The sequence below is a fragment of the Microbacterium sp. MYb66 genome (assembly GCF_002979435.1).
Lineage (GTDB): Bacteria > Actinomycetota > Actinomycetes > Actinomycetales > Microbacteriaceae > Microbacterium.
Genome location: NZ_PCOV01000002.1, coordinates 1 through 57,519 on the forward strand (window position 1 = coordinate 1; position 57,519 = coordinate 57,519).

At 69.7% G+C, this 57,519-nt stretch carries 50 protein-coding genes (1 of these 50 only partly in view); 17 read left to right on the forward strand and 33 right to left on the reverse strand.

All coding sequences use genetic code 11. The features are described 5' to 3' along the window. The first annotated feature begins 322 nt into the window (after positions 1-322). From CQ045_RS19095 to CQ045_RS03835, 4 genes are read left to right on the forward strand one after another with little or no spacing between them, the layout of a single operon-like run. Positions 323-2,323: a sigma-70 family RNA polymerase sigma factor gene (locus tag CQ045_RS19095; RefSeq protein ID WP_105721376.1), complete on the forward strand. Its 2,001-nt coding sequence runs from the start codon at positions 323-325 to the stop codon at positions 2,321-2,323. A 9-nt stretch (positions 2,324-2,332) separates the two neighbouring features. Then, positions 2,333-2,704: a YrdB family protein gene (locus tag CQ045_RS03825; protein ID WP_105721377.1), complete on the forward strand. Its 372-nt coding sequence runs from the start codon at positions 2,333-2,335 to the stop codon at positions 2,702-2,704. A 24-nt stretch (positions 2,705-2,728) separates the two neighbouring features. Continuing rightward, on the forward strand, positions 2,729-4,093 hold the full coding sequence (locus tag CQ045_RS03830; RefSeq protein WP_105721378.1) for an FAD-binding oxidoreductase: 1,365 nt from the start codon (positions 2,729-2,731) through the stop codon (positions 4,091-4,093). Then, positions 4,086-4,493: an NUDIX domain-containing protein gene (locus tag CQ045_RS03835; protein ID WP_105721379.1), complete on the forward strand. Its 408-nt coding sequence runs from the start codon at positions 4,086-4,088 to the stop codon at positions 4,491-4,493. The genes CQ045_RS03830 and CQ045_RS03835 overlap by 8 nt, the downstream gene beginning before the upstream one ends. Before the next feature lie 18 nt (positions 4,494-4,511). Here CQ045_RS03835 and nagB read toward each other — a convergent pair whose 3' ends face one another. From nagB to CQ045_RS03860, 5 genes are all read right to left on the reverse strand, one after another. Further along, entirely contained in the window at positions 4,512-5,291 is a 780-nt protein-coding gene (nagB, locus tag CQ045_RS03840) for a glucosamine-6-phosphate deaminase (protein ID WP_105721380.1), read from the reverse strand. Next, positions 5,284-6,210, reverse strand: coding sequence for an ROK family protein (locus tag CQ045_RS03845; RefSeq protein ID WP_105722114.1), 927 nt, complete (start codon positions 6,208-6,210; stop codon positions 5,284-5,286). The genes nagB and CQ045_RS03845 overlap by 8 nt, the downstream gene beginning before the upstream one ends. 82 nt (positions 6,211-6,292) lie before the next feature. Then, positions 6,293-7,480, reverse strand: coding sequence for an ROK family transcriptional regulator (locus tag CQ045_RS03850; protein ID WP_105721381.1), 1,188 nt, complete (start codon positions 7,478-7,480; stop codon positions 6,293-6,295). Between the two features lie 79 nt (positions 7,481-7,559). Beyond that, on the reverse strand, positions 7,560-10,841 hold the full coding sequence (locus CQ045_RS03855) for a family 20 glycosylhydrolase (protein ID WP_105721382.1): 3,282 nt from the start codon (positions 10,839-10,841) through the stop codon (positions 7,560-7,562). Then, positions 10,832-12,049, reverse strand: coding sequence for an alanine racemase (locus CQ045_RS03860; RefSeq protein WP_105721383.1), 1,218 nt, complete (start codon positions 12,047-12,049; stop codon positions 10,832-10,834). Before CQ045_RS03860 ends, CQ045_RS03855 begins: the two co-directional genes overlap by 10 nt. A 25-nt stretch (positions 12,050-12,074) precedes the next feature. Here CQ045_RS03860 and CQ045_RS03865 point away from each other — a divergent pair, with 25 nt between their 5' ends. Both CQ045_RS03865 and CQ045_RS03870 read left to right on the forward strand, forming a co-directional pair. Further along, the gene (locus CQ045_RS03865) at positions 12,075-12,479 is read left to right on the forward strand and encodes a RidA family protein (protein WP_105721384.1); all 405 of its coding nucleotides are present in this window, start codon (positions 12,075-12,077) and stop codon (positions 12,477-12,479) included. Positions 12,480-12,588: 109 nt separating this feature from the next. After that, positions 12,589-14,079: a L,D-transpeptidase gene (locus CQ045_RS03870; RefSeq protein ID WP_258130942.1), complete on the forward strand. Its 1,491-nt coding sequence runs from the start codon at positions 12,589-12,591 to the stop codon at positions 14,077-14,079. Between the two features lie 170 nt (positions 14,080-14,249). Here CQ045_RS03870 and CQ045_RS03875 read toward each other — a convergent pair whose 3' ends face one another. Continuing rightward, entirely contained in the window at positions 14,250-16,469 is a 2,220-nt protein-coding gene (locus CQ045_RS03875; RefSeq protein ID WP_105721386.1) for an NADP-dependent isocitrate dehydrogenase, read from the reverse strand. Positions 16,470-16,645: 176 nt separating this feature from the next. Here CQ045_RS03875 and CQ045_RS03880 point away from each other — a divergent pair, with 176 nt between their 5' ends. After that, positions 16,646-17,104: a GNAT family N-acetyltransferase gene (locus tag CQ045_RS03880; RefSeq protein ID WP_105721387.1), complete on the forward strand. Its 459-nt coding sequence runs from the start codon at positions 16,646-16,648 to the stop codon at positions 17,102-17,104. Between the two features lie 102 nt (positions 17,105-17,206). On the opposite strand, the gene CQ045_RS03885 is transcribed toward CQ045_RS03880, so the two are convergent. The 11 genes from CQ045_RS03885 to CQ045_RS03935 all read right to left on the reverse strand — a co-directional run bounded on the left by CQ045_RS03885 (position 17,207) and on the right by CQ045_RS03935 (position 30,767). Further along, a complete protein-coding gene (locus CQ045_RS03885; RefSeq protein ID WP_105721388.1) occupies positions 17,207-18,016 on the reverse strand; it encodes a hypothetical protein in 810 nt (269 codons plus the stop codon). Between the two features lie 118 nt (positions 18,017-18,134). After that, positions 18,135-19,949, reverse strand: a complete 1,815-nt coding sequence (locus CQ045_RS03890; protein ID WP_105721389.1) for an ABC transporter ATP-binding protein — start codon at positions 19,947-19,949, stop codon at positions 18,135-18,137. Next, positions 19,946-21,877, reverse strand: a complete 1,932-nt coding sequence (locus CQ045_RS03895; protein WP_105721390.1) for an ABC transporter ATP-binding protein — start codon at positions 21,875-21,877, stop codon at positions 19,946-19,948. The genes CQ045_RS03890 and CQ045_RS03895 overlap by 4 nt, the downstream gene beginning before the upstream one ends. A gap of 308 nt (positions 21,878-22,185) precedes the next feature. Continuing rightward, the gene (locus tag CQ045_RS03900) at positions 22,186-23,229 is read right to left on the reverse strand and encodes a dipeptidase (RefSeq protein WP_105721391.1); all 1,044 of its coding nucleotides are present in this window, start codon (positions 23,227-23,229) and stop codon (positions 22,186-22,188) included. A gap of 168 nt (positions 23,230-23,397) precedes the next feature. Beyond that, positions 23,398-23,895, reverse strand: coding sequence for a methylated-DNA--[protein]-cysteine S-methyltransferase (locus CQ045_RS03905; RefSeq protein WP_105721392.1), 498 nt, complete (start codon positions 23,893-23,895; stop codon positions 23,398-23,400). Next, positions 23,892-25,412: a DNA-3-methyladenine glycosylase 2 family protein gene (locus CQ045_RS03910; RefSeq protein WP_105721393.1), complete on the reverse strand. Its 1,521-nt coding sequence runs from the start codon at positions 25,410-25,412 to the stop codon at positions 23,892-23,894. The genes CQ045_RS03905 and CQ045_RS03910 overlap by 4 nt, the downstream gene beginning before the upstream one ends. Positions 25,413-25,529: 117 nt before the next feature. Beyond that, on the reverse strand, positions 25,530-26,282 hold the full coding sequence (locus tag CQ045_RS03915) for an ABC transporter ATP-binding protein (protein WP_105721394.1): 753 nt from the start codon (positions 26,280-26,282) through the stop codon (positions 25,530-25,532). Then, positions 26,279-27,124, reverse strand: coding sequence for an ABC transporter permease (locus CQ045_RS03920; protein ID WP_105721395.1), 846 nt, complete (start codon positions 27,122-27,124; stop codon positions 26,279-26,281). Before CQ045_RS03920 ends, CQ045_RS03915 begins: the two co-directional genes overlap by 4 nt. Before the next feature lie 59 nt (positions 27,125-27,183). After that, positions 27,184-28,263 (reverse strand): PhnD/SsuA/transferrin family substrate-binding protein, encoded by a 1,080-nt coding sequence (locus CQ045_RS03925; RefSeq protein WP_105721396.1) that lies wholly within the window; start codon positions 28,261-28,263, stop codon positions 27,184-27,186. A gap of 129 nt (positions 28,264-28,392) precedes the next feature. Further along, entirely contained in the window at positions 28,393-29,577 is a 1,185-nt protein-coding gene (locus CQ045_RS03930) for an LLM class flavin-dependent oxidoreductase (RefSeq protein ID WP_105721397.1), read from the reverse strand. 14 nt (positions 29,578-29,591) lie between these two features. Further along, positions 29,592-30,767, reverse strand: coding sequence for a homoserine O-acetyltransferase (locus CQ045_RS03935; protein WP_181156433.1), 1,176 nt, complete (start codon positions 30,765-30,767; stop codon positions 29,592-29,594). Positions 30,768-30,962: 195 nt separating this feature from the next. Between CQ045_RS03935 and CQ045_RS03940 the strand changes: the two genes are divergently transcribed. Beyond that, positions 30,963-31,766 (forward strand): DUF1684 domain-containing protein, encoded by an 804-nt coding sequence (locus CQ045_RS03940; RefSeq protein WP_181156434.1) that lies wholly within the window; start codon positions 30,963-30,965, stop codon positions 31,764-31,766. A 34-nt stretch (positions 31,767-31,800) separates the two neighbouring features. Here the strand turns inward: CQ045_RS03940 and CQ045_RS03945 are convergent, their stop codons facing one another. From CQ045_RS03945 to CQ045_RS03955, 3 genes are read right to left on the reverse strand one after another with little or no spacing between them, the layout of a single operon-like run. Further along, a complete protein-coding gene (locus tag CQ045_RS03945) occupies positions 31,801-32,832 on the reverse strand; it encodes an LLM class flavin-dependent oxidoreductase (RefSeq protein WP_105721400.1) in 1,032 nt (343 codons plus the stop codon). After that, positions 32,829-33,365, reverse strand: coding sequence for a GNAT family N-acetyltransferase (locus tag CQ045_RS03950; protein ID WP_105721401.1), 537 nt, complete (start codon positions 33,363-33,365; stop codon positions 32,829-32,831). The genes CQ045_RS03945 and CQ045_RS03950 overlap by 4 nt, the downstream gene beginning before the upstream one ends. Then, complete coding sequence (locus CQ045_RS03955; protein WP_181156435.1) at positions 33,362-34,420, reverse strand: PLP-dependent cysteine synthase family protein; 1,059 nt, start codon at positions 34,418-34,420, stop codon at positions 33,362-33,364. The genes CQ045_RS03950 and CQ045_RS03955 overlap by 4 nt, the downstream gene beginning before the upstream one ends. Positions 34,421-34,653: 233 nt before the next feature. Here CQ045_RS03955 and CQ045_RS03960 point away from each other — a divergent pair, with 233 nt between their 5' ends. Both CQ045_RS03960 and CQ045_RS03965 read left to right on the forward strand, forming a co-directional pair. Further along, positions 34,654-35,850, forward strand: coding sequence for an LLM class flavin-dependent oxidoreductase (locus tag CQ045_RS03960; RefSeq protein ID WP_181156436.1), 1,197 nt, complete (start codon positions 34,654-34,656; stop codon positions 35,848-35,850). Between the two features lies 1 nt (position 35,851). Continuing rightward, positions 35,852-36,688: an alpha/beta hydrolase gene (locus CQ045_RS03965; protein WP_105721404.1), complete on the forward strand. Its 837-nt coding sequence runs from the start codon at positions 35,852-35,854 to the stop codon at positions 36,686-36,688. Positions 36,689-36,763: 75 nt separating this feature from the next. On the opposite strand, the gene purH is transcribed toward CQ045_RS03965, so the two are convergent. The 3 genes from purH to CQ045_RS03980 form a co-directional block, all read right to left on the reverse strand. After that, entirely contained in the window at positions 36,764-38,371 is a 1,608-nt protein-coding gene (gene purH / locus CQ045_RS03970) for a bifunctional phosphoribosylaminoimidazolecarboxamide formyltransferase/IMP cyclohydrolase (protein WP_105721405.1), read from the reverse strand. Between the two features lie 35 nt (positions 38,372-38,406). Beyond that, a complete protein-coding gene (purN, locus tag CQ045_RS03975) occupies positions 38,407-38,994 on the reverse strand; it encodes a phosphoribosylglycinamide formyltransferase (protein ID WP_105721406.1) in 588 nt (195 codons plus the stop codon). Positions 38,995-39,057: 63 nt separating this feature from the next. Next, a complete protein-coding gene (locus CQ045_RS03980) occupies positions 39,058-40,455 on the reverse strand; it encodes a DUF6350 family protein (protein ID WP_105721407.1) in 1,398 nt (465 codons plus the stop codon). 90 nt (positions 40,456-40,545) lie between these two features. Between CQ045_RS03980 and CQ045_RS03985 the strand changes: the two genes are divergently transcribed. After that, entirely contained in the window at positions 40,546-42,021 is a 1,476-nt protein-coding gene (locus CQ045_RS03985) for an NCS2 family permease (protein ID WP_105721408.1), read from the forward strand. 58 nt (positions 42,022-42,079) lie between these two features. Here CQ045_RS03985 and CQ045_RS03990 read toward each other — a convergent pair whose 3' ends face one another. Continuing rightward, positions 42,080-42,487 carry a VOC family protein gene (locus CQ045_RS03990; protein WP_308737003.1) on the reverse strand — a complete coding sequence of 136 codons (408 nt, stop codon included), beginning with the start codon at positions 42,485-42,487 and terminating at the stop codon, positions 42,080-42,082. A gap of 71 nt (positions 42,488-42,558) precedes the next feature. Here CQ045_RS03990 and CQ045_RS03995 point away from each other — a divergent pair, with 71 nt between their 5' ends. Then, a complete protein-coding gene (locus tag CQ045_RS03995) occupies positions 42,559-43,137 on the forward strand; it encodes a TetR/AcrR family transcriptional regulator (protein ID WP_105721410.1) in 579 nt (192 codons plus the stop codon). Between the two features lie 97 nt (positions 43,138-43,234). Here CQ045_RS03995 and sucD read toward each other — a convergent pair whose 3' ends face one another. The 3 genes from sucD to CQ045_RS04010 all read right to left on the reverse strand — a co-directional run bounded on the left by sucD (position 43,235) and on the right by CQ045_RS04010 (position 45,802). Beyond that, positions 43,235-44,137, reverse strand: a complete 903-nt coding sequence (gene sucD, locus CQ045_RS04000; RefSeq protein WP_105721411.1) for a succinate--CoA ligase subunit alpha — start codon at positions 44,135-44,137, stop codon at positions 43,235-43,237. 29 nt (positions 44,138-44,166) lie between these two features. After that, positions 44,167-45,333, reverse strand: a complete 1,167-nt coding sequence (gene sucC, locus CQ045_RS04005; RefSeq protein WP_105721412.1) for an ADP-forming succinate--CoA ligase subunit beta — start codon at positions 45,331-45,333, stop codon at positions 44,167-44,169. 115 nt (positions 45,334-45,448) lie between these two features. Further along, positions 45,449-45,802 carry a DUF2510 domain-containing protein gene (locus CQ045_RS04010; RefSeq protein ID WP_258130943.1) on the reverse strand — a complete coding sequence of 118 codons (354 nt, stop codon included), beginning with the start codon at positions 45,800-45,802 and terminating at the stop codon, positions 45,449-45,451. 60 nt (positions 45,803-45,862) lie between these two features. On the opposite strand from CQ045_RS04010, the gene CQ045_RS04015 reads away from it, so the two are divergent. After that, a complete protein-coding gene (locus CQ045_RS04015; protein WP_105721413.1) occupies positions 45,863-46,522 on the forward strand; it encodes a TetR/AcrR family transcriptional regulator in 660 nt (219 codons plus the stop codon). A 63-nt stretch (positions 46,523-46,585) separates the two neighbouring features. Continuing rightward, positions 46,586-47,821 carry an acyl-CoA dehydrogenase family protein gene (locus CQ045_RS04020; RefSeq protein WP_105721414.1) on the forward strand — a complete coding sequence of 412 codons (1,236 nt, stop codon included), beginning with the start codon at positions 46,586-46,588 and terminating at the stop codon, positions 47,819-47,821. 21 nt (positions 47,822-47,842) lie between these two features. Here the strand turns inward: CQ045_RS04020 and CQ045_RS04025 are convergent, their stop codons facing one another. Continuing rightward, positions 47,843-49,126: an MFS transporter gene (locus CQ045_RS04025; protein ID WP_105721415.1), complete on the reverse strand. Its 1,284-nt coding sequence runs from the start codon at positions 49,124-49,126 to the stop codon at positions 47,843-47,845. A 54-nt stretch (positions 49,127-49,180) separates the two neighbouring features. Here CQ045_RS04025 and CQ045_RS04030 point away from each other — a divergent pair, with 54 nt between their 5' ends. Then, complete coding sequence (locus CQ045_RS04030) at positions 49,181-49,981, forward strand: helix-turn-helix transcriptional regulator (RefSeq protein ID WP_105721416.1); 801 nt, start codon at positions 49,181-49,183, stop codon at positions 49,979-49,981. 26 nt (positions 49,982-50,007) lie between these two features. Here CQ045_RS04030 and CQ045_RS04035 read toward each other — a convergent pair whose 3' ends face one another. Together CQ045_RS04035 and CQ045_RS04040 are read right to left on the reverse strand one after the other, a co-directional pair. Next, positions 50,008-50,532 (reverse strand): N-acetyltransferase, encoded by a 525-nt coding sequence (locus CQ045_RS04035; RefSeq protein WP_181156437.1) that lies wholly within the window; start codon positions 50,530-50,532, stop codon positions 50,008-50,010. A 2-nt stretch (positions 50,533-50,534) separates the two neighbouring features. Continuing rightward, a complete protein-coding gene (locus tag CQ045_RS04040) occupies positions 50,535-51,023 on the reverse strand; it encodes a hypothetical protein (protein ID WP_146115180.1) in 489 nt (162 codons plus the stop codon). 64 nt (positions 51,024-51,087) lie between these two features. Between CQ045_RS04040 and CQ045_RS04045 the strand changes: the two genes are divergently transcribed. Together CQ045_RS04045 and CQ045_RS04050 are read left to right on the forward strand one after the other, a co-directional pair. Continuing rightward, the gene (locus CQ045_RS04045; RefSeq protein WP_105721419.1) at positions 51,088-52,539 is read left to right on the forward strand and encodes an NAD(P)/FAD-dependent oxidoreductase; all 1,452 of its coding nucleotides are present in this window, start codon (positions 51,088-51,090) and stop codon (positions 52,537-52,539) included. Between the two features lie 43 nt (positions 52,540-52,582). After that, complete coding sequence (locus CQ045_RS04050) at positions 52,583-53,626, forward strand: ATP-dependent DNA ligase (protein WP_105721420.1); 1,044 nt, start codon at positions 52,583-52,585, stop codon at positions 53,624-53,626. A 6-nt stretch (positions 53,627-53,632) separates the two neighbouring features. Here the strand turns inward: CQ045_RS04050 and ligD are convergent, their stop codons facing one another. The 3 genes from ligD to CQ045_RS04065 form a co-directional block, all read right to left on the reverse strand. Beyond that, positions 53,633-54,706 (reverse strand): non-homologous end-joining DNA ligase, encoded by a 1,074-nt coding sequence (gene ligD, locus CQ045_RS04055; RefSeq protein WP_105721421.1) that lies wholly within the window; start codon positions 54,704-54,706, stop codon positions 53,633-53,635. Positions 54,707-54,777: 71 nt separating this feature from the next. Next, a complete protein-coding gene (locus CQ045_RS04060; protein WP_105721422.1) occupies positions 54,778-55,908 on the reverse strand; it encodes an SseB family protein in 1,131 nt (376 codons plus the stop codon). 61 nt (positions 55,909-55,969) lie between these two features. Next, positions 55,970-57,519, reverse strand: the 3' portion of a protein-coding gene (locus CQ045_RS04065) for an ATP-dependent helicase (RefSeq protein ID WP_105721423.1). The gene runs 925 nt beyond the window's last position; 1,550 of the gene's 2,475 nt are visible here — the last part of the coding sequence; its start codon lies beyond the right edge, outside the window; its stop codon occupies positions 55,970-55,972.

The window sequence follows — 57,519 nt, forward strand, 5'->3', positions numbered from 1 at the left end:
GGTGCAGAATCCCCCCGCACCAGCGCCTGGATCCCGCCCCCCGGAGGGATCCATACGGCTGTCTCTATGGGATGAGACGGCGCTCCCGCCGATTCATTACGCGACTTCTCGAAAATCTTCTGAAGAGTTCCGCCGCGCGGTCGCCGGCTCCTCCGGAACCGCGGGTTCGCACCCCGGATCGCCGAACCATGGCGTGGCCTCCGAGTTCGGGGAAAGGGTGGCTTCCCTGGGAATTTCGCGAGAGAATGGTGAAGTCGCGTGATGAGAGACGCTCACCCGCGTCTCTTCCCGTGGACGCGCACCTGCGCCCTGCGACAGATGGATGATTGTGCACGAAGAGAACACGATTCACGACGAGACGATCGGCGACGCCGACCTGATCCTCCGCACTCGCTCCGGCGACACGGAGGCATTCGGTGAACTCTGGCGACGGCACTACCCGTCCGGGCTGTCCGTCGCCCGCTCGGTGACGTCGTCGATCGACCCCGACGACCTCGTGCAGGAGGCGTACACCCGCATCTACCAGGCGATCGTCAAGGGAGGCGGGCCGAACGGCTCGTTCCGGGCCTACCTCTTCACGAGCATCCGCAACACCGCTGCCGGCTGGGGCCGCTCCCGCCGCGAGACCGCGATCGACGAGCTCGACACGGTCGCCGACCCCGACACGACCGATCAGGCCGCGAACGAGGCACTCGACCGCAGCCTGACCGCACAGGCGTTCCGCAGCCTCCCCTCCCGCTGGCAGGAGGTGCTCTGGTACACCGAGATCGAGCAGATGAAGCCGCAGGAGGTCGGGCCGCTTCTCGGCATGAAGTCCGGTGCCGTGTCCCAGCTGGCCTTCCGCGCCCGCGAGGGACTCCGTGAAGCCTGGATCCAGGCGCATCTGCGCAGCGCGGCCGAAGGCTCCGAATGCCAGTGGACCATCGAACACCTCGGCGCGTACTCACGCGGCAACCTCAGCACTCGCGACCACAAGCGACTCGAGCTGCACCTCGACGAGTGCGCCCGATGCATGATCGTCGCGGCGGAGGCGAAGGATGTCTCCACGCGCCTCGCCCTCGTGCTGCTGCCGCTCGTGCTCGGCGTCACCGGAGCATCGGGCTACCTCGCCACGCTGCAGGGCGGTGGAACCCCCATCGTCGCACTGGCCGCGGCGCCGTCGAGCATCCCCGGCGCCGTGTTCGGTGGTGATGCGGGCACAGGTCACGCTGCGACCGGAATCGCCGCCGGGGGCTCCGGCACCGGCGGCGGCGGAACCACCGGTGGCGCCGCAGGTTCCTCCGCCGGCGCAGGATCCGCAGGAGGAGCGTTCACCGGGATCGGTGCGCTCGTCGGCGCGGGTTCCGCGGCCCTGGTCGTCGCGGGCGTCGTCGCCGCAGCGACGATCATCCCCGGACTCGCCGGGTCGGACCCCGCCACCTCGCTCCCGAGCGCCGGGGACGAGGATCCGTCCTCGATCGCCTCCGACGTCGGGCCGGACGAGTCGATGAACTTCGACGAGCCTGTCGTCATCGAGCCTCCGGTGACCGAGCCGGAGGAATCGCCCGCTCCCCCGGTCGAAGACGAAGACCCGCAGCCGGCGGCAGACGATGCCGGTCCTGTCGTCGCGCCGCCGACGGTTCCCGTCAAGCCGATCGTCCCGCCCGAGACCGTCGAACCGGTCGAGCCCGTGGATCCTGTGGAACCCGTGGACCCGGTCGATCCGGTCGATCCGGTCGACCCACCGACGTGGGCCACCGCGACGATCTGGTTCGAGGGCCTTCAGGTGCATTACAGCGTTCCGATCACGGGCGCGCCCGGGACCACGGTGGAGGCCCTGCTCGACGACAGTCACGGTGGCGGCGGGAGCATCGTGCTGGATGACGCGGGTCTGGGAACGCTCGATCTCCGTCCCGACTTCTGGCAGTTCCTCGATGCGGCGAACACGAAGGTCACCTTCCGGTACGTGCTCGCGTCCGGAACCGGTCCGCTCGTCGAGACCACGCTCCTCGCGCTCGAGCCCCTCGGCGGCGGCGGCCCCGAAGAGGTTCCGGTCGAGGAGCCTGCGGATGAACCTGCGCCCGACGCAGACGTCCTCTCCGTCGCCCCGGCCCCCGTCGAGCCGGCACCGGTCGACCCGGCGCCCGAGGAGTCGGCACCGCCCGCACCGGTCGAGCCCGTCCAGACGGCTCCGGCCGCACCCGCACCGGTCGAGCCCGCGCCCGCCGCACCGGTGGAGTCGAACGCCCCTGTCGAGTCGACCCCGACGGCAGCCTCGACGACGGATGCCGTCGCGCCCGAGGTCGCCGTCCTCCCGACCGAGGACGCCGCAGTCGCCGAATAGACTGGATCCATGTCCTCGGATCCCGCACCCGTTCCCGGCGTCGAGCGCCCGGTCATCTCCGCCCTCGACATCGTTCGCACCATCGTCCTGGTCGTCGCGGTGGCATCCCTCGCGCTCTGGGGCTTCGCCAGCTGGGACCTCCCGTGGAGCATCATCATCGGCGTCGGCGCACCCGTCGTCGTGATCCTGATCTGGGCGCTGTTCCTGTCACCGCGACCGGTCCTGCGCGTGCATCCGTTCCTCCGCGCCGCAGTGGAGCTGCTGATCTACGTGGGCGTCACGATCGCGTGGTGGTCGATGGGACAGGCCCTGATCGGAACCGCCTTCGCCCTGGTCGCCGTCGTCGCCGGTGTCCTCAGCGGACGACGCGCCCTGTCGTGAGACTCCTGCCGTGAGCGCCCTGCCGTGAGCGTCCTCGAGCTTCTGCAGGAGTCCCTCGGCCCGCTCGTCGACACCGATGAGACTGCGCTCGAGCAGGCCAGAGCCGATCGCTCGGGCCATTCCGCAGCGGGACGCCCGATCGCCGTCGTGCACGCGGAACGGGTCGAGGACGTCCAGCAGACCATGCGCATCGCGACCGCGACACGGACGCCGGTCGTCGTCCGTGGCGCCGGCACCGGCCTCGCGGGCGGAGCCAATGCGGGCACCGGTGAGATCGTGCTCTCCCTCCGGCGGATGACCGCGATCCTCGAGATCCGCCAGGACGACCTGCTCGCGGTGGTCGAGCCCGGCATCCTGAACGCCGACCTCAACGCCGAGCTCGGCCGACACGGACTGTGGTGGGCTCCCGACCCGGCCAGCCGCGACATCTCCACCGTCGGCGGCAACATCGCCACCGGTGCCGGCGGCCTGCTCTGCGCCAAGTACGGCGTCGTGCGCGATGCCGTCCTCGGCGTCGACCTCGTCCTCGCCGACGGCAGACTGCTGCATCTCGGACACCGCAGCGTCAAGGGCGTCACCGGCCTCGACCTCACCGCGCTGGTCGTCGGCTCGGAGGGCACGCTCGGCGTGGTGGTCGGCGCGACTCTCAAGCTGCGCCGACTCGTCCCCGGCGAGACGTGCACCGTCACCGCCACCTTCCCCGGCGTGCGGAGCGCAGCGGCAGCGGCGGCGGCCGTGACCGCTGCGGGCGTGCAGCCCGCGATCATGGAGCTGATGGATGCCGCGAGCCTCGCGGCCGTCCATGCCCTCCTCTCGCTTCCCGCGCCGACGCCGGGAGCTGCGCAGCTGACCATTCAGACCGATGGCCCCGCGGCCGGCATCGAGGCCGATGCGATCGCGACGATCCTCCGCGACCACGAGGGCGTCACGGTGGTCTCGCACGACCGCGAGGAGGGCGAGCGCCTGCTGTCGATCCGGCGCTCGATGCACCCGGCGATGGCGTCACTGGGCACGACGCTCATCGAAGACGTCTCGGTGCCGCGCAGCGCCATGCCGGCGATGTTCGACGAGATCGCGCGCATCGAACGCGCATACGGCCTCACGATCCCGACGGTGGCCCATGCGGGCGACGGCAACCTGCACCCCAACTTCCTCTTCGACGGGCCCGAGACGCCGCCTGAGGTCTGGGCAGCTGCGGATGAGCTCTTCCGCGCCGCGATCCGCCTCGGCGGCACCCTCACCGGCGAGCACGGCATCGGGGTGCTGAAACGACGCTGGCTCGCCGAGGAGCTGGGTGACGACCAGTGGCAGCTCCAGCGTCAGATCGCCGCGGTGTTCGATCCGCTCGGCATCCTCAACCCCGGAAAGGTGTTCAGCCCCGATGCCTGACATCCACGTGAGCGCGGCGGTCATCGTCGACGACGAGGGACGGGTCCTGGTCGTCCGCAAACAGGGCACGACCCGCTTCATGCAGCCCGGGGGCAAACCGGAGCCCGGCGAGTCCGCCGCGCAGACGCTGATCCGCGAGCTGAACGAGGAGCTGGGGCTGCTGCTCGACGAATCCGACCTTCAGCCTCTCGGGACGTTCGTCTCGGCGGCCGCCAACGAGCCGGGGCACCGTGTCGTCGCCGAGGCGTTCGCCGCGTCCATCCGCCCCGAGACGGTCACCGTGCAGGCGGAGCTCGCCGAACTGCGATGGATCACTCCGGCCGACGTCGCGACGCTGCCGCTGGCACCGCTGAGCCTCGAGCACCTGCTTCCGATCGCCTGGCCTGCCTCCGCAGGCTGAGCGGACGGCAGACAGCCCTCAGATGCCCTGCCAGCCGGGCTTGTTGGCGAAGGTGTAGCGGTAGTAGTCGGCGAGCGTGAGGCGCGATGCGGCCGCCTCGTCGACGACGATCGTCGCGTGCGGGTGCAGCTGGATGGCGGAGCCGGGCAGGAGCGCGGTGAGCGGACCCTCGACCGCGCCGGCGACGGCCTCGGCCTTCCCCGCGCCGAACGCGAGCAGCACGAGGTGACGCGCCTTCAGGATCGTGCCGAGTCCTTGGGTGATGCAGTGCATCGGCACGTCGTCGATCGAGTCGAAGAAACGCGCATTGTCCTCGCGCGTCTGCTCCGTGAGGGTCTTCACGCGGGTGCGCGAGGCGAAGGACGAGCCGGGCTCGTTGAAGCCGATGTGCCCGTCGGTGCCGATCCCGAGGATCTGCAGGTCCACGCCGCCGGCGGCCTCGATGGCCGCCTCGTAGTCGTCACCCGCGTGCTGGATCGTCGCCTGTGCGCCGTTGGGGACGTGGATCCGCCGCGGGTCGAGGCCGAGCGGTTCGACGACTTCGCGGGTGATGACCGAACGGTAGCTCTCCGGATGGGCGGGGTCGATGCCGACGTACTCGTCGAGCGCGAATCCGCGCACCTGGGAGACGTCGCGGCCCGCGAGCTCGGAGCGGAGCGCCTGGTAGACCGGCAGCGGAGTGGATCCGGTGGCGAGTCCCAGAACCGCATCGGGACGACGATCGATCAGTTCGACGATCTCCCGGGCGACCAGGGCGCCTGCGGCCTCGGCATTCTCGACGATGACGACCTCAGCCATGCGGGACGATCTCCTTCTCGGTGATGGATGCGCCGACCAGTGCGGCGCCGAAAGCGGCAGCGGGGGAACCCGCGGGAAGCAGTTCGATTCTCTCATCCAGGCGGAGCGACCGCATGAACGGCGACGCCTCGGCACCGGCGTGGAGAGCCGCGCGGATGCCGTTCTCGAGCCGGTCGCCGAGCGCGGTGAGCCCGCCCCCGATGACGACCGTCTCGACGTCGGCGGAGAGCACGAGCACCCGCACCGCGGCGGCGGCTCCGTGGTAGAGGTCGTCGCGGAGTCCCATCGCCAGGGGGTCGCCGGCATCGGCGGCGTCGAAGATGTCTCGGATCGGCAGCGCGCCGGGGCGACCCCACGCCTTGGCCAGAGCCCCGCCGCCGCAGAAGGTCTCGACGCAGCCGTGCTGGCCGCAGCCGCACAGACGCCCTCGGGGATCCACCGAGAGGTGTCCGACCTCGCCGGCGGTACCTCGCGAACCGCGCCAGATGCGCCCGTCGATCACGATGCCGGCGGCGACCCCGGTGCCGAGATTCAGATAAGCCATGGATCCGGCGACACCGCTCAGCACGGCGGCGCCGAGGGCGGCGGCCTTCACGTCGTTCTCCACGCGGAAGGGAATGCCGAGCCCCTGCTCCGCTCTCGCGGCGAGGTCGAGGGATTCCACTCCGAGGTTGACCGCGTGGTCGACCCGCCCCGACTCCGCGTCGACCAGCCCCGGGATGCCGATGCCGACCGAGCCGACGTCGGAGATCGGGAATCCGCTCTCCTCGGCGAGGGCGGTCACGGCCGTCACGATGCTCTCCACGACCGCGTTCTCGCCCCAGCCGGTCGGTCGCCGGAGTCGTCCGCGGATGTCGCCCGCCGGGTCGACCGCCACGGCGTCGATCTTCGTGCCCCCGACGTCCAGGCCCACTCGAATAAGCCGACCGGAAGGGTCGGCAGCGCCAGCACCCGTCATCGGATGCCGCTCCCTGCCGTACCGGGGATGGCGGAGGTGAGGATCACGACACTCCCAGCTGCCCGGAGAGCACCATCACGGCGGCTCCCCGCAGGACGATGTCGTCCTGATGGGTCAGGCGCACGACGACGTCTTCGAAGACGCCCTCGAGCGTCCGCGCGTGCAGGGTTTCGATCGCGGCGTCGGTCAGGACACCGTCGAGCAGGTTGGCCGGCCCGGAGAGCACGACCTCGGAGAGATCCAGCGCGGCCACGATCGGGGCGATCGCGATCGCCATTCGGGTGCCGGCGTCGCGCAGGATCTCGTCGCGTGCCTCGGGGTCCGCGGCGACCGCCGCCCGCAGGCGACTGACGCTGAGCCAGGCTTCGAGGCAGCCGTCCTTGCCGCAGGCGCACCGCGGTCCGCCGTCGGTTCCGACGACGACGTGCCCGATCTCTCCGGCCGCGAAGCGGCTGCCGAGCAACGGCTGGCTGCCGGTGATGAGGCCGGCTCCGACGCCGCGGCCGATCTTGATCAGCATGAAGTCGGCCTTCGCGTCGCCGAAGGTGTATTCGGCGAGCACGGCCGCATTGGCATCGTTGCGCGCGAGGACGGGAAGGTCGAGATCGACGCCCAGCTTCGCCTCGAGGGGGAAGTTCGTCCAGCCGAGGTTCGGCGAGCTGAGGACGACCCCGTCGGGACGCACGACCCCGGGGGTGCCGATGCCGACACCGAGCAGCGGCTGGGTGGAGGCGGCGACCAGGCTCTCCGCGAGCTCGCGGAGGGCGGCGTAGGCCGCTTCCCCGTCGGGAGACTCGGGTCGCGGCACCTCGCGGCGTTCGAGGACGTCGCCGTCGAGGCTCAGCACGGCACCGGTGAAGGCGTTCGGGCCGGAGAGATCGAGGCCGACGATCTGGTGGCCGAAGCGATCGATGTCGATGAGGATCGGCGGCTTGCCTGGCCCCACCGCCTCGCGGACGCCCATCTCGATGACGATGCCATCCGCGATGAACTCGGCGACCAGGTCGGAGATGGTGACCCTGGTGAGTCCCGTCTCGCGGGACAGGTCGGCGCGGCTCATGGCGCCGGCGTGGTACAGCGTCTGCAGCACCAGTGCACGGTTGTGTCCGCGCGCGTGCTCGGGGAGCACCTTTGATCGCGAGCGCAGGTGGCGCCCCGGGCCGAAGGCGTGCGCATTCGCACCGACGTACTCTGACGGCGATGCGGGACGCGGTTCATCCGAAACGGACATGTTTGTTAGTAGACCTTACGAACAAAATTTGCGCAACCTCTGCTCGCGGACGCGCGAGGAGGGTTACCGAAACGTTACATTACTTTCGATCGTCGGCGACGACCGTGTTCGAGCGCTCGAGGAGACGCTCCACCAGCGTTGCGACGATCTCCTCCCGCGCCTGGATCGTGAGGGGCTTTCCGGGAACGCCGGGGCGACGCTGGCCGGGCGCGGGGCCGTCCAAGGGACGATACCGCACCCCCGCGGCTGCGAGTCGGCGCAGGTGCGTGGGCAGACGGCGACCGAAGCCCGCGTAGGGTTCCGGGTCCCCGCCCTCCCAGAGCCGCTCGGCGATCGCCGCCAGGCGCGGGAAGATCGCGAAGTCGATGCGGTCCCCCGTGGGCAGATGCTCGCTCCAGACGTTCGCCTGCCCTCCCACGGCACCGTCCTCGACCCGCAGCGTGTACGCACGCTCGATCGTCAGCGGCGGACCGACCCTGATCGGCTCCTCCTCCGACTCCGACTGCGGGTAGTCGAGGTACACCTCGAGATCGGGACACGCCACGACCTCGATGCCGCGGTTCAGAGCTTCGCGCATCGCCGCAGGGCCTCGCCACGCCAGGATGCGGACTCCCTCGGGGACATCCCCCTCGAGGACCTCGTCCCATGCCAGAGCGGTCCTGCCGCGGGCGCGGACGTGTGCCACGAAACGGGCCGTGAACCAGGGCTGCACATCATGCGGGGTGTCGAGTCCGAGCTCGCGCATCCGTTCGGCTGCCGCGGTGCTCGTGGCCCACTCGATCACGGGCACCTCGTCGCCGCCGATGCCGATCCACTCGGAGTCGAACACGTCGCACAGCGCATCGATCGCCGCCCGCCCGAACGCCAGCGAGGCCTCGGTGGGCGCGAGAGTGCGGGAGTTGACCCCGAAACGCTCCCAGGCGGAGTCGACCGGATCGCCGACGTCGACGTTGCCGAGGTCCGGGTACGCGGCGAGCGCGGCCTGGATGTGCCCCGGCAGCTCCACCTCCGGCACGAGGGTCACGAAGCGGTCACGGGCATAGGCGACGAGGTCGCTCAGCTGCGCGGTCGTGTAGAACCCCTCGTGCACTCCGGGCTCGACCGTCGCGAGAGGGCCGTGCCCTCGCTGCGTCGATTCCCGCCGCGCACCGACCTCGGTGAGCCGCGGGAAGCCCGGGACCTCGAAGCGCCACCCCTGATCGTCGGTGAGATGCAGGTGCAGGACGTTCAGGTGATGGTCGGCGAGCAGGTCGATCAGTCGACGGACCTCGTCGACCGGCCGGAAGTGGCGGGCGACGTCGAGCATCATCCCGCGCCAGCCGTACGCGGGCGCCCCCTCCCACACTCCGGCGGGGATCACGGGCGCGGCGGCATCGGGATCGCGGAGCTGTCGAAGCGTGGTCGCGCCGCGGAAGACGCCGGTGGGACTCGCGCCCACGACCTCGATGCCGGAGGAGTCCACCGTCACCCGGAAGGCCTCGTCCGCGATGCGTCCGGACGTCGCGGCATCCGCGCCGACGGTCTCGTCGATCGAGAGTCGGATGGACGGCTCCCCCGTCGACTGCCCCGTCGACCCGCCTGTCCTCCCGAGCCGCGCGGCCGAGGCGGCGAGCTCCGATGGGGCGATGATCGGCGTCTGATCGGACCATGCGAATCCGGCGACGGTCGGATCGATCCGCGCCTGGATGAGCGGCACGGTCGCGCGGTGGGCAGGCGGCGCCATGCGCAGCGCACGCCCCGGGGTCGCTCCCGTGACATCGCCGTCCACGACGACGGGAACTCCCCCCACCAGCACCTCGATCACGCCGGTCGGAGCGGTGAACGGCTCCTCGAAGGTCGCCCCCGCCGCGATGGTCAGCGGGTCGAAGAGCACCAGGTCGGCCGTCGCGCCTTCGCGGATGACCCCGCGCGGCGCATCGCCCCTGTCGAGGCCGAGACGCGCGGCAGGTGTTCCGGAGAGGTGGCGCACGGCTTCCTCGAGCGTGAGGACGCCGAGCTCGCGCACGTAGTGGCCGAGGTATCGGGGGAAGGTGCCGCGGCCGCGCGGGTGCGGTCGCGCGCCGATCAGGATCCCGTCGCTCCCGCCGGCGTGCCGCGGGTGGCGCATGATCGCGCGGACGTTGTCCTCGTCCCCGATGTGCATGAGTATCCCGGTCGCCCCGCCATCGGCGAGGATCGTGTCCAGCACGACGTCGACGGCTCGGCGGCCGGAAGCCTCCGAGATCTCGGCGACCGTGCGCCCCACCAGGTCGGAGAGTGCGGGGTTCGCGGTCCCGGAGATCTGGATCTGCGACCAATCCGCCTTCTCGCCGTGGAAGCCGTCGCAGCCGATCTCCTCGAGCTCCACCCGCACGGCCTCCCGGCCCTGCACGTCGAGATCGGAGATCGCCTGCAGCAGATCACCCGTCGCCGCCAGCCTGCTCGGCAGCAGCGCGGACAGCGTGGTCGCCCCCGGCAGATACGGGTAGGTGTCCAGGGTCACGTCGATGCCGTCGGCGGTCGCGTCGTCGATCAGCGCGAACAGCTCGTCCGCGCGCCCGCGGTTCGGCGCGAAGTTCATGGTGGCGTGGGTGAGGTGGACCGGGCATCCCGTGCGCCGGCCGATGTCGATCGCCTCGCGGTAGGCATCGAGCGCTCCCCCGCCGTAGCTGCGGGTATGCGGCGCCCAATAGCCGCCGCGCTCGGCGACGACACGGCACAGTGCCTCCAGCTCCGCGACATCGGCGTACATCCCCGGCGTATACGTCAGACCGCTCGACATCCCGAACGCGCCGGCGTCCAGAGCCTGGCCGAGCATCTCCGCCATCGTCGCGATCTCGCCGGGCGTCGCCGGTCGGTTCTCGTGACCGACGACCATCATCCGCAGATTCCCCTGCGGGACGAGCACCGCGGCGTTCGCGACGGTGGCCGCATCGATCGCCGCGAGAATGTCGTCCATCGTCCGCCAGGGAACGTCGGAGGGCATCCCGTTCCACCCTGCGATCTGCGCCGGGATGACGGCGGCCGCGGCGTCATCGAGCGGGGCGTAGCCGAGGCCGTCCTGTCCCAGCACCTCCGTCGTGACCCCCTGGCGGATCTTCGCGTCGTGCGCGGCGCCGCTCAGCACGGCGAGGTCGCTGTGCGCATGCATGTCGATGAAGCCGGGCGCGAGGACGAGGCCTTCCGCCCGGACCTCGACGGCGCCATCCGGAAGCTCGAGAGAATCTGCATCGGCGGCGCCGAGCGGAAGGATCGCGACGACCCTGGCGCCCTCGACCGCGACATCGGCCACCCGGCGCGGCGCCCCGGTCCCATCGACGACGGTCGCTCCGCGATAGACCCTCACGAGTCCGGCTGCGGCCTTCTCGGCGCTCAGAAGCATGTCGCGACCGCTCCGATCACGCGCGGGTCGGCGGCGTCGGGGTCGTCGATCACCGGCACCACCCGCCACTTGTCGAAGGCCGTGCACGGATGAGAGAGCCCCAGCCGTACGACATCGCCGACATCCGCCGTCGCCTCGTCCGCGAGCCGGAGGAAGGCGTGCTGATCGTTCAGCGCGGTGATCTCGCCGGCCACCGACTGCGGAACGGGCAGGTCGATGTCGAAGGGCACGTCGCGTCGTCCGGCATCGAGGAGGGCGAGTCCGTCCTCCGGCTGCGAGACCACCCGCGACCAGACGTGCATCGCGGAGCGCAGCGGGGCCGTGCCGGTGAGGGGGCCGAAGGGCGACATGCGCGAATAGAACCCGTCGTCGTGGATCTGGAATGCGCCCGACCGCAGCACGACGTCGGCATCGTCGCCCTGAGGCCCGAGCACTGCCGCCGCCCGATCGGGGAAGGAGCTGCCGCCCGCGCTGAGCACGGGACGGACGCCTTCGGGGTAGTCCAGGCGCGCGTGCAGTTCGACGATCGTCCTCAGGTACGCGTCGACGGCCGCGACGGAGGCGTCGCTGCGGTCCGGCCCGAACGGCCCCTCGTACCCCGCGACGCCCGCGAGGCGGAGCCCAGGAGCGCCCGAGATGGCTTCGGCGATCCGCTCGCCCTCGTCCACCGTGCGCGCGCCGGTGCGTCCGTGTGCGCCGCCGAGTTCCACCAGCACATCCAGCGGTCGCGTGGCATCGCGCATCTCCGCTGCGAGGATGGCGACACCGGCGAGCGAGTCCGCCCAGCACAGCACGCGCAGTCCGTCGTCGGCGGCCAGCAGCTCGGCCAGTCGACGCACCGCCGCCGGGTCCGTCACGGCGTTGGCGATCAGCACGGTCGGGACGCCGGCATCGACGGCGACCTCGGCCTGCCACGGTGTCGCCACCGAGATCCCCCAGGCGCCTGCATCGAGGAGCCGCTGCCAGAGGGCCGGTGCCATCGTGGTCTTGCCGTGCGGCGCGAGCAGGACGCCTTGGTCGCGAGCCCAGCCGAAGACCGTCTCCTCGTTGTGGGTCATGGCGTCGTCGTGGACGGTCAGGACCGGGGTGACCAGATCGGAGAGGCGCAGACCGGCATCCGCGACCTCTGCGACGCGAAGCCCTGCGGCACGCGCCGGAAAGCCCTTCGTCCGGACGCCGAGAACGGGATCAGGATTTTGTAGAGGCATCTAACAAGGCTACTAGGCTGGCCGCATGACCGCGAAGATCCGAGTTTCCACCGACGCCGCCCCCGCCCCCGCTCACACCTTCTCGCAAGGCATCCGCAAGGGGCCGTTCGTGCAGGTGTCCGGCCAGGGCCCGGTCGACCCGAAGACGAACGAATACCTCTTCCCCGGCGACGTCGCCGCCCAGACCACCCGGACGCTCGAGAACGTCAAGGCGATCGTCGAGGCCTCGGGCGCGACGTTCGACGACGTGGTGATGCTGCGCGTGTACCTCACCAAGCGCGAGGACTTCTCGATCATGAACGACGCCTACGGCGCCTTCGTCACCGCGAACACGACCAGCGGGATCCTGCCCTCGCGCACCACCGTCTTCACGGGTCTCCCGCGTGAGGAGATGCTGGTCGAGATCGACGGAATCGCCATCGTCGACTGACCTTCCGGGTGCGGGGAGGGACAGTATCACGGACCGTTGCCTCCCCGTTACCTGCCATCCCGTACCATTGAACGTCTAGGACACGTTTGAGAGCCGGGGGGTGAAGTTCGTGACCGATCTGATTTCTGCGCCGGGCGCAGCAGCCGAGGCGCACGGCGACGACTCCGCACCCACTGCGGTGCTCACGCCGGAAGACGCTTCGACCGATGCTGTGCCGCCGACGACCGGCGAGCAGCCGCTGGCCTGGGCGCCGGTCGAACCCTCGCCCAAGAAGCGCCACCTCGGCCTCTGGATCGGCCTGGGAGTAGGAGCCGTCGTGCTCGGCGCAGGCGCCGCCTCGATGATCCTGATCGCGCCGGGCACCACCGTCGCGGGGATCCCGGTCGGGTTCATGACGGCCGGCGCCGCCGCGGAGGCCATCAACGCCCACCTCGCCGAGACCGAGGTCACACTCACGGGCGACGGAGAAGGCGCAGTGCTGACCGGCGCCGATCTCGGTGCGACCCTCGACGCGACCGCGCTGGCCGACGCCGCCTTCGCCGAGCGCCCGCTCTGGAACCTCAGCACGTGGATGGGCGACCCGGTCGCCGCCGACATCGTGCTCGACCCCCCCAAGGCATCCGCCGCGCTGCGCGACACCGTGCCGACGAGCTTCGACGACCCCCTGGACGCCGGTGTCGTCTTCGACGCCGCCAGCGGAACCTACGTCATCACCGCCTCTGAGGTCGGAACCGGTATCGATGTCGGCGACCTCAACGCGGCCTTCGCCGAAACGATCGCCGATGGGGGCAAGGCGTTCGAGTATCCCGGTGGTCCGGCCGAGGCCCTTCCCGCCGTCTCCGACGAGGACGCCACCGCCACGGCTACCGAGCTCAACACCATGCTCTCGACCATCGGCTTCTACGTCGGCGAGGAGCGGACCGTACCGGTCGCTCCCGCGGTCGCAGCCACCTGGCTGACGGTGATCGACGATGACGGACAGCTGCGCATCGAAGCCGACCCGCAGGCGATCCAGGCCACGGTCGACACGCTTCCCGGGCTCGTCGATCGTGCACCCGTCAACGCGACCAACATCGTCGACTCCGCCGGCACCGTGCTCCGCTCGGAGCAGGAGGGTGCCACGGGCCGAGCCATCGGCGACACGTCGGAGGTCGCGGAGCAGTTCGCGAAGCAGCTCGCCGCTGGCGACGGGGTCTTCGCGCTCACGGTCACCGAGACCGCGTTCGAGACGGTGAACCTGTTCCGCCGCATCGAGATCGATCTGGGTTCGCAGCGCGCGTTCCTCTTCGAGAACAACCAGGTCGTGAACTCCTGGGCCGTCTCCACCGGTCTGCCCGGCACCCTGACGCCCACCGGCAATTTCAAGGTCTTCGCGCACACCCGCATGCAGGACATGGGCTGCTACGACGGCGCACCGTACTGCACGGAAGACGTGCCCTGGATCACCTGGTTCGCGCCGAACATCGGATTCCACGGCACGTACTGGCACAACAACTTCGGCAACCGGATGAGCCACGGCTGCGTCAACCTGCCGATCGACCTCGCCAAGTACGTCTACGACTGGTCCCCCGAGGGCCTGGAGATCTCCGTCTACAACTGACGCCTCCCGCGCGCGGTCCGAACGGTCCCGCGCACACGGGCCGGATGCTGTCGCGTCGGCGCGTCCCTGAGCGAGAGGCCGCCGAGTGCGGATTCGCGCGTACCCCGCGCCGACCGCGCGGGGTACGAAGAAGGGGCGGATGCCGTCGCATCCGCCCCTTCTCACCGTGGTCAGCGCAGGGCGTCGACGATCCCGTTCAGGGTCGCGGACGGGCGCATGACGGCGACGACGAGTGCATCGTCCGGACGGTAGTAGCCGCCGATCTCGACGGGCTTGCCCTGCACCGCGTTGAGCTCGGAGACGATGGTCTCCTCGTTCTCCGCGAGGGTGGCCGCGATCGGCGCGAAGGCCGCAGCGAGGTCGGCGTCCTTCGTCTGCTTCGCCAGCTCCTGCGCCCAGTACAGGCTCAGGTAGAAGTGGCTGCCGCGGTTGTCGATCGTCCCGAGCGCGCGGCCGGGCGAGCGGTCCTCTTCCAGGAAGGTGCCGGTCGCGGCATCCAGCGTCTCCGCCAGCACGCGGGCCTTCTCATTCCCCGTGCGGTCGGCGAAGTGCTCGAGCGACGCGGCGAGGGCGAAGAACTCGCCCAGCGAGTCCCAGCGCAGATAGTTCTCCTCGACGAGCTGCTGCACGTGCTTGGGCGCTGAGCCGCCCGCACCGGTCTCGAACAGACCGCCGCCCGCGAGCAGAGGCACGATCGACAGCATCTTGGCGCTCGTGCCGACCTCGAGGATCGGGAACAGGTCGGTCAGGTAGTCGCGCAGCACGTTGCCGGTGACCGAGATCGTGTCGAGCCCGTGGCGCATGCGGGCGAGCGTGTAGCGCGTCGCCTCCTCAGGCGCGAGGATCGTGATCGTGAGGCCCTTGGTGTCGAGCGTCGCGAGGCCCTGGTGCACCTTCGCGATGATCTGCGCGTCGTGCGAGCGGTTCGCGTCGAGCCAGAACACGGCGGGGTCGCCGGTCGCGCGTGCACGTGTGACCGCGAGCTTGACCCAGTCCATCACGGGGATGTGCTTGGTCTGCGTCGCACGCCAGATGTCACCCTTGCCGACCGTGTGCTCGATGAGCACGGTGCCCTCGCTGTCGAGGACCTGGACGATGCCGTCCGCCGCGATCTCGAACGTCTTGTCGTGGCTGCCGTACTCCTCTGCCGCCTGCGCCATGAGTCCCACGTTGGGAACCGTTCCGATCGTCGCCGGGTCGAGCGGGCCGTTCGCGATCACGTCGTCGATCACGGCCTGGTAGACGCCGGCGTAGGACGAGTCGGGGATGACGGCGAGCGTGTCGGCCTCTTCCCCGTCCTTGCCCCAGAGCTTGCCTCCGTTGCGCACGAGCGCGGGCATCGACGCATCGACGATGACATCGCTCGGCACGTGCAGGTTCGTGGTCCCCTTGTCGGAGTTCACGTACGACAGACGCGGGCCCTCGGCGATGGCCTTGTCGAATGCCGCGGCGATCTCCTCGCCGCCGGCGACGTTCGCGAGGCCGGTGAGGATCGATCCGAGGCCGTCGTTCGCGCTGAGTCCGGCGGCGGCGAGCTTGTCGCCGTACTGCGCGAACACGTCGGCGAAGAACGCCTTCACGACATGACCGAAGATGATCGGGTCGCTGACCTTCATCATGGTCGCCTTGAGGTGCACCGAGTAGAGCACGTCGTCGGTCTTGGCCGCCTGCAGCGTCTCGGCGAGGAAGGCGTCGAGCTCCTTGGCGGAGAGGAACGTCGCGTCGATGATCTCGCGCGGCAGGACCTTGAGGCCCTCCTTGAGCACCGTGACGGTGCCGTCCTGCGCCGTGTGGCGGAAGGTCAGGACATCGTCGTGCGCAGCCACCCAGGAGCGCTCGTTGTGCTTGAAGTCGTCGTGTCCGAGGGTCGCGACGCGCGTCTTGGAACCCGCGGCGAAGGGCTTGTTGCGGTGCGGGTGCTTCTTGGCGTAGTTCTTCACCGCGAGCGGAGCGCGACGGTCGCTGTTCCCCTCACGCAGCACCGGGTTCACGGCGGAGCCCTTGATGCGGTCGTACCGGGCGCGCACGTCCTTCTCCTCGAGGGACGAGGGCTCGTCCGGGAAGTCCGGGATGTCGAAGCCCTGCTTCTGCAGCTCGGCGATGGCGCCCTTGAGCTGCGGGATGGATGCCGAGATGTTCGGCAGCTTGATGATGTTGGCCTCGGGCAGCGTGGCCAGTCCGCCCAGCTCGGCGAGCGCGTCACCGACCTGCTGCTCCGGCGCGAGCTTCTGCGGGAATGCGGCGAGGATGCGGCCTGCGAGCGAGATGTCGCGCGTCTCGACCTCGATACCGGCCTGGCCGGTGTATGCCTGGATGATCGGAAGGAACGAGGCGGTGGCGAGCGCCGGTGCCTCGTCTGTGTACGTGTAGATGATGGCGTCGTCGGTCACCGGGAGGTTCTCCGTTCACGGGGCTATTTGTCTCGATACCAAGATACCTGAGCGGCTCTGACCCCGTGGCCCCGGGGGTGGGCGATCGCCGTCTCGGATGGTGACGAATGGCCAAGCCCTGGTGAAATGTTCGCCCGAAACGTGTCGGGTTCGCCGCGAGGGGTTAGCCTGGGACCATGTCCGAACTGCGCATGGTCGAACTCTCCGCCGCGACGATCGTCGCTGTGAACAACCTGTCGCTCAAGCCCGGACAGGAGCAGTTCCTCGCTCCCGTCTCGTACGGGATCGCGGCCACGGTGATCAACCCCCAGACGTCCTGGCAGCGGGTGATCCTGGACCGCAACGAGGTCGTCGGGTTCGTCAGCGCGAACTTCGACCCCGAGGCGCCGGAGGAGCACTTCCGCTCCGTGCTGTGGCGCATCAACGTCGACGCCGACGATCAGGGACGCGGTGTCGGGCGCTATGCCGTCGAAGCCCTCGTCGAGGAGGCTCGCGAGCGCGGCGTCGACCACGTCAACGTCATCTACGAGGCCGGCGAGGGCGGACCGGAGACCTTCTTCCACCGGGTCGGCTTCACCCCCGTGGGCGAGACCGCCTACGGAGAGGTCATCGCCGAGATCCGAGTCACGACCTAGACCGGGCGGCGGGGTCTCGAATCCCCTCCCCCATCGAGACTTCGTCGCCCCTCTCGGCGCTCGAACGGGAGCGTTCTCAGCCGCTCGCGCGTCAGAGGACGTCTAGTCGTCGTCGCGGCGGGAGCGACCGCGGGCCGTCCAGCTGGTGAAGGCGGATGCCGCAGCGCCCGCCGCACGCTCGATCGCCTCGGCTGACCGGGTGATGGCATCCTGTGCCGCGTCCTGCCACGCCGGCGCCGCCGGCGGAACCTCGCCCGCCTTCACCCGCGCGCCGTGCTCGGCGACGTCGAAGGCGGTGGCCAGCGCCGCGACCGCGTCGCGATAGGCGCCGAACTCGGCCGGAGTGGGCCGATCGCCGAGCCCGCGCCGAAGCTCACCGGCGTGCTCCGACGCCCGGAGGTAGGCGACCGTCGCCGGCTGCTTGACGTCGGTCATCGCGGGGTAGGCGATCTGTCGTGCCGGATCGGTCTCGTACAGCATCCACTTCGCGACCACGGCGTCGTGCTCGGCGCGCAGCCGATCGAGCGGACGCGGGCCGGATGCGGAGGGGATGGCTGCGCGCGCCGCCTGGACTCGCGCCTGCCTGGCCTTGACGTCGGCTGCCGCCGCCTTCGCATCGCGCTCGGCATCGCGCAGCATCCTCTTGGCGCTCGCCACCTGGTCCGCGGACGAGCGTCCTGTCGCCCTCTCCGCCGCGACACGGGCGTACTCGGCCCGTGCGAGCTTGAGAGCCGCCCGTCTCTCGAGAGCCGTCACCTGTGCGAGCTTCAGGTCGTTCCTGGCCGCGTCGTACGCGAGTCGTCGGCCGCTCACGGTGCTCCGCCTCCGCAGTCCGATGGCGCCGACCGTCCCTGCGGCGGCAGCGGTGGGCGCGAGCCACCACCACTCCGCGACGAGCAGCAAGGGATCCATGCTCCGATGCTACCCAGGCCGCTCGCCCACCGGGTGCGAGCGGAGGGACCGGGCAGGGCACTCTCCGCTGCGATCACGAATCGTGCTCGCGATCGCAGCGGAGAAGATGCCCGGGTCATCAGACCAGTGTCTCCTGCCACGCTGCGTGCAGCTGGGCGAACTTGCCGGTCCCCCCGATGAGGGCGGCAGGGGTGTCGTCCTCGATGATCTCTCCGTGCTCCATCACCAGCACCCGGTCGGCGATCGCGACCGTCGAGAGGCGGTGCGCGATGATGATCGCCGTGCGGTCCTTGAGCAGGGTCTGCAGAGCGTCCTGGATCAGGCGCTCCGACGGGATGTCCAGCGATGCGGTCGCCTCGTCGAGGATCAGCACCGCCGGATCGGCCAGGAACGCCCTGGCGAACGAGATGAGCTGGCGCTGGCCGGCCGAGACCCGCCCTCCGCGCTTGTTCACGTCGGTGCCGTACCCGTCGGGCAGCGAGGAGATGAACTCGTCGGCGCCGACCGCTCGAGCCGCGGCCCTGATCTCGTCGAGTGTCGCATCGGGCTTTCCGAGGGCGATGTTGTCGGCGACGGTCCCGCTGAACAGGTAGGCCTCCTGCGTGACCATGACGATCGCGCGGCGCAGGTCCTTCGGGTGCAGCGAGCGCAGGTCGACGCCGTCCAGCGTGACCCGTCCCTCGGAGGGGTCGTAGAACCGCGAGATGAGCTTGGCCAGCGTGGACTTGCCCGCACCGGTCGTGCCCACCAGGGCGATCGTCTCGCCGGCGGGGATGTCGAGCGAGAAGTTGGGGAGGATCGTCTTCTCCCCGTTGTAGCCGAAGGTCACCTCGTCGAACTCGATGTGGCCGCGGGACTCCCAGAGGTCGACCGGCTTCTCGGGGTCCGGGACGGTCGGCACCTCCTCGAGCACGCCCGACACCTTCTCCAGCGCGGCGGTGGCCGACTGGTAGGAGTTCAGGAACATCGCGATCTCCTGCATCGGAGCGAAGAAGTTGCGCACGTAGAGGACCGCAGAGAGCAGCACTCCCACCGTGAGCGCCCCCTCCGAGACGCGGATGCCGCCCCAGAGCACGACGATGCCGAGCACGAGGGCTGCGACGCCCATGAGACCGGGCTCGAACGTGCCGAACAGCAGCATCGAACGGCGGTTGACATCGCGGTAGTCGCCCGCGATCTCCTGGAACGCCTTGTCGTTGCGCGGCTCCTTGCGGAAGGCCTTGACGGCGCGGATGCCCGTCATCGTCTCGACGAACTGCACGATCACCTTCGCGCTGATCACACGCGACTCGCGGTAGACCAGCTGCGAGCGGGAGTAGAACCACTTCATCAGGAAGAACAGCGGCACGCCGCCGATCGCGAGGATCAGGCCGGACTGCCAATCCCAGAAGCACAGGGCGATGAAGGTGAAGAGTCCGAAGAGCACGCCGGAGACGAGTTCGTTCAAGCCTCCGTCGAGGAGTTCCTTGATCGAATCGAGGTCACTCGTCTGGCGCGAGATGATGCGACCCGACGTGTACGACTCGTGGAACTCCAGGCTCAGGCGCTGGGTGTGCAGGAAGATCCGCTTGCGCAGATCGAGCAGCACGGCCTGCGTGAGCTTGGCGGCGATGATGACGTACCACGCGATCAGCACGGCGGCGAAGGCACCCGCCAGCAGGTAGATGCCGCCGATCATGAAGGTCGGCATCCAGTCGGCCTGGTCGATGGCCGCGGGCAGCGCGCGGTCGAGGCCGATGCTGATGAGGATCGGGCCGGCGACCTGGAGTGCGGTCGACACGATCAGCACCGCGGCGGCGAGCACGATCCGCGGCTTCAGCGGGCTGACCAGCGATCCGAGCAGTCGCAGGGACCGGCGACGGATCTCTCTGCTCTCCTCGCGGGTGTACTCGGAACGATCCTCGTTCTGGGTTCCGGTGATGGCGGAGCTCATCGCTGCACCTCCTTCTCGGTGATCGGGTCTTCGTCGGCGGCCTCGACCCTGCGGCCCTCGCGAACCTCGTCTTCGACCTCGAGCTGTTCGTCGCGGATGATCGGGATCGCCCCGGTCCGCGCTGCCTCCTCGGCCTCCAGGCTGGAGATGACGTGTCGGTAGTGACGGCTGGTCTTCAGCAACTCGGAGTGGGTGCCCACCGCGGTCACGCGGCCGGCCTCGAGCAGCGCGACGCGGTCGGCGAGCGCGACGGTCGACGGACGGTGCGCCACGATCATGGCCGTGGTGTCGGCGAGAACGTGTCGCAGAGCCTCTTCCACGAGGGCCTCCGTGTCGACGTCGAGTGCCGACAGCGGGTCGTCGAGCACGAGAACCTTCGGCGCTGCCGCCACCGCACGCGCGAGCGCGAGCCTCTGGCGCTGTCCGCCCGAGAGGCTGAGCCCCTCTTCGCCGATCACGGTCTCGACGCCGTCGGGCAGCGAGTCGACGAAGGCGGCCTGTGCGACCTGCAGTGCCTCCCGCAGCACACGCTCGCCCTCCTCGCTGTGCACGTCGAGATCGGCGCGTCCGAGCAGCACGTTCTCTCGCACGGTCGCCGAGAACAGCGTCGCGTCCTCGAACGCCATCGCGATGTGCTGCCGGAGTTCGGCGAGCGGGAGGTCGCGGACGTCGACGCCGTCGAGCGTGACCCTGCCGCCCGTCACGTCGTACAGACGCGTGGGCAGGGTCGTGAGCGTCGTCTTGCCGCTGCCGGTGAGTCCCACCAGCGCCATGGTCTCCCCGGGACGCAGCACCAGATCGATGCCGTCGAGCAGATCGCGCTCGTGGGCACCGGCGTCCTGATACCGGAAGTGCGCGTTCTCGAACGCGAGCTCCCCGCGCGGGTTCTCGATGTGCACGGGGTGCTCCGGGTCGGTGATGGTGTTCGTCTCGGAGAAGATGTCGAACACGCGGTCGGTCGCCGTGCGGGCGTCGAGCATGAACGAGAACAGGAAGCCGATCGACTCGATGGGCCAACGGAGCACGACGGCCATCGCGAAGAACGCGAACAGCTGCGCCTCGTCGATCTGGTCCACGGAGATCAGCCAGATGCCGGACATCAAGCTGAGACCGAACGCGATCTGCGGCATGAGGTCGAGCCAGAACCAGATCGACGCGATCGCGCCGGCCTTGCTCATCTCGGTCTCGCGCAGCGTCTCGGCCTGGCGGCTGAAGCGGCTGAGGGCATGCTTGCCGCGCCCGAACGCCTTCAGCACGCGGATGCCGTGCACGCTCTCCTCGACGCTGGTGGCGAGGTCGCCGGCCTGGTCCTGGCTACGACGGGTGAGCGCGCCGTAGCGCTTCTCGAACAGGTAGCCGCGGATCCACAGCGGGATCGCGGTCACCAGGAAGATCGTTCCCAGCAGCCAGTGCCACCGGAACAGCAGCACCGAGCCGATGACGATCGTGAGGAGGTTGACGACGAGCAGCACGAGCCCGAACGCCAGCCAGCGACGGATGAGGCCGATGTCCTGCATCATGCGGCTGAGCAGCTGACCCGAACCCCACCGGTCGTGGAACGACACCGGAAGGGTCTGCAGGCGCGAGTACAGCTCGGTGCGCATCTTGTACTCGACCTCGGTGGAGGGGTTGAGCACGAACTGACGACGCAGCCAGACCATCAGCGCCTCGCCGAGCCCGAGCGCGAAGACGGCGACGGCACCCCAGACGATCGCACTGATCTCGCCCGAGTAGACGGGGCCGCTGATGATCTGCTCGAGGACGATCGGGATCATCAGGGCGATGATCGCGGCGATGAGCGCGCTGGCAGCACCGCCGGCGAGCCGCCAGATGACGGGCTTCACGAAGGGCTTCAGACGCCACAGTGCGGCCGGAGTGGAAAGGGTGGACGAAGGCGAGGGATTCTGCGCGGAAGGCGAGGAAGACATGTCTCTCAGACGAGTTTCGTATGGACAGCGATTGCGGAAGGGGACGGATGCGAGAGCGGACTCAGGGAGTCCGGCATCCGAAGAAGAAGGGGCGGGGTGGCTCTAGGAGAGCGGACGCGCCGGGGTCGAGCCGAGAGCGGCGATCCGCGCGGTGGCGATCGTGATCATGGTGTCCTCCTCAGGGGCTCGGCTATGTCGTCCGGTCGGCGCGACAGCCCACCAGCCTATGGCTGTGAACCAGCTGAATGCAAGAGTCATTCCCGATCCGCCGAATCCTGCTCCCGGAAGGGATCGATCGCCGGCTCGGGTCAGACGCCGACCGCGCCGCCCAGCTCCGACCGGAGGAATCGCCGCACGTTGCCGCCCAGCACCGCGAGGATGTCCGCTTCCGGCCAGCCGCGACGAAGCAGGGCCTCCGTGACGAGCGGGAGCCCTTCCGGACCGTCCAGCCCCGGCAGGTACTGGTCGGCCGGCACGCCCTCGATCGTCGTCTGCACGCAGCACGGCGCCGTCGTGTCGTCGAGCACCTCGCGGACGAAGTCCGGCCCCATCCCCACGTGCGCGATGCCGGCGACATCCACCACTCGCTCGAAGTGATCGATCAGGGTGTCGATCGTGTACTCGCTCGCGTGCAGGTACCCCGCGAAGAAGTTGACGCAGACGACTCCCCCGCCGGCCGCGACACCCGCGATCTGCGCATCGGTGAGGTTCCGATGGTGGTCGAACAGCGCCCGCACGGACGAATGCGTCGCGATGACAGGACGCGTGGCGAGCTCCAGGACGTGGTCGACGCCGCCCGCGCCGAGGTGGCTGATGTCGAACACCATTCCGATGCGCTCCATCTCGGCGAGCGCCTGGATCCCGTTGCGCGTGAGCCTGCTGCCTGCGGCGTCCTCTCCGCTGCCGTCGGCGAAGGCGCTGCGCCCGAAGTGGGCGACCGACCCCACCCGCACGCCGAGTCGATGCACCGTCTCCAGCAGCTCGACGTCGTCGGCGATGCCCGGCATACCTTCCAGCGCCAGTACCAGCGCGATGCGCCCGTCCCCGATCACGCGGTCGATGTCGTCGCCGTCGAGACACAGGCCGACGGCATCCGCGTTCCCCTCGGCCAGCCGGTGAGCGGCCTCGATCATGCGGAGCGTGCGGCGCAGCGCACCCTCCGGCCGATACTCGTCGTCGATGAAGACCGGCAGGATCTGCAGATCCACGCCCCCCGCCTGCAGTTGAGGGAGCCATCGGGCGCGGAAGAAGTCCGACCACAGTTCCGGCGAACGAGTCGCCACGGCACACAGCAGGTCGTTGTGCGCGTCGGCGACGACAGCGCGTCGGTGCAGATCGAGTGCGTCGTTCATGTTCGTCCGTCCGTCGTCGGGAAGGCCGTGACCGCTCCCCTCTCCGAGGTCCGGGAGCTGCGGCTTCGGCCCCTCCCCAGTCTCTCCACGGAAGGAGCCTACGTCCGCGACACGCTCAGCACTTCGTCGAGGAACACGATCGCGGGGGCCCGTGCTTGTGCCCTCGACTCAACCCTCGACGGCTTCTCGAGCGAGAAGGCTCTCCTTCACATCCAGCCCCCAGGCGAAGCCGCCGAGGCTGCCGTCGGTGCGCAGCACCCGATGGCAGGGCACGAAGAGCGCCGGAGCGTTGCGTGCGCAGATGGATGCTGCCGCTCGCACCGCGCGCGGATTGCCGAGCTGCGCGGCGAAGCCCGTGTACGTGAGCGGCGCGCCGGGTTCGATCGCACGCAACGCCGACCAGCCGGCGAGCTGGAGCGCGGTGCCGGACTGCTTCACGGCGACGGCGTCGATGGCCGACAGGTCGCCCGCGTAATAGGCCAGCACGGCAGCGGCGGCATCCGTCTCGCTCTCGCGGAGTTCGCCGGGGCGGGCCGCCGCGGAGAGGCGTCCGAGGATGGACTCGACGTCGGAGGTCCAGCCGGACGACAGCACGCGCTGCCGGTCGTCGGCGAGGATCGTGAAGGCACCGTCCGGCGTCTCGATGGTCTGGATGAGGGCGGTCATGAGTTCTCCTTCGTCGACGTGTCGAGGGTGGGGGCCGGACGAGAGCCGGATGCCGTCCGCCGACGCCCCACGGGGCGCACCGGGGCGGCGCGCCAGAGATGTGCGCTGAGGTAGCTGCGCCAGGGGGCCGTGCGTTCCGCCCAGGCGGTGAGAGGCCGAGCCTCTCCGGGCAGACCGGAGGCCGCCGCGCCGGCGCGCAGGGCGACGTCGCCCGGCAACAGGATGTCGGGGTCGCCGAGCACGCGCATGCGCACGTAGTCGGCTGTCCAGGGCCCGATGCCCGGCATCGCGAGGAGCCTGGCACGTTGCTCGGGTCCGTCATCGCCCACGGTGAGTGCGAGCGACCCGTCGGCGAGGGCGGCCGCAGCACCGGTGATGGCGCGGATGCGAGCCGCAGGACCCCGCAGCACCTCGGCGCCGTGCTCGGCGATGGCCGACATCGTCGGGAACAGCAGGCCGTCTTCGGTGCGCTCCCCCAGCGCCTCGGCGAGGGCGGTGAGCGCGGTGCGTGCGGCGACGACCGTGATCTGCTGCCCGACCATGGCCCGGATGAGCATCTCGTGCGGATCGGCGGATCCCGGAACGCGGATGCCGGGCGTGCGGGCCACGAGTGGTGCGATCTCCGGGTGCGCGGAGAGCGCCTCGTCGATCGCCAGCGGATCGGCATCGAGGTCGAAGATGCGCCGCGCGGTCGACACCAGTGGCGCCAGATCGCCCAGGCGAGCGACACGGGCCCGGAGATGCAGGCGTGCCTCCTCGTCCTGACTCACCTCGAACCAGGCGGGGCCGCCCGCCATCCGCAGATGCCGCGAGAACGACGTCGCCGTGGTCTCTTCGACACCGGGCAGCGCGCGAGCACTCATCCAGGCGAAGATGCCGCTCGTGTCGAGTGGACCCCGGTAGGGCAGCATGAGATCGATCGCGCCGGGAACGGCGGATGCCGGCAGACGGCGACGCGCCCTGAGCTCGCCCGGCGTGAGACCGAACACGTCGCGAATCGTGTCATTGCACTGTCGGATGCTGGCGAACCCGGCCGAGAACGCGACATCGGAGATCGGCATGGCGGTGCCGACGAGCAGCATCCGCGCCGTGTGCGCCCGATGCGCCCTGGCGAGCGCGAGTGGGCCGGCGCCGAGTTCGGTGGTCAGCAGCCGCGTGAGGTGCCTGCTCGAGTAGCCCAGACGCATGGCCAATCCCGGAACGCCCTCGCGCTCCACCACACCGTCGGAGATCAGGCGCATGGCGCGCGCGGCGGTGTCACCGCGGATGTCCCACGCGGGCGAACCGGGGGCGGCTTCGGGCAGGCAGCGCTTGCAGGCCCGATATCCGGCCTCGTGCGCGGCGGCGCTCGTCGGATAGAACGTCACGTTCTGCGGCTTCGGCGTGCGTGCGGGGCAGCTCGGCCGGCAGTAGATGCCGGTCGAGCGGACGGCCGTGACGAACTGTCCGTCGAAGCGGGTGTCGCGCGCGCTGATGGCCCGGTAGCGCTCGTCGAAGTCGGTCACGGGGAAGCTCATGCCTCCACTCTGTCACGCAACACCGACGTCGACTGGCGGAAATCGGACATGGCGGTGGAGGCCTCCTGCACCGAGACCCGCCCTGACGAGTCCGCCGATGCGGACCCGCCCTCTCGCTCAGTAGCGGGTGAGATCCACGCCGAGCTCGCCGAGGAGCCGCTCCACGATCGCGATGAACTCGGGTTGCGTCCTGCTCCGCTCGGTGCCGAGGTGACGCACGTCGAGGTCGACGTCGATCACACCGTCCACGAGCACGATCACCCGGTCGGCGAGATACACGGCCTCCTCGACGTCGTGGGTGACCAGCAGGGTCGCGAAGCCGTGATGTTCACGCAGCGTGAAGAGCAGGTTCTGCATCTCCAGGCGGGTCAGCGCGTCAAGCGCGGCGAAGGGCTCGTCGAGCAGCATGAGGCGCGGCTCGCGGACGATCGCTCGCGCGATCGCGACGCGCTGCTGCTCACCACCGGACAGAATGCCCGGCCATGATCCGGAGAGTTCGTCCAGACGCACCTCGCGCAGCGCGTCCCGGGCGCGAGCGCGCACCGAATCGCCCGCGAGGCCCAGCGCGACGTTGGCAGACACCCGCAGCGACGGCACCAGGCGCGGTTCCTGGAACACGACCGTGCGGCGCGGGTTCACCAGCGCCGCACCGGCGGTCGCGTCGTCGAGGCCGGCGGCGATCCGCAGTATCGTCGTCTTCCCGCTCCCGCTCTTGCCGAGCAGTGCCACGAACTCGTTCTCGGCGATGTCGAGGTCGACACCGTGCAGCACGGTCCGCTCGCCGAAGGCCTTGGTCACTCCGGAGAAGGACAGAGCCAGCGCAGCGGCGTCCCCGTGCTGCTCCTGGTGCTCGCTCCGCGTGGTGCTCATCGGACCCCCTTTCGACCGAGCCACGGCAACGCCGCCTTCTCGGCGCCCCGAACGGCGAGGTCGCCGAGAAGGCCGAGCACGCCGTAGACGATGATCACCGCGAAGATGACGTCCACCCGGAAGAACTGGAGCCCCTGGTTCGCGAGGAAACCCAGACCGGACTGCGCGTTGATCGTCTCCGCCGCGACCAGCAGCAGCACGGAGAGCGACACTGCGAGGCGCAGACCGTTGAAGATCGACGGCAGGGCCGCCGGGAGGATGACCAATCGGATCGTCTGGGAGCGACTGAGGTCGAACACCCGCGCCGTCTCGATCAGCTTCTTGTCGACGTGCTTGATCCCGTTGGAGGTGTTGACGTAGATCGGAGCGGCGACGGCGAAGGCGATCACCAGGATCTTCGGAAGCTCGCTCAGCCCGAACCAGGCGACGAAGAGGGGCAGGATGGCCAGTACCGGGACGGTGCGCAGGATCTGGGCGACCGGGTCGACGATGGCCTCCCCGATCCGGTTGAGGCCGCTGATGATGCCCGCGCTCAGGCCGACGACGCCGCCGACGAGCAGACCCGCCCCCGCTCTGGCGAGGGAGATTCCGAGGGCCTCGAAGAGGCGACCGGTCACGATGAGCTGCCAGAGCGTGTCGAGGACCTGCGCCGGATGGGAGAACACGCTCGTGTTGATGAGTCCGGATGAGGCGAACAGCGCCCACGCCGCGATCACGACGACGGGGATCGCGGCCCCGAGGGAGACCACACCCCACAGAGGCAGACGTGCACGGCCGCCGCGATACGCGGGTCGGAGCGCGGCGGTGTCGACGGAGGACGCCGGTGTGCTGATGACGGACATATGAGTTCTGCTCCGGTCGGGGAACGGGGGTGCGGCAGGCGCCGTCACCCCCGTTCAGGTCAGGGCTGAGGCTGCGGGAACGTCTCGACGAGCTTCTGGAAGCGGTCATCGAAGAACACCGATACGTCTTCGATCTCGTTCTGGATCGCGCCGTCCTCGAAGTAGAGATCAGCGTTCTGCTGCACCCCGGCGAAGAGCTCATCGTCGAAAGTGCGCTGCTTGGTCCCGACCAGGCTGTTCCAGTTGTACTCGGCCTGCTCAGGGGTGAGCTGTTGCTCGGACTCGTACAGGGCCACGATCTCATCCTCGTGCGCATCCCAATAGCTGGTGTTCAGCTCGTTGAACCGCACGTACCAGTCGGCGATCGCTGCCTCCTTCACCGGGTCGGCGAGAGTCTTCGTGGTGGCCGCGTAGCCTCGGAGCACAGGAACACCCAGCTCGCGGCTGGTGATGAGGATCTTGGCTTCGCCGCTCGCGAGAAGGGGCGCGATGAGGGTGAATCCGCTCGTGAACACGTCGGCCTGGCCGGTCGTGAACGCCGCGACCTGCTCGGGCGAGGTCTGGAACGAGACTCCGGAGATGTCGTCGTGCGTGAGGCCCGCCTCCTGGAGATTCGCCAGAAACGACGGGTATGCGTCCCCACTGGTGCTCCACGCCCAGGAAGCGCCCTCGAGGTCGTCGATGGAGTCGATTCCGGAGTCGGTTCGCACCGCGGTTCCGAACCAGGGATACTCGCCCTCCTGGTCAGGGGACCAGCCGCCGATCAGCTTGACCGGCGCGCTCTCCGCCGTCCACGGCACCGGCTCGTTGCCCGCCTGGAGCACCGGGGTGCTGACGCCGTAGAACGCCAGGTCCAACTCGCCGCTGTTGAGCCCTGTGACCTGCTGCGGGAAGGTCGCGACCGAGGTCTCGACCTTGTACGGGGCGTCGTCGAAGAGACCGGAGTCCTCGATCAGACGAGCCCAGACGGTGTCGAGGACGCCGACCTTGAGGGTGACGCCCGTGAGATCGATCTCCTGCGTCGGGTCTGCGGTGGCGGCCTCGGCCTCGGGCTGCGCAGCGCATCCGGCAGTGCCGGCGAGGACCGCGAATGCGGTGAGTGCGACGCCGACGGCGAGCGCGATTCGTGTGCGGGGCATGGAATGTTCCTTCTGGTGCTGTGCGGTGTTCGGGTAGGTGATTCAGCGCTCAGTCTCACCTGAGGTCATGCGGCATCACCCCTCGGTCGACTCGCGCGGAAAGGCGACGTAACCGAGCGCAATGAAGGCTCACGACTCGGGGTCGAGGCGGGGCAGCAGCAGCTCTGCGACGGTGGTGGCCTCCTCGGCGAGCGGCCACCCCGAGAAGATGAAGGTGTCGACGGCGGGCACTGCGCTCTGGATCCTCGAGATCGATCCGTGCACATCGTCCGGCGATCCCAGCAGGTACACACCGGCCCCTTCTCCCATGATGTCGAAGGCGCTCCACGGCGTGAGGCCGGCGAAGACGCCGGGTTCGAGTTCGAGTTCATCGACGGTGGGGAGCCGACCGGCAAGGATCCGGTCCACGATGACCTGACGTCTCGCGTCCGGGGCCGTGAAGTCCGCGAGGCCCGAAGCTCCCTTGCTCAGGGCACGCACCCGCGCCTCCAGTCGATCCCGCGTGTGCTCGACGCCGGTGGCCTCGATCTGCTCCACGAATCTGTCGATCGCCTCCTGACGCCGCGGGCGCACGATCACGCTGCCGTGCACGCCGAGTCCGCGGAACTTCCGTCCGTGACGCGCGGCCGCCGCTGCACCCCCGGCGAACTGCGCGCGCAGGGCCTCGGTCTCCCGCAGATGCGCGAGGTACACCTCGACGACCCGTCCGGCGTGATCCTGCCCCGCCGGCGACGCCCCCGCGCCCCACAGGGGCGCGTGCGGCTCCTGCACCGGGGCGATCGGCTCCGCCGACTGCTGCCGGAACGGGCGGTACTCGAGCGGTTCGAAGGAGTCGGAGAAAGCCCGACGGAACGTGTCACGCGCGAGGTAGGTTTCCTCGTACGATGGCTCCTTCCCCTCGTAGGCCTCGACGAACAGCCTCCAGTACTGCGCGCTCAGCGCGTATCTCTCATCGTGCGGTACGGGGAGCCCGTACGTCTGGATGCGCGGATCGATGCCGTTCACCAGGTTCAGCAGCAGCCGTCCCCCGGTGTGCTGATCGAACGTGAGGATCTGCTCAGCCAGAAGCCGAGGCGCCGTCAGCCCCGGATAGAACGGGATCAGGAAGCGGAGACGCTGCGTGCGGTGCGCGATCTGCGCGATCGTCAGGAACGAGTCCTGCGAGTAGGTGCCCTGAAGCGCGCCGTAGAAGGGCAGAGTATCGAGGTGCGCGGCGAGGTCGCCCACGCTCTCGACACCGCCGGGAGGTCGCGACTCCTTCACCCAGGGGGTGAGTCCGTCGTAGGGGCTGAGGTACCAGAGGATCTTGGTCATGCGCGGCTTTCGGTTCAGACGGCGGACAGTTCCGCGGGACGGGTGGCTGAGGTGCGCGGGGTGGAGCCGGCGAGGAATGCGCCGATCGCGTCCCCCATCCACTCCTGCGCGATGAGGAACGAGTCGTGACCGTGCGGACTCTCCAGCACGAGAGGTTCGCGTCCTGTCACGCTCGACGGCGCGAGCCGGGTGATCTCGCGCTGCTGCGCGACGGGGAAGAGACGGTCACTGTCGATGCCGATCACCAGCAGCGGGGTGTCCACCGCAGAGAGCGCCTCGGCGAGTCCGCCACGGCCTCGGCCGATGTCATGCGTGTTCTTCGCATCCACGAGCGTGACGAACGCGTGCGCGTCGAAGGTCTCCGCGAAACGGGCTGCCTGCTTCCTGGCATGGCTCTCCACGGCGAACTCCTCGCCGTCTGATCGTTCCGCTGTGCGGCCGAACCGGACGTGGAGTTCGCCCTGACCGCGATAGTTCAGCATCCCCAGCCGACGGGCGAGCGCGAGTCCGGCACGAGGGCGGGCGCCCGAGGCGAGGTAGTCCCCGTCTGCATAGTCGGGGTCGGCGCGGACGACGTCGATCTGCAATGAGTTGGTCGCGATCTGCTCCGCGTCGGTGATAGCGGGAGCGGCCACCACGGCGACGCGGTCCACCCTGTCGGAGGCGACGAGCAACTCCAGCGCCTGCATCCCGCCGAACGAGAGGCCGAGCGCCCCCGCCCAGCGCTCGATGCGGAGAGCATCGGCCAGTCGCTCGCTCGCCGCGGCGAGATCGCGGATCGTCAGGCGCGGAAAGCGCCCGCCCCACACCCGCCCGTCGGGACCGAGGGATCTCGCGGCGGTCGAGCCATGGCTGCCACCCAGAGCATCGACGACCACGACACACCACCGATCCGTATCGATGCCGCGTCCAGGACCGAGGGCCCGGCTCCACCACCCCGATCGGCGATCCCCCGGACGGTCGGCGGCATGCGTGTCGGCGCTGAGGCCCGGGAGGAGGAGCACCGCATTGCGACCGTCGACGGCGAGCCGTCCGAAGATCTCGACCCTCAGTGTCGCTCCGGGGAGCACGATCCCGCTCTCGAGCCGCAGGTCCCCGATCACTACGTCGGCGATCCTGTGCGACTCGTCCGCCGTCGGCGACAGGGAGGACAGGACGCTCGCGGATGCGCCGTGACGGTGTGACGGCATGCGCGTTCCTTCCATTCTCCGGGCGATCGTCGTCACACTATGGGGGCGCGTCGCCACGAACCAGGCGGAGGAGCGTCGATGACGATCCGCGTCTGCGTATGACGAGGGGTGACGACGCCGCTGCGACCGACGGGGTCGAGGCTCTACTCTGACCACCTCGCGGCGCCCCGGCCGGGAGCACCCAGGAGAGGCGCGATGACAGCCACGCTCGACAGCGATCTCGAGACCGCTCACGCCGCATGGCACCGTTCGGTGGAGCAGCGACGCACGGCCCCGCACGGCCCGCTGAGCACCACGAGCCTGGAATGGCTGCGTCCGGGAGAGCAGCTGCTCGACCACGTCCCCGGCGCGTGGTCGCTTCATCCGGACGGTCGGATCTCGGTCCACTTCGCCCTCGCCGACGGCGTCGCCGACGAGAACCTCGAGCCGGTGCAGGCAGTGGTGCTCGGGCCGTTCGCACGGAACGAGGGAGCACTCCTCGCCTGGCGCGGATGCCGGATCGACGTCGCAGAACGCGGCGGTGAGATCGCGGTGCGGGTGCGCGACCCCGATTCGAAGGATCGACGGGACTATCGCGGCACCGAGACCTTCCCCCCGCTCTCCCGGTGGGTCATCACGGGGAGGTTCCTCCCGGCAGCGCGGCAGGAGGTCCTCGTCGACACCGCCGTCTCCGGATCACAGCAGGGATACTCGTCTCCCGGGGTCGTCGAGTTCGAGATCGAGGGCGAACCGCATCGGCTGACGCTGTTCCCCGGAGCCGGCGCCCGGCGCGCCCGCGCCCTGTTCGCGGACGGCACGAGCGGTGAACGGACTCATCCCTCGGGAAGGTCCGTGGAGGTCGTGCTCGGCCAGGACGGCGCGGCCATGATCGACTTCACGAGGGCGACCAACCCGCCGTGCGCATACTCCGACAACGCGACGTGTCCGTTCCCCCCGCCGGAGAACCGACTCGCCGTCCGGATCGAGGCCGGCGAGCTGAGACCTCGGATCCCGAGCTGAGGCCGCGGATCATCAGCGGACGTCGGATGCGCGTTCAGCGTCGAGGCGTCCACCCCAGGGCCGGCCCGACCTCCTCGGCCAGGACCCGGAGGATGTGCCGGTAGTCTTCCCGACCGAACTGGAAGGGCAGCTCGAACAGCAGCTCGTCCGCGGCCTGCACGGCCGCATCCAGGCGGAGCGCGTCGACGATCGACGCGGTCGACCCGAGCACATCGGGTGCGATGATCGTGCGGCGCTCACCCTGCGGCTGCCGCGTCCGCGGGGTGCGCGCGTCCACATACGACGCGAAGCGCGCGCGCTGCTCATCCGTCGCACCGTCGGTGGGGATGACCACGCGTCCCACCGAGACCACTGCTTCCTCTCCTGCCGCGTGCACGCTCCGGAAGAGATCGATCTGTTCCCGTTGCACGGTGGTGAAGACCTCTGAGTTCTCTGCGGTGGAAATGTTGCTCACCAGCAGCTTGAAGCCGGCCTCTCCCGCCCACCGCGCGGAGCGGAGGGATCCCGCGCCATACCAGAGACGCTCGGCGAGGCCCGGGCTGTGCGGTTCGACCCGATCGGACGAGAACTCTCCCACGCCGCCAAGCCCGATCGCCCGCTCGCCGCCCTCGGTCACCGGGACACCGGCGAGGAAGGACCGGATGCGCTCGACGCGGTCGTAGCTGATGTCCTCCTCCTGCCAACGCGGGCCGAGGATGCGTTCGCTGACACTGTCGTCGTGCTTCGCCTTGCCCACGCTCAGGCCCGGCTGCAGCCGTCCGCCCGAGAGGATGTCGGCCAGCGCGAGGTCCTCGGCGAGACGCAGGGGCGACTCATAGATCGTGGGGATCACGGCCGTACCCAGGTCGATCCGCGAGGTGCGCTGCGCCGCGGCGGAGAGGAAGACCGCGGCGCTCGGCACCCCGTACTGGATGTGCCGCGTGCGGATCCATCCGCCGTCGAGCCCGAGCTCCTCCGCGTAGGCGAAGAGGTCGAGCGCGTCCTCGAGACCCGCAGCCGGATCGTCACGCGTGAACGGGACGATGTGCAGGAAGCTCAGCTTCTTCGGAGTGCGGGCGGTGCTCATGCGTGATTCTCCTGAAGGGATGGGATCGTATCGATATCGACCAGGAAGGCGTGCAGCTCCAGGACCTTACGGCCGTCGATCCACAGCCCGTCGCGCTCCGGGTCTCGATGGAAGCCGGTGGCCAGATAGAGGGCGTGCGCTCCGGTCATCTGCGGGGCGCTCTTGAGGAAGACACGCGGGATCCCGCGCTCACGTGCGAGCTCGATCACATGCCGTGTCAGCGCCGCGCCCAGTCCACGCCGACGCGCCTGCGGGGCGACGGCCAGCAGGCGGAAGGTCAGGTCCTCCGGCCCCGCATCCTCCATCAAGGGGGACCCGCCGGCGCTGGCCGTGGTGACGGAGCCGAGGATCTCGCCCTTCTCGGCGTCGACGGCCACCCACACGTCGTAGGCCTGAGCACGGTTGCGCGCGAGGCGCATGGGATCGTCCCCGTGTTCGCGGGGTCCGTAGTCGTGCTCGTATGCCGACCGGATGAACTCATCGATGCGCTCGTACTCGTCGTCGGCCGCGAGTCGGATCTGCACCGCGGTCATGGAGCGGGCACGTACTTGTCGGCGATCTCCGAGAAGCCGTTGGCGCGCAGCCAATCCGGGTTGTACTCGCGGGTGACGTAGTCACGCCCACTGTCCGCCGAGAACGACACGATCACCGACCCCGGGTCTACTTCCTTCGCCAGTTCGACGGCGACGAGGAGACTGAGGATCGAGGTGGGTCCCAGCACGAGGCCTTCCGTGCGCGCCACGTGCCAGCCGTAGTCGATGACCTCGGCTTTGGACCGCGTCTCGATCCGGTCGATGAGGTCGAGATCGATGTTCTCGGGAAAGTCCCGCTCCAGCTCCTGCCAGCCGTCGCGTCGTTCGAAGTAGGCGCGCAGGTTCGACTTGTCGACCTTCTCCGTCCAGTCCGTCGCGATGATCTGCAGGTCGGGCCGCCTCGAGCGGAGGTAGCGACCGGTTCCGCTGACGGTTCCCCCGGTGGCGACGGCGGCGATCCAGTGGCTCACGCCCCCTGCCGTCTGCTCCCAGATCTCGGGCCCTGTCGACTCCTCGTGCGAGGACGGGTTGTACGCCGTCGAGGCTTGACGAGCCCACCAGTTCGACGGGTCCTCGCGTTCGTAGCGCGCTGCGATCGCCTCCCAGTTCTCGGGATGATCGGTGGGAACGTCGTTGCGCCCGGGGACGATGTCGGCGCCGAGGAAGCGCAGCAGGTTCGCCTTCTCGGGCGAGAGGGTCGCGTTGGCGACGATCGTGACCGGATGCCCGGTCGCGAGTCCGGCGAGCGCGTAGCCGATGGCCGTGTTGCCCGCGCCGAAGTCGACGATGCGCTGACCTTCGGCGAGCTCGCCTGCGGCGATAGCCGAGCGCACGATGTTCACGCCGATGCGATCTTTGCTCGATCCTCCGATGTTGAACTGATCGAGCTTGACGTAGATCGTGCCGGGGGCATCCGGCGCGAGCCTGTTGACACGGACGAGCGGAGTTCCCCCCACCAGCTCGAGGACGTCGTCGACGACCGGTGCGTCACGCGGATCGCGGAAGCCCTGGGGGAGGCTCCAGCGGCCTCCCGTCTCGGTACTGGTGTCGGTCACTGGTGGCTCCCTAAGCATGGTCGAGCGGCAACCTCAGCAGAGTAGGACGGTCGGGACCGCGCGTCGGTGCCCCGATGTCGTCCACCGTCATCTGATGAAAGACGGCGTAACAAGTCAGGGCCTCCGATGGGCCCCGGTTACCCCGGATTGCACGGGCGCGGAGCCCCCCGTCGCGTGCGCCCTAGCATCGCCATAGGCCGGAGAGACCGCGCCTGCATCCGTCAGGAGAGTCGTTGTCCACCATCCCCGGAACCAAGATCCTCTGGTACCTGAAGCACATCGACGGCCGTCATCCGTGGACGGCGGCGGGCCGGTACGAGCCGGACTTCGGTCGACTGATCCGTACCGCCAAGGCCCTGGACCAGTCCGGGTTCTACGGTGCCCTGCACGGCACGTCGAACAATGATCCGCTGGTATCGGTCGCCGCCCTGATCGCCGCCACGGAGCGGCTGCGATTCCTGATCCCGGTGTACCCGGGCCTCACCAATCCGCGCCTCCTCGCCAAGCAGGCTCTGACCTTTGATCAGTACTCCGGTGGCCGCCTGCTGATCAACATCGTCAACGGGCAGGATCCGCAGCTGCGCCCGTACGGGCAACTCGTCCCGCACGAGCGCAGGTATGCGCAGAGCGTGGAGTACTGGCGCCTGTTCACCTCCTTCTACGAGGGCGGACCAGGGGTCTATGACGGCACGTATCTCGACACGAGGCACGTGACGGGTGACAAGACCCAGGTCGGCGCCCCGATCTCGGCCGACCATCTCGCCGGCATCCCGTACGGGCCGTTCCAGACGCCGCACGTTCCTCTTTGGGGCGCGGGAGCGTCGCCAGCCGGGCAGGACCACGCGGGCCAGATCGTCGAGGTGTACCTGTCGTTTCTCCGTGGATTCGACGCCGTCGCCGCCCAGGTGCGCGCGGCGCGCGCGGCCGCGGCTCGGCACGGGCGGGAGTTCCAAGGCGTCGGGATCCACGGCTCGCTCATCGTCCGTCGCACGACCCGTCAGGCGGAGGACGCGTTCTACGAGGGGCTCGCCGCGGTGGGGGCGGAGCAGTTCGCCGCCGACACGGATGAGCGGATCCGCCGCACGACGGGTGGCACGTTCGACCTGTCGACGTTCGTCGCCCCCGATGCACAACGCCAGGGATGGATCGACGCCCTGCGCGCCGGTCGGCTGCCGACGCTCGACGAACTGCGGATCGAGCCCGGTGTCTACGCGGGTCTGACCGAGTTCATCCCGCTCCTCGACTACTCCGGCGGGGGCGCGGCGACGTACCTGGTCGGCGCGGGCGAGGAAGTCGCGGCGCGGCTGCGGCGCTACCGCACCGAGATCCCCGGTGTCGACCGCTTCATCTTCTCGGGCTGGCCGCTCGAGGAGGAAGCGCTGCAGGTTGCCGACCACCTCTTCCCGTACATCGACGATCTGGAGTCCTGAGATGACCGCTGCCGCGACGATCCCCCTCGCGACCGGGGACCATGTGTTCGCCGCGCGAGACAGCGGAGAGCTCCTGCTCACCGTTCACGCCTCCGAGCGCGTCCCCCCGACGTCCGTGCTGCTGTACCTGCACGGAGGCGGATGGGCGGGAGGCGACCGGTCCCCCGATAACCTTCGCACCCGGCTCCTGCCCCTCACCGAGCTCGGCGTCGTCGTGGTGTCCGCCGACTATCGCCTCAGCGGTGTCGCCGTATGGCCGGCGCAGCTGCTCGACGCCGGCGACGCCGTCGAGTGGATCGCGGAATCGTTCCCCGGTCTCCCGGTGTTCGTCTCCGGCTCGTCGGCCGGCGGTCACCTGGCCGCGCTCCTCGGTCTCGGCGCGTGGGAACGGCTCGTGGGGCGGCCCCACACGCGCAGCCCAGCGGGCGTCGTGACGTATGCGACGGTCGCCGACCCCTATCAGTGGGACGAGGAGCGGCTGCAGCAGCCCCTTCCCGTTCCCGGCACGTTCGCGCACTGGTCGTACTCACGTCACGGGCAATGGCCGCCGGGGGGCCTTGGCCGCAAGCTCCTCGACGGCGCGGATCTGTCGGTGTCGCCGCGCGTGTACAACCATGTCTCCACCGACCCGGTGCCCTTCCTCATCGTGCATGGAGACAGGGACACATGCGTCTCCTACGACGAGAGCATCCAGCTCTTCGACACGCTCTCCGCGCGCGGGGGTCGCGCCTGGCTCCTGGGGGTGGCGGGAGCCGATCATGAGGACGCCGCCTTCGACGAGCCCATCGTGCGAGGCGCGGTGGCGTCGTTCATCGCGCAGTTCCGCGCGACCCCGTAGCCCGCCACGATGCGCGCCGCCAAAACCCCGCACACTCATCGGTGAGCGAGGTCTCGACGAGGCGCTCCGCACCGCTCAGTGGAAGAAGTGGCGCTCTCCGGTGAAGAACATCGTGACCCCGGCCTTGCGGGCGGCGTCGACGACCTCCGCGTCACGGACGGACCCGCCGGGCTGCACGATGGCCGTGACCCCGGCGTCGATCAGCACCTGGGCGCCGTCCGCGAACGGGAAGAACGCGTCGGACGACGCCACCGATCCGGCTGCGCGGTCACCTGCCCGCTCGACCGCGAGGCGGCACGAGTCGACGCGGTTGACCTGGCCCATGCCGACGCCGACCGTGGCGTTGTCCTTGGCCAGCACGATGGCGTTGGACTTGACCGCGCGGCAGGCCTTCCACGCGAAGATCAGGTTCTCCATCTCCTCGTCGCTGGGGCGCTCACCCGAGACGAGCTCCCAGTTCTTCGCGACCGAGACGATGTCGTCCGGGAAGCGGTCGGCATCCTGCAGCAGCAGCCCGCCCGAGACGAGGCGCACGTCCATGCGCTCCTGCTGCCAGTCTTGGGGCAGCTGCAGCAGGCGCAGGTTCTTCTTCGCCTTGAACACCTCGAGCGCTGCCGGCTCGAAGGACGGGGCGACGATCACCTCGGTGAAGATGTCCTTGAGATTCTCGGCCATCTTCAGCGTCACGGTGCCGTTCGCGGCGATCACGCCGCCGTAGGCCGAGACTGGATCGCACTCGTGGGCGCGCAGGTGCGCACTGGCGATCGGGTCGAGCGCGTTCGGCGCCGTGGTCGCGATGCCGCACGGGTTGGCGTGCTTGATGATCGCGACGGCCGGTTTGACCATGTCGTATGCGGCGCGCAGAGCAGCATCCGCGTCGACGTAGTTGTTGTACGACATCTCCTTGCCCTGCAGCTGCGTCGCCTGGGCGATGCCGTGTCCGCCGGCGCGGGTGTAGATCGCCCCGCGCTGGTGCGAGTTCTCGCCGTAGCGGAGGGTGGCGAGGCGCTCGGCCTGGATCGTGAGGTGCGTGGGGAGGTCGCCGTCGTCCTGCAGCGTGCCCTCGGCGAACCACGACGCCACAGCGGTGTCGTACGCGGCCGTGTGGGCGAACGCGCGGGCGGCGAGCTCGCGGCGCTGCGACAGCGAGGTGCCGCCCGCGTCGAGCGCCGAGACGATGCCGGGGTACGACTGCGGCGAGACGACGATCGCGACGTTGGCGTGGTTCTTCGCGGCAGCCCGCACCATCGCGGGGCCGCCGATGTCGATCTGCTCGACCACGTCGTCACCGACGGCACCCGACGCGACCGTCTCCACGAACGGGTAGAGGTTGACGACGACCAGCTCGAACGGCGTGATGTCGAGCTCGGCGAGCTGACGCTCGTGGTCCTCGAGGCGCAGGTCGGCGAGCAGGCCACCGTGGATCTTCGGGTGCAGCGTCTTGACACGACCGTCGAGCATCTCTGCGACCCCCGTGACGGCGGCCACGTCGGTGACGGGGAAGCCCGCCTCCCGGATGGTCGATGCGGTCGAGCCGGTCGAGACGATCTCGACGCCCGCGTCGGCGAGCGCCGCGGCCAGGACGAGCAGGTCGGTCTTGTCGCTCACCGAGACGAGCGCGCGCCGGATCGGAACGGCATCGCGATCGCGGTAGAGCGTGGGGTCGTGGCGGGGGCCGGCCATGATGGGCTCCTTCGTGCGGGTGCGTCGGGTGGGGGTCAGGATGCGGGTGTCAGGGAGAGTTCGCCGGTGGCGATGCCCCGGACGACGTCGATCAGGAGTCGGCGTTCGACGGGCTTGATGCGCTCGTGCAGGCTGTGCTCGGTGTCGCCGTCGAGGATCGGCACGCGCTCCTGCGCGAGGATCGGTCCGGTGTCGACGCCGTCATCGACGACGATCACGCTGGCGCCGGTCTGTGCTGCGCCGGCGGCGAGGGCGTCACGGACGCCGTGCGCCCCGGGGAACTCCGGCAGGAACGCCGGGTGGGTGTTGATCAGGCGCGGCGAGTACGCGGCGACCAGCGACGCGGGCAGCAGACGCATGAGCCCGCTGAGGACGACGAGGTCGGGAGACCAGACGGCGAGCTGGCGACCGAGCTCCTCCCCCCAGGCCTCGCGGCTCTCGTGCTCGTGCCATGGCACCGTGAAGCTGGGGATGCCGAACTCCTCGGCGTGGGCGAGACCATCGGCCTCGCGGTCGGCACCGACGACGATCACCCTGGCAGGGAAATCGGGATGACGAGCGGCCTCGAGGAGGGCGCGAAGGTTCGAGCCGGCGCCCGAGATGAGAACGGCGACCGTGAGCACGCGCCCAGTCTACCGGGGCGCGCAACCGTGCTCCGCCCGGCACCCGCCACCGCGCAGACGATGTCAGTCGGGCCGATCTCCCTGATCGGACTTCGGCGGCGCGAACCGTCGGAGGTCGTCGAGCGGCGCCGTGTCATCGAGGGCCGAGGTCTCCAGGAGCGCCGAGCCGGAGGGCGCGCCACCCGGCCCCGCCGGAGCCGGGCTCTGGTCGAGTTCCGACATCTCGGCGATCCAGCGATCCGTCCGCTCTTCGGCCAGCTCGTCGCGGTGACGGGGCGAGAGCAGCAGGATCGCGGCGCCGACGAGCACTTCCAGCCCCAGCGCGAGCGCGAAGGGGAGCACGGCCGGTCCGACCACCGCCAGCCGACCGGGACCCATCGACCCGTTCGCGAGTGCGGCGCCGAGTCCGCCGATCCCCGCGCTGACTCCCGCGATACCCACGGCGATGACGGCGCGCTGCAGGAGGCCGAGCGGCGTGCCCTCCCAGACGAGGCGGGACCGCACCGCCCATCCGGCGAACGCACCGGCGGCGATCGGGACGAGCACGACGATCAGCATCCAGATCGAGCCGTTCTCGGGCAGCAGTCCGAAGACGGGGATGCCGGGGACGACACCGAGCTGCGTACCCGCCGGCGACACCGCGGTGCCGGCACCGACGGCGAAACCGGGACCGGCGAGCCACGACGCGGTCCACACGATCAGAGTCGGCAGGTAGACGAGTTGGGCGAGGGTCATGACCGTCGCCCCGAGAGCGTCGACGCGGGCCGCTTGGAACAGCGCGACGACCTCGCCCCCTCGGAACAGCGTGGTGACGGCGAGTGCCAGGGCGGATGCCCCGACGACTCCGACGAGTGCGAACGCCGTGCCGCGCACGATCGCCGGCGGCACCGGCGCCCAGTCCTCCCGCGCATCGAACCGATCGTGGATGCGATCGAGGAGGCCGCCGTCGCCTTCCTCCCACGCGATGCGGACGGCGCCGCACAGCACACCCACGAGGTAGACGGCGGCGGGAAGCAGGATCGCGAGCGGCAAGGAGGTGCGCACGGCTTCCAGTCGCGTCGTCAGCGCCACACCCGCCGAGATGAGGGCGAAAACTCCGGCACCCGACAGCGAACCGAGCAGCCAGGCCCCTGCGGTCGCCGCCCTGCCGCCGGAGCGCGCAGCGAACAGCAGGGTGAAGAGCAGGAACGCCAGCGGGGTGATCGACACCGCGAAGGAGGCGGCCGCGGCGGGGATGCCGAGCGCGACGAGAACCTCATCGGGGATCGTGATGTCGAGGGGCACGCCGTGTCCGAACTCCCACAGCGTTCCGGTGAGCGGCCAGAGCGCGCCCCAGTCCGCGGTGACGCCGAAGGCGAGCGTCCACAGCAGCGTCAGCGGCGCCAGGAGCACGACGAGACCGACCGCAGCGGCGATGGCGGCGTCGAAGGCGGCGAGGAGCGCGACGAGGAGGCGTTGCATAGCGTTTCGAGACTACGACGAGTTCCCCCGGAGCCCCTGGGGGCGCGCGCGAGGCCGACGACACGATAGCGTTTCTCCGGAGGTTTCCCGATGACAACTGCCCCGCCCGCCCCGGCATCCACCGAGCCCAAGAACTCTCTGGACCGCTTCTTCGAGATCAGCAAGCGCGGATCCACGATCGGCACCGAGATCCGAGGGGGCCTGGTGACCTTCGTCACGATGGCCTACATCGTGATCCTCAACCCGATCATCCTCTCCGGCAAGCCCGACGTCGCCGGCGACATGCTCAGCTTCAACGCCGTGGGGGCCGCCACCGCGCTGACCGCCGGCGTGATGACGATCTTGTTCGGCCTGGTCACGCGCCTGCCGTTCGGTTTCGCCGCCGGACTCGGCATCAACGCGTTCGTCGCGTTCTCGGTCGTCGGACAGGTGACCTGGCCCGAGGCCATGGCCCTCGTGATGATCAACGGTGTCGTCATCGTGCTGCTGGCGGCCACCGGGCTGCGGAAGGCGATCTTCGACGCCGTGCCGTTCCAGCTGAAGATCGCGATCACGGTCGGCATCGGCCTCTTCATCGCCTTCATCGGCTTCGTCAACTCCGGCTTCGTCACCGCCACCGGCGCCTCGTCGCCGCCGGTCGGCCTCGGTGTCAACGGCTCGGTCGCCACGGTGCCGACCCTGCTCTTCGTGATCACACTCCTGCTGACCGGCATCCTCGTCGCGCTCAAGGTCAAGGGCGGCATGCTCATCGGCCTGATCGGCGGCACCGTGCTCGCCGTGATCGTCGAGGCGATCTGGCACATCGGCCCGCGCGGGTTCGACGACGAGGGCAACGTGGTCAACCCCGGCGGCTGGGGCCTCACGGTTCCCGCTCTGGACGGCTCGCCCGTCGGCGTGCCCGACCTCAGCCTGATCGGCGCTGTCGACTTCAGCTTCGACCTGAGCAAGGTCAGCCTGGTGGCGATCGTGATGATCGTCTTCACCCTGCTGTTCACGAACTTCTTCGACGCCATGGGCACCATGACCGGTCTCGCCAAGGAGGCGAACCTGGCCGACGACAACGGCGACTTCCCGCGCATCAAGTCGGCGCTGGTCGTCGAGGGTGTCGGTGCGATCGCCGGTGGTGCGACCTCGTCGTCGTCGAGCACGGTCTTCATCGAGTCGGGTGCCGGCATCGGCGAGGGCGCGCGCACGGGACTCGCGAACGTCGTCACCGGTGTCGTCTTCCTGATCGCGATGTTCCTGACCCCGCTCACCTCGATCGTCCCGACCGAGATCGCCGCGGCCGCGCTGATCATCGTCGGTGCGATGATGATGGCGCAGATCCGCTACATCGACTTCACCGACTTCCGCGTGCTGCTGCCCGTGTTCCTCACCGTCTCGGTCATGCCGCTGACGTACTCGATCGCGAACGGCATCGGCGCGGGCTTCGTCAGTTGGGTGCTCATCCACGCGTTCTCGGGCAAGGTCAAGACCATCAGCCCGCTGCTGTGGGTCGTCGGCGCCGGCTTCCTGATCTTCTTCGCCCGAGGGCCGATCGAGGCTCTCTTCGGCGTCGGGATCTGACACCGGACCTGCACACGGACGAGGGGCGGATGCTGCGGCATCCGCCCCTCTGTCGTCTTCAGCCCGCGTAGGCGGCGGCGAACTCGGCGGACGGCTCGATCGGCTCGATCACGTCGATCAGCACGCCACCGGGAGCCTCGACGATGAAGTGCCTCTGCCCGAAGGCCTCGTCCCGTAGGGGCAACCGCTCTGGCAGCCCGCGCTCCCCCACCAGGCGAGCGTGTTCCGCGGTCGCATCCGGCACCTCCACGTTGAGCAGCAGGCCGCGAACGGGTTCGCGAAAGCCCTCGGGGATGGTCTCGTGGGTGCGGTCGAGGATCGCCAGCTCTCCCCCATCGAAGCGCAGACTCACGTACCAATCGGCTTCGAACGTCGTCTCGAAACCGAGTTCGTCGCGGTAGAACCGTGCTGCGGCGGCGACGTCGTCCACCATCAGCACCGGGTAGAAGCTCGTGATCTCCATCATCTCTCCTCTTACGTACAGTGTGTTTGTATCTGTCGGCTAGGATACATACACGCCGCACGTAAAGGAATCCCATGCCCCGAGCATCCGCCGCCGACGCGGCAGAGACCGCCCGCCGAATCCTCGACGTCGCCACCGCGCACTTCGCCGAGCACGGCTACGCCGCAGCGTCCGTCGACGAGATCGCCCGGGCTGCGGGCGTGACGAGGGGCGCCGCCTACCACCATTACTCGTCGAAGCCGCTGCTCTTCGCCGCCGTCGCCGCGGCCCAGCAGCAGTCCGTCGCCGAGGCGATCGTCACCGCCACGCGGGGAAGCGCTCCGGACACCGCACTGCGCGACGGCAGCCACGCCTTCCTCGACGCCATCACCCGAGGAGCGGCTTCGCGCGTGCTGCTCGTCGACGGTCCGGCGGTGCTGGGGTGGCAGGAGTGGCGGCAGCTGGACGCGGAGGGTCCCGAACGGGAGCTGCGCGCGGGGCTGCGCGAGGCCGGAGCCTCCCCCGCACTGCTGGATCCGCTCACCGCAGCGCTCTCGGGAGCGATGAACGAGCTCGCTCTCTGGCTGGCCGCGCACCCCGACGATGCCGACGCGCGGACACGGGCCCACACAGCCCTCGACGGCCTTTTGGACGCTGTGGCCCCGCGCGGCTGACTCGACGCGGTCGGCGTCCACGAGCCGCCAGCACCGATGGGCATGAAAGAAGGCCCCGGAGTGGAGTCCGGGGCCTTCAGATCAAGCGTAACTCAGATCAGAGCGACTCGATGATCGCGCGCATCAGGTCGGCCGTCTCGGACGGCGTCTTGCCGACCTTGACACCGGCGGCCTCGAGGGCCTCCTTCTTCGCCTGAGCGGTTCCGGCCGAGCCGGAGACGATCGCGCCGGCGTGGCCCATGGTCTTGCCCTCGGGAGCCGTGAAGCCTGCGACGTAGCCGACGACCGGCTTGGTGACGTTGGCCTTGATGTACTCGGCCGCGCGCTCTTCGGCGTCGCCGCCGATCTCACCGATCATGACGATGGCCTTGGTCTCGGGGTCGGCCTCGAACGCGGCGAGCGCGTCGATGTGCGTGGTGCCGATGACCGGGTCGCCGCCGATGCCGATGGCGGTGGAGAAGCCCAGGTCGCGCAGCTCGAACATCATCTGGTACGTCAGGGTGCCCGACTTCGAGACGAGGCCGATGGGCCCCTTGCCCGTGATGTTCGCCGGCGTGATGCCGACGAGAGCCTCGCCCGGCGTGATGATGCCGGGGCAGTTCGGGCCGATGATGCGGGTCTTGTTGCCCTTGCTCTGCGCGTAGGCCCAGGCCTCGGCGGAGTCGCCGACGGGCACGCCCTCGGTGATGACGACGAGCAGCGGGATCTCGGCGTCGATGGCCTCGACCATCGCGTCCTTGGTGAAGGCGCCGGGGACGAAAGCGATCGACACGTCGGCGCCGGTCTCCTTCATGGCCTCGGCGACCGAGGCGAAGACGGGCAGCTCGACGGCGTTGCCGTCCTTGTCGGTGTGCGAGACCGTGGTGCCGGCCTTGCGGGCGTTCACGCCGCCGACGACCTGGGTGCCGGCCTTGAGCATGAGAGCGGTGTGCTTGGTGCCCTCGCCGCCGGTGATGCCCTGGACGATGACCTTGGAGTCCTTGTTGAGGTAGATCGACATTTCTCTAGTCCTTGTGTCTCAGCGTCGGATCACGCGTTGGCGAGCTCGGCGGCCTTGTCGGCGCCCTCGTCCATCGTGGCGGCCAGGGTGACGAGCGGGTGCGCGTACTCGGCGAGGATCGCGCGACCCTCGTCGACGCGGTTGCCGTCGAGGCGGACGACGAGCGGCTTGGAGGCCGTGGCGCCCAGCGTCTCGAGCGCGCCCTTGATGCCGTTTGCGACGGCGTCGCACGCCGTGATGCCGCCGAAGACGTTGACGAACACGCTCTTGACCTGCGGGTCGCCGAGGATGACGTCGAGGCCCGCGGCCATGACCTCAGCCGAGGCGCCGCCGCCGATGTCGAGGAAGTTGGCCGGCTTCACGCCGTTGTGGTTCTCGCCCGCGTAAGCGACCACATCGAGCGTGGACATGACGAGTCCTGCGCCGTTGCCGATGATGCCGACCTCGCCGTCGAGCTTCACGTAGTTCAGGCCCGACTCCTTGGCCTTGGCCTCGAGGGGGTCTGCGGCGTCCTTGTCCTCGAGAGCCTCGTGCTCCGGGTGACGGATCTCGGAGGCGTTGTCGTCGAGCGTGACCTTGCCGTCGAGCGCGATGATGTCGCCCTCTTCGGTGCGGACCAGCGGGTTGACCTCGACCAGCGTCGCGTCTTCGCCCTTGTAGACGTCGAAGAGCTTGACGAACACGTCGGAGACCTTCTCGACGAGGTCTTCGGGGAACTTCGCCGCGCGGGCGATCTCGACGGCCTTCGCCTTGTCGATTCCCGTGAGCGGGTTGACCTCGACGCGCGCGAGCGCCTCGGGACGCTCCACGGCGAGCTCTTCGATCTCCATGCCGCCCTCGACCGAGCAGAGGCTCAGGTAGGAGCGGTTGGCGCGGTCGAGCAGCACGGAGAAGTAGAACTCCTCGGCGATGCGCGCACCCTGCGCCACCATGACGCGCTTGACGACGTGGCCCTTGATGTCGAGGCCGAGGATGGCCTTCGCCGCCTCATAGGCCTCGTCGGGGGTCTTGGCGACCTTGACGCCGCCCGCCTTTCCACGGCCGCCGGTCTTCACCTGAGCCTTGACGACGACCACTCCGCCGATCTTCTCGGCAGCCGCCCTCACCTCTTCAGGGGTGTCCGCGACGATGCCGGCGAGGACCGGCACTCCGTACTTTTCGAAAACGTCTCGTGCCTGGTACTCGTACAGATCCACTGTGGTTCCTTCACTGGGCTGCTGTCTGGTAATTCTCTCGATGTCGAGACATCGACCAGTCCCCCAGCCTACTACCTCGCCCTGAGCGTTCCTGCGGCCTCCGTACCACCGCCGGTCAGTGCCGCGTCGGCACACCGGGCCGTCGCACCGGCAGGGCGACCCTGCGCAGCTGACGGGCGATCAGCATCGGTGCGACCACCAGCACGGTGCCGACGACGACGATCACGGGGCGCACCGTCACCACCGGCAGCGAGCCCCACAGGGCGATCAGGATCGCCGCGACGAGGGCGAGCACGAGCACGATCTCGGTCACCAGCAGCTTCCGCCGCACGGATGCGCGGTCCGCCGCCAACGTCGTCTCCCGACCCCGCACCGCGATGTGCTCGGTCCAGGTGGAGCCGTTCCACCAGCGCCGGGTGCCGCGTCGCCGCGTGTCGAACCAGCCGGCCGCGATCGCGTCATCTCTCACGCTCCCCAGTATGACGCCGCCGCATCGGCGTCACCGCCGGCCGAGGTCTAGGCTTTCGGCATGCACGAATCCGCAGAACTGCGCACCGGTGTCGTCGCCGCAGCACTCGAGCTCTTCAGCGCCCAGGGGTTCGACCAGACGTCGGTCGAGCAGATCGCCAAAGCCGCCGGCGTCTCCCGATCGACCTTCTTCCGGCAGTTCGGCGGCAAGGAGGACGTCGTCTTCGCGGATCACGAGGTGCTCCTGGAACAGCTCCGAGAGTTCCTCGACGAGGGTCATGAGGACCCGTGGGCCGCGGTGTGCGCGGCATCGGAGTCGGTGTTCACGCACTTCGCGCACGACCCGGAGCTCGCTCGACGCCGCTACCAGATCGTGCGCCAGGTGCCCGTGCTGCGCGAGCGGGAGATCATCACGGTCTTCCGTTACGAGCGACTGTTCGACGAGTACCTGCGCGGCGCGCTGCCGGGTGTCGACCCGCTGGACGCCGTCGGGTTCGCCGCGCTCGTGACCGCCGTGCACAACCACGTGCTTCGCCAGCTGCTGCGCGGACGCAAGAAGGTGCCGCTCTCGACGCTGCAGACGGCGCTGGCCGACGCCCGCCGCCGCTACGGCGTCGCGGGCGAAGCCGCCACCGCCCCGGACGACGTGGTCGTCGCGGTGTTCCCGCGCTCCATGCCGATCGCGGAGGTCACCCGTCGCCTGCAGTCGGAACTCGACTAGCCGCTCGAGGGTCGTGGAACCGAGTATCGAGGAGTACGATACTCAGGTCCACAAAGGAGCCCCATGAGCACTGCAGCCTCCCCCTTCCCCGGCGAGCGCGTCTCGTCGTACGACATCACCGGACGTCAGGACAGCGACTACTACGCGGTCTTCACCGACATCCCGGCCGCCGACCGCGAGGCCTGGGACCGTGCGAAAGCCTACGTCGACGAGGTGGCGCCGCAGATGGCGGACGCCTGGGACCGCGCGGAGTACCCGCTCGACGCCGCCCGTCGGATGGGTGAGATGGACCTGGTGGTCGACGGCGTCCAGCACCCGGAGCTCACGAGCCTGTCGCCGCTGGCTGCCGGTCTGGTGAACATGGAGATCTCCCGCGGCGACGGCTCGCTGGGCACGATCCTCGCCGTGCAGGGCGGCCTCGCACTGCGCACCCTCGCCCTGTTCGGCTCGCCGGCGCAGCAGGAGAGATGGCTCACCGCCCTCGCCGACGGTTCGGTGCTCGGATCCTTCGCCCTCACGGAGCCCGACCACGGCTCGGACTCCGTCTCCCTGGAGACCGTGGCGCGCCGCGACGGCGACGGCTGGGTCATCCGCGGAACGAAGAAGTGGATCGGCAACGGCGCCTCCGGCGGCATCACATTCGTCTGGGCCCGGGTCGACGACGAGTCCGCCGAGGAGCACGGCGCGGTTCGGTGCTTCCTGGTCGAGCAGGATGCCCCGGGCTACACCGGCACCGTCATCCGCGGCAAGGCCTCGCTGCGCGCGATCCACCAGGCGCACGTCCTCCTCGACGATGTCCGGGTGCCGCTGGACGCGGTGCTGCCGGGGACGAAGAGCTTCCGCGACGCGTCGACGGTGCTCTACGCGACCCGCTCCGGCGTCGCCTGGTCGGCCCTCGGGCACGCGACCGCCTGCTACGAAGCCTCGCTCGCCTACGCGAAGGAGCGCGTGCAGTTCGGCAAGCCGCTCGCGAAGTTCCAGATGGTGCAGGAGCGCCTGACCCACATGCTCGAAGACCTCACCGCCATGCAGCTGTACTGCCGCCGGATGGCCGACCTCGAGACCGCCGGCGAACTGCGTCCGACCCAGGCGTCGCTCGCGAAGTTCCACAACACGCGCGCCGCCCGTCGGATCGCGTCCATCGCCCGCGATCTGCTCGGCGGCAACGGCATCCTGCTCGAGAACGGCGTGATCCAGCACATGGCCGACATCGAGGCCATCCACACCTACGAGGGCACCGAGAGCGTGCAGGCCCTGCTGCTCGGGCGCGACATCACCGGGATGAGCGCGTTCGCCTGAGAAGGGATCCTCGGGATCCGTTCACCGACCGCCGGCGCGCACGTGCCGCTCTCGGCTCGCGGCCGCTCCGGCGAGGGCCTGCACGCCGAGCAGGATGACCAGCGCCGCGACCGGCACGGCCCATCCCCCGACGGCGGCGTGGAGGATGCCGAGGCCGAGTGGGCCGAGGCCCGCCAGCAGATAGCCGATCCCCTGCGCCATGGTCGACAGATGCGCCGTGTGCCTCGCATCGGGTGCACGGAGCACGATGTAGGTCAGCGACAGGGCGATGGCCGCGCCTTGGCCGAGCCCCAGCAGCGTCATCCATGCCCAGGGCGCGGCTCCTCCGGGCGCGACGAGAAGCCCGATCAGCCCCGCCGCGCACAGGAGGGCGGAGAGCAGAACGGGGAGCCACGTCGGCCGGATCCAGCGCAGCGTCGTCGGCACGAGCAGCGCCGCCGCGATGCCGGGGAGGCTCGAGTACGACAGCAGCAGGCCGGCGTCGGACACCGAGACCCCGGCATCCTGCAGCATCGTGGGGATCCACGTCAGCGCCGCGTAGTAGCTCAGGCTCTGCAACCCCATGAAGCCCGTGACCGCCCAGGCGACGGGGTCGCGCAGCAGCGCCGACATGCGCGGCTCGTCCCGGGGCTCCACGATCGCGTCGCCGGGCACGCCGGCCACGGCCGGTGACTCGGAGACCGCACGCATCGCCCGCGGCAGCCAGATCAGCAGCGCGAGCACGGCGGGAATCGCCCAGATCGCCAGGGCACCCCGCCACGAACCGTCGAGAGCGGTCATGAACGGCACCGTCAGGGCCGCGGCCGCGGCCGCGCCGAGGAACAGCGCCGTGGAGTACAGCCCCATCATCAGACCGAGTCGGTGCGCGAAGTCCTGCTTGATCACGGCCGGCATGCAGACGTTCGCCACGGCGATGCCCGCACCGACCAGCACCGTGCCGCCGAAGAGCGCCACCGGAGAGGGAAGGAGTCGGATACCGATGCCGATCGCCACGACGACCATCGTGAGCGCGAGCAGGCGATGGAGCCCGATCCACCGGGTGAGGGCCGGGGTGAGGAAGGCGAAGGCGCCGAAGGCGAACACGGGGATCGTCGTCAGAAGCCCTGCCGCCGCCGCGGGGATGCCCAGCTCCTGCTCGATCGCGGGGAGCACCGGCCCGACCGACGCGACACCCATGCGGAGGTTCAGGGCGATCATCAGCAGACCGATGCCCACGTAGATCCCGGTGAGGATCGCGCCACGCCGGACGGACGGCGTGCTCAGCGGGGTCGGGGCGGTGTCGAACGGCTCCTGCATCGTGGTCATGCCTCGAGTCCAGCACCCGGCCCGGGCGTCGGGAAACACGTAAACTGCATCGTGATGTCGAATACTCGCCAATCGTCCCGGATGGTCGACCTGAACCTCGTCGACTTCGACTCCCTCGCCGCCCTGCCGATGGAGGGCGCATACCGCTTCGCGCACGCCGAGACGTCGCCGCGCCACGCCCACCCGCTCGGGCACCTGGTGCACGCGGCATCGGGAGTGCTGTCGCTGCTCACCGACGACGGCGCCTGGATCGCGCCGTCGACGCGCATGGCGTGGGTGCCCGCCGGTGCCGAGCACCGCCATCGCGCGCACGGGCGCACGGACATGCGCATCGTCCACCTCACCGATGAACTCGCCGCACGGCTGCCGTCCGCCCCCGCCGTCCTCGTCGCCACGCCGCTCGCACGCGAGGCCGTCCTGGCGATGACGTCCGACCGCTCGCGCAGCGACGCGGCCCTCGACCATCTGCGCCGCGTCGTCGTCGATGAAGCCGTCACGGCACCCGAGCAGCCCCTGCACCTGCCGGAACCCCATGACCCGCGCCTGCGTCAGGCGGCCCGCCTCGTCGAGGACGACCTCGCCGTTCCCCTGACGCTCGGCGAGCTCAGCGCGCGCACCAGCACCGCCGAGCGGACGCTGAGCCGCCTGTTCCAGCAGGAGACCGGTATGGGATATCGGCAATGGCGGCTCCAGCTGCGCGTGCATCGGGCGCTGGTCCTGCTCGCGGACGGCGCCTCGGTGACCGACGCGGCCGCCGCATGCGGTTGGGCGACGACCAGCCAGTTCATCGAGCAGTTCACGCCGCTCGTCGGGATGACCCCTGGCCGGTATCGGCTGTCACAGCTCCCGACCTGACACGACCGTTTCCCGGGGCGGCCCGCTCAGACCGGGCGCACCATGCACAGGAGCCGCTCGCGATCGTCCCAAGAGGACACGCGCTCGAAGCCGCGCGATCCGTAGAGGCGCACAGCACCTTCGCGCCACTCCCACACCGAGAGACGCACCGCGGAGGCACCGAGGTCTTCCGCATCGCGCAGAGCGGCGTCCAGCAGCGCAGACCCCACCCCTCGACCGCGGACCTCGGGCACGGCCCACAGGCGCTTGATCTCCGCCACGGCGCCCTGTGGGGACAGCACGACCACGCCGACGACGCGTCCGCCGAGCTGCGCCACACGCACGCGATGCCCGGCGTAGGCCGCAGCCGGGTCGTCGACCTCGCGGACGTAGCGCTCCGGGAGGGGCGCCGCGGCATCGGGCTCGGGGCCCGGCTCCTGCAGACTCTTCTCGAACTCGGTCTGCTGCAGATAGGCCCGCACTGCGGCACCCACCTCGAGCGCGTCGGGGCCCGCGAGGTCGGCCGTACGGATCAGCGGCCGCTCGCCCTCCGCACCCCGCTCGGCAGACACGGTCAGTCGCAGCCGCAGCCGCCGGACGGGGTCTTCACCATGAAGCACACGTCGCACACGCCGTAGTCGCGCTCCTCGACCGGCTTCGGCGCCTTCTCCGCACGGGGCGCGGAGACACGAGGAGTCGTCGCGCGCTTCGCGGCACGCGGCGGAACGAGCGGGATGAACTCGCTCGGGTGACTCACGTAGAAGTACGGCGCGCGTCCCTCGCTCGGCTGCAGACGCAGGGGAGCTGCACCGACGACGAGACGCTCATCCTCGGTGAAGCCGTTGGTGTAGGTGCGACCGATGTGCAGGGACGCACCCTCACCACGCCGGATCGCCTCGATGTAGCGACCGCGGTCGATGAACGAGCTGATTCCGATCGCCTCGACGATGGCCGTGATGAACGCATAGTTGGAGACATCGACGCGGTGCGCGCGCAATGCCTCGTTGAGGGAGCGGTATGGACGGGAGGTGCCTGCGGGGGTCGGCCCCTGTACTTCTTTCATCAGTTCCAGGATCGCACGCCGCAACCCCCTCTTTCGACCACACTTCACGTGCGAGACTGGCCGCATGGCACGCGCGACCATCATCGGATCCGGCCCCAACGGCCTCGCCGCCGGAGTGACACTCGCGCGTGCCGGCTACGAGGTGCGAGTGCTCGAGGCCGCCGACACGATCGGCGGCGGGTTGCGCACCCAGGAGGGGACGCTTCCCGGCTTCCGCCACGACGTGTGCTCCGCCGTGCATCCGGCGGCGGTCTCCTCGCCCTTCTTCCGCGCATTCCGGCTCGACGAGCGCATCGAGTGGATCCGCCCTGACATCTCCTTCGCCCATCCGCTCGACGGCGGTCGTGCAGTCGTCGCCTGGCGAAGTATCGAGCGCACCGCCGCAGCCCTGGGCCCCGACCGCGATGCCTGGCTGTCCCGCCTGCGCCCGCTCAGCACCCACATCGAAGGCGTGACGGACTTCACGGGCAACCAGCTTCTCCGGATCCCCGCGGACCCCGTCACCGCGGTGCGTTACGCCATCCGGATGCTCGACCAGGGCACACCTCTCGCCCGCACGTCGTTCCGGACCGAGGAGGCCGCCGCCCTGATGTCGGGCGTGGTCGCTCACGCGAACTCCCCGCAGCCGACCCTTGCCGGGGCGGCAGCGGGGCTCCTCCTCGCCGCTCTCGCGCACGCCGGAGGCTGGCCCTACCCGCGCGGCGGTTCGCAGACCATCGCCGATGCGCTGGTGGCCGACCTCGAGGCGCACGGCGGAACGGTCGAGACCGGCGCGCGCGTGAACGACCTGCGCACCCTCGACGCCGGCGACCCCTCCCGCGGGGACGTGCTCCTGCTGAACACCTCTCCGCGCCTCGCCCTCACCCATCCCGACGTGCCGGCCGGCTACGCCAGAGCGCTGCGCGGCTACCGCTACGGCGCCGCGGCCGCCAAGGTGGACTTCGCGCTCGACGGTCCCATCCCGTGGTCGAACCCGGAGGTGCGCAACGCCGTGACACTGCACCTCGGGGGCACCCGCGAGGAAGTGTGGGCGAGCGAGAACGCCGTGGCCGCCGGACGCGTGAGCGAACGCCCCTACGTGCTCGCCGTGCAGCCCTCCGCCTTCGACCCGACGCGCGCGCCGGAGGGCAGAGCCGTCTTGTGGGCATACATCCATGTGCCGAACGGCTCCGACCTCGACCCCACCGAACTCATCACGGCGCAGGTGGAGCGCTTCGCGCCCGGTTTCCGGGACCTGATCCTGGCACATCACGCGGTGCCCGCATCGTCGCGGGAGGCGATCAACCCCGGAGAGATCGGCGGCGACATCTCCGGCGGCGTGTTCGACATCCGGCAGGCGCTGCGGCGCCCGGTGGTGTCTCCCGCGCCGTGGCGCACGCCGATGCGCGGCGTGTACCTGGCGTCGGCGTCGACTCCCCCGGGCCCCGCGGTGAACGGGATGGCCGGATGGCACGCGGCGCGCACCGTGCTGCGCGACGCGGGGATGCCGGCCCGACTCGGCGACGTGTTCGACTGATCGCCCCCTTCCGTCACCGGTCACCCGCGGCCAGGATGGGACCATGCGCTACGAGATCCCCGCGCCGATGCTCGCCAAAGCGGTGCCCGCGGTGCCCGACCCCGCGAAGACCGAAGGCGGTCTCCTGTACGAACCGAAGTGGGACGGCTTCCGCGGCCTCATCGCCTGGGACGGTGAGACGGTGGAGATCGGCTCACGCGGCGCGAAACCCCTCACCCGGTACTTCCCCGAACTCGTCGAGGCGATCCCCGAGCTGCTGCCGGGACCGTGCCTGCTCGACGGCGAGATCGTGGTCGCCACCGGTCCGCACGGGTCGCAGCGGCTCGACTGGGAGGCCCTGAGCCAGCGCATCCACCCGGCCGCCTCGCGCGTGGCGAAGCTCGCCGTCGAGACACCGGCGATGTTCATCGCGTTCGACCTCCTGGCGTATGGCGAGGACGACCTGCTCACTCAGTCGTTCGAGACGCGGCGAGCGCGGCTCGAGACGCTCATGGAAGCCGTCGACCATCCGCTGCATCTCACCCGCACGACGCGTGATCGCGATGCGGCTGTGCGCTGGCTCGCCGAGTTCGAGGGCGCGGGGCTCGACGGCGTCGTCGCCAAGCCTCTCGATCAGCCGTATGCACCGGGCAGACGCACGCTGTTCAAGATCAAGCACGCCCGTACCGCCGATGTCGTCGCCCTCGGTTACCGCATCCACAAGTCCGGCTCGGGCGTCGGCTCGCTCCTGGTCGGGCTGTACGACGACGACGGAGTGCTGCGTCAGGTCGGCGGAGTGGCCGCGTGGAGCGATGTCCGTCGACAGGAACTCGTCGAAGAGCTCGCTCCCCTGGTGGAACGAGATGAATCCGGCGACGCGGTCACGGCGGAGGGAGAACGATCGCGGTTCAGCGGATCGAAGGACGTCTCGTTCGTGCGACTGCGGCCCGAGCGTGTGCTGGAGGTGCGTTACGACCAGCTCGAGGGTGCGCGCTTCCGGCACACCGTGCAGTTCGAGCGCTGGCGCCCTGACCGCGACGCGCGCTCATGCACCTACGAGCAGCTGGACACGGTCGCGGGCTACGACCTCGCCGATGTCCTGAGCTGAGCACGGTCAGTCCTTCTCGGCCGGGGTACCGTCTTCGTCCCAGTTCGCCGCGACCTTCTTGCTGGGCTGCACACGGGGAGGCTCGCCCGGCATCTTCGGGAACTCCGGCGGGAATGGAAGCTCACCGAGCCCGTTCTCCTCGTCGCGCTCCCACCACTCCAGCAGCGTGTCGATGCGGCCGGGAGACGCCTGCATGTCCGCCCACGGATCACCGACCTCGTCCAGACGCTGCGGGATGCTGCGCACGGTGAAGCTCCGCGGGTCCAGCCCGTCGAGCTCCTCCCACTGCACCGGCGTCGAGACCGTCGCGCCTGGCAGGGCGCGCGGGCTGTAGGCGCCGGCCATCGTGCGGTCGCGGTTGGCCTGGTTGAAGTCGACGAAGATCCGCTCCCCGCGCTCCTCCTTCCACCAGTTCGTCGTCACCTGCTCCGGCATCCGCCTCTCCAGCTCCCGTCCCGCGGCGATCACGGCGTGCCGGACATCCAGGAACTCGTGGGTCGGCTCGATGGGCGCGAAGATGTGCAGACCGCGGTTGCCGCTCGTCTTGGCGAAGGCTTCGAGGCCCGCCTCGCGCAGCACCTCACGCAGCGTGTGAGCGGCGGTCACCGCGTCGGCGAAGTCGGTGCCCGGCTGCGGGTCGAGGTCGATGCGGAGCTCGATCGGGTTGTCGGGATCGGTGGCGAGCGATGCCCAGGGGTGGAACACGATCGTGTTCATCTGGACCGCCCAGACGATCGCACTCGCGCGGTTGAGCACGATCTGCGGATGCTGACGCCCGCTGTTGTAGGTCACCGTGACGGCGTCGACGAAGTCGGGCGTCCCCTTGGGCGGGTTCTTCGAGAAGAAGCCTTCGGCCCTGGCGCCGCCCGCGGGGCCGATGCCGTCGCGGAAACGCTCGAGCGACACCGGGCGATTGCCGTTCGCGGCGAGGAAGGGCACGGCGACGATCTGCGCGTACTCGGCCAGTTCGGCCTTCGTGATGCCGAGGTCCGGCCACACCACGCGGTTCGGGCTCGAGAGCGCGACCTCGCGCTCACCATCCGAGTCGGCGACGGTCAGGGTCACGCGTTCTGAGGCCATGCTCCGACCCTAGAGCGCCACCCGGACAGACGGAACCCCGCACGCCTCGCAGCGCGCAGGTCGGGGTCAGGTCACTCGTCGAGGTCGACCGCGAGCACGAGGACCGGCGTGAGCGCGTCGCGTTCGACCACGATCGAAGGACCGGCCGAATCGACGATCACGCCGGCCATCTCGGAGTGGCTCGTGAGGACCTTCGCCAGCTGAGACGGCTCGAACGGCAGCGGTCGGTCTCCGCGACCGAGTGCGATGACCTCGAGCGGGTGGGAGAACAGCTGCAGGAACCGGCGGCCGTCGGCGGTCTGCGCCTCGGCGATGCCGACCTGTCCGGTGCCGGACCCGTCGTTCACCGCGACCCACATCCGCTTCGAGGCGAGCGCCTCCCCGACCTTGACAGCGGAATCCTGCTCGCGGGGTGCGGCCAGGATCGTCTTGACCGTCATGTCGACATCAGCCTGATCGAGCGTCTTCTGCAGCAGCTCCGTCGGGAAGACCACACGGTGCGGCGCCGAGGCGTTGTCGACGATGAGACCGGCGAACTCACCGGAGACGACCTGCTGCAGCACCGAGGTGACGGGCTGCGCGACGGCCGAGGTCGCGGCGGGGTCGGCCTCGAGCTGCACGGAATCGCGCACCGCACGCGCCGAGCTGAACGCGAGCATGAACTGACGGTCTTCGCTGTCACGGACGACAGCGACCGAGAGCGGCTTGCCCTCGCTGATCTGCGCGCGAGCGTCGCCGTTCACGCGGATGTAGAGGTGGCCCTGGAGCGCCTGGCGCATCACCCCGAGGAGCTGATCGTTGGTCGCGCCCGCTTCGATCTCGGTGAGTGCCTCGCGCAGCAGGACGTTGTCCTTCATCCCTGCGACGGTCTCGGTCTGCTCCGGCGGCAGGGCGGAGGCGAGAGGCAGGCGCCGCTCCTGGGGAGCCGCGGGCGGGGCCGGCTGAGCCGACGGGGACGCCTGAGCGGGTCGTGGAGCGGGTGTCGCGGTCTCGGGCTCGGGAAGTGCCACTTCCGGCCCTGCCTCCGCGCCGACGCCGCGGAACGCCTGCACCGAGATCCCGATCGCCGGGGCTTCCGCGGGCGCGTCCGCAGCCGCTTCGGTCGCGGAGACGTCGGTCTCGGAGACATCCGGTTCGACAGCATCGGTGGTGGTCGCGACGGCATCGTCGACGGACTTCTTACGGCGAGAGAAGAGGGCCATATCAGTCAGCCTAACCCGCCTCGGCGACGACGTTTCGCCGCGAAGGATGCTCGCGCAGGAGCTAGATCTTCTCGATCGGCGCGACCTTGATGAGGAGCTTCTTCTGCCCCGCCGAGTCGAACCGCACGTGGGCGATGCGCTTCGCGCCTTCGCCGGTCACGGCATCCACCCGCCCCTCGCCGAAGTCGACGTGACGGATGCGGTCGCCCGCGGTGAGTTCGAGGTCTCCGTTGTCGCGCATCTTCGCCGTGACGCGGTTGGGGAACTTGTCCATCGCGGTCGACAGCGGCTTCAGAGAGTCGCGCCCGGGGAGCGACTTGACCGCGAACCGGTCACCGGAGCCGGAGCCGCCGAACCCGCCCTGTCGGCGCGCGTTCAGAGCCCTCGACTGCATGCCGCCGCGCGAGTTCACGTCGCCGGGCGACTGTCGCCAGTCGATCAGGCCCGCCGGGATCTCCTGCAGGAAGCGACTGGGCATCGCGACGGTCACCTCGCCGAACTGCGCCCTCGTCATCGCGAGGGACAGGTGCAGACGCTTTCGCGCGCGCGTGATGCCGACGTAGAAGAGCCGACGCTCTTCCTGGGGTCCGCCCGGCTCGCCGGCCGAGATGCGGTGCGGGATGAGGTCTTCCTCGACGCCGGTGACGAACACGGCGTCGTACTCGAGGCCCTTCGCCGTGTGCATGGTCATGAGCGACACCGAGCCGGACTCGTCGTCGAGGTCGTCGGCGTCGGACACCAGGGCGACCTCGGTGAGGAAGTCGACGATCGTGCCCTCCGGGTTGTTGCGGGCGAAGTCGCGGGCGACGGCCACGAACTCGTCGAGGTTCTCGACGCGCGCCTCGTCCTGCGGATCGCGGCTCGCGCGCAGCGCGTCGAGGTAGCCGCTCTTGCCGAGCAGCACGCCCAGACCGTCGGCCACGCTCGTGGGAGGCGGCACCTCGCCGGTGGCGGGAGTCAGGATCGCGGCAGCCTCGGCGAGCACGGCGTCGAGCTGTCCGATCGCGGCCTGGATCTTCGGGCCGACGCCGAGCTGCCCCGGCATCGACAGCGCGTCGCGGAAGCTGATGCCATGCTCTTCGGCGAAACGGGCGATGGCCGTCTCGGTCACATCTCCGATGCCGCGCCGCGGCTTGTTCAGGATGCGTCGCACCGACATCTCGTCGGCCGGGTTCGCGACCGCCACCAGGTAGGCCAGCGCGTCCTTGATCTCGGCGCGGTCGTAGAACTTCGTGCCGCCCATGATCTTGTAGGGCACGGCCGAGCGGATGAAGATCTCCTCCAGCGCACGGGACTGGGAGTTCGTGCGGTAGAACACGGCCATCTCGGAGTACGGCATGCCGGCGCGGTGCAGCGCCTCGACCTCGTCGGCGACGAACTGCGCCTCGTCGTGCTGCGAGTAGCCCGTGAAGCCGATGATCGGGTCGCCGTCGCCCTTGTCGCTCCAGAGCTTCTTGTCCTTGCGGTCGAAGTTGTTGCCGATGACGGCGTTCGCGGCGGACAGGATGTTCTGCGTCGAACGATAGTTCTGCTCGAGCAGCACCACGCGCGCGCCGGGGAAATCGCGCTCGAACTCGCTGATGTTGCGGATGTCCGCGCCGCGGAAGGCGT

Coding starts and splice junctions, on each gene's coding strand:
- CQ045_RS19095 (WP_105721376.1), top strand. CDS start 323: ATGATTGTGCACGAAGAGAACACGATTCACGACGAGACGATCGGCGAC.
- CQ045_RS03825 (WP_105721377.1), top strand. CDS start 2,333: ATGTCCTCGGATCCCGCACCCGTTCCCGGCGTCGAGCGCCCGGTCATC.
- CQ045_RS03835 (WP_105721379.1), top strand. CDS start 4,086: ATGCCTGACATCCACGTGAGCGCGGCGGTCATCGTCGACGACGAGGGA.
- nagB (WP_105721380.1), bottom strand. CDS start 5,291: ATGGCTGAGGTCGTCATCGTCGAGAATGCCGAGGCCGCAGGCGCCCTG.
- CQ045_RS03850 (WP_105721381.1), bottom strand. CDS start 7,480: ATGTCCGTTTCGGATGAACCGCGTCCCGCATCGCCGTCAGAGTACGTC.
- CQ045_RS03855 (WP_105721382.1), bottom strand. CDS start 10,841: ATGCTTCTGAGCGCCGAGAAGGCCGCAGCCGGACTCGTGAGGGTCTAT.
- CQ045_RS03860 (WP_105721383.1), bottom strand. CDS start 12,049: ATGCCTCTACAAAATCCTGATCCCGTTCTCGGCGTCCGGACGAAGGGC.
- CQ045_RS03865 (WP_105721384.1), top strand. CDS start 12,075: ATGACCGCGAAGATCCGAGTTTCCACCGACGCCGCCCCCGCCCCCGCT.
- CQ045_RS03880 (WP_105721387.1), top strand. CDS start 16,646: ATGTCCGAACTGCGCATGGTCGAACTCTCCGCCGCGACGATCGTCGCT.
- CQ045_RS03885 (WP_105721388.1), bottom strand. CDS start 18,016: ATGGATCCCTTGCTGCTCGTCGCGGAGTGGTGGTGGCTCGCGCCCACC.
- CQ045_RS03890 (WP_105721389.1), bottom strand. CDS start 19,949: ATGAGCTCCGCCATCACCGGAACCCAGAACGAGGATCGTTCCGAGTAC.
- CQ045_RS03895 (WP_105721390.1), bottom strand. CDS start 21,877: ATGTCTTCCTCGCCTTCCGCGCAGAATCCCTCGCCTTCGTCCACCCTT.
- CQ045_RS03900 (WP_105721391.1), bottom strand. CDS start 23,229: ATGAACGACGCACTCGATCTGCACCGACGCGCTGTCGTCGCCGACGCG.
- CQ045_RS03905 (WP_105721392.1), bottom strand. CDS start 23,895: ATGACCGCCCTCATCCAGACCATCGAGACGCCGGACGGTGCCTTCACG.
- CQ045_RS03910 (WP_105721393.1), bottom strand. CDS start 25,412: ATGAGCTTCCCCGTGACCGACTTCGACGAGCGCTACCGGGCCATCAGC.
- CQ045_RS03915 (WP_105721394.1), bottom strand. CDS start 26,282: ATGAGCACCACGCGGAGCGAGCACCAGGAGCAGCACGGGGACGCCGCT.
- CQ045_RS03920 (WP_105721395.1), bottom strand. CDS start 27,124: ATGTCCGTCATCAGCACACCGGCGTCCTCCGTCGACACCGCCGCGCTC.
- CQ045_RS03925 (WP_105721396.1), bottom strand. CDS start 28,263: ATGCCCCGCACACGAATCGCGCTCGCCGTCGGCGTCGCACTCACCGCA.
- CQ045_RS03930 (WP_105721397.1), bottom strand. CDS start 29,577: ATGACCAAGATCCTCTGGTACCTCAGCCCCTACGACGGACTCACCCCC.
- CQ045_RS03935 (WP_181156433.1), bottom strand. CDS start 30,767: ATGCCGTCACACCGTCACGGCGCATCCGCGAGCGTCCTGTCCTCCCTG.
- CQ045_RS03940 (WP_181156434.1), top strand. CDS start 30,963: ATGACAGCCACGCTCGACAGCGATCTCGAGACCGCTCACGCCGCATGG.
- CQ045_RS03945 (WP_105721400.1), bottom strand. CDS start 32,832: ATGAGCACCGCCCGCACTCCGAAGAAGCTGAGCTTCCTGCACATCGTC.
- CQ045_RS03950 (WP_105721401.1), bottom strand. CDS start 33,365: ATGACCGCGGTGCAGATCCGACTCGCGGCCGACGACGAGTACGAGCGC.
- CQ045_RS03965 (WP_105721404.1), top strand. CDS start 35,852: ATGACCGCTGCCGCGACGATCCCCCTCGCGACCGGGGACCATGTGTTC.
- purH (WP_105721405.1), bottom strand. CDS start 38,371: ATGGCCGGCCCCCGCCACGACCCCACGCTCTACCGCGATCGCGATGCC.
- CQ045_RS03980 (WP_105721407.1), bottom strand. CDS start 40,455: ATGCAACGCCTCCTCGTCGCGCTCCTCGCCGCCTTCGACGCCGCCATC.
- CQ045_RS03985 (WP_105721408.1), top strand. CDS start 40,546: ATGACAACTGCCCCGCCCGCCCCGGCATCCACCGAGCCCAAGAACTCT.
- CQ045_RS03990 (WP_308737003.1), bottom strand. CDS start 42,487: ATGATGGAGATCACGAGCTTCTACCCGGTGCTGATGGTGGACGACGTC.
- CQ045_RS03995 (WP_105721410.1), top strand. CDS start 42,559: ATGCCCCGAGCATCCGCCGCCGACGCGGCAGAGACCGCCCGCCGAATC.
- sucD (WP_105721411.1), bottom strand. CDS start 44,137: ATGTCGATCTACCTCAACAAGGACTCCAAGGTCATCGTCCAGGGCATC.
- CQ045_RS04015 (WP_105721413.1), top strand. CDS start 45,863: ATGCACGAATCCGCAGAACTGCGCACCGGTGTCGTCGCCGCAGCACTC.
- CQ045_RS04020 (WP_105721414.1), top strand. CDS start 46,586: ATGAGCACTGCAGCCTCCCCCTTCCCCGGCGAGCGCGTCTCGTCGTAC.
- CQ045_RS04025 (WP_105721415.1), bottom strand. CDS start 49,126: ATGACCACGATGCAGGAGCCGTTCGACACCGCCCCGACCCCGCTGAGC.
- CQ045_RS04030 (WP_105721416.1), top strand. CDS start 49,181: ATGTCGAATACTCGCCAATCGTCCCGGATGGTCGACCTGAACCTCGTC.
- CQ045_RS04040 (WP_146115180.1), bottom strand. CDS start 51,023: ATGAAAGAAGTACAGGGGCCGACCCCCGCAGGCACCTCCCGTCCATAC.
- CQ045_RS04045 (WP_105721419.1), top strand. CDS start 51,088: ATGGCACGCGCGACCATCATCGGATCCGGCCCCAACGGCCTCGCCGCC.
- CQ045_RS04050 (WP_105721420.1), top strand. CDS start 52,583: ATGCGCTACGAGATCCCCGCGCCGATGCTCGCCAAAGCGGTGCCCGCG.
- ligD (WP_105721421.1), bottom strand. CDS start 54,706: ATGGCCTCAGAACGCGTGACCCTGACCGTCGCCGACTCGGATGGTGAG.
- CQ045_RS04060 (WP_105721422.1), bottom strand. CDS start 55,908: ATGGCCCTCTTCTCTCGCCGTAAGAAGTCCGTCGACGATGCCGTCGCG.